The sequence below is a fragment of the Synechococcus sp. MIT S9509 genome (genome assembly GCF_047303035.1).
Lineage (GTDB): Bacteria > Cyanobacteriota > Cyanobacteriia > PCC-6307 > Cyanobiaceae > Synechococcus_C.
This window is the reverse complement of sequence record NZ_CP138940.1, coordinates 790,982-843,885: the sequence shown is the minus strand read 5'-3', so window position 1 is coordinate 843,885 and position 52,904 is coordinate 790,982. Positions and strand designations below refer to the sequence as shown.

Below are 52,904 nucleotides of genomic sequence, written 5' to 3'. Positions count from 1 at the left end.
ACATCCAACGGACCAGCGATAGACACTGTCGATCAGCGGCAAGCAGGGCAAATACCACGCACATTGAGGCTGGAATCGATCAGTTCAAAATCGAACTGCTTGCAGGCGTCACGACCAGCCTGAAGAACTGCCTCGTTTTCAAATTCCTCCGTTCGACCGCAGCGAACGCAGACAAGGTGATGGTGGTGAATGTGTTCGGCATCGGCAAGCTCGAAACGGCTGCCACCATCCCTGAGTTCCAGTTCCTGGAGAAAATCCATCTCTACCAGGAGTCGCAGCGTCCGATAGATGGTTGCCAGCGAGACCTTGGACTGATTGTCCACAAGCTGACGATGAACCTCTTCTGCACTGAGATGACTTCCACTGCCGATCTGCTCGAACAGATCAAGCACAAGACGCCGCTGGGGCGTCATGCGACGACCATCCTGGTGCAGCCCCTTCTTCAGAGTTCCAGTCGCTTCAGCAGAAGAGGTTGCAGGCGACATGCAAACGGAATGCGTGTTTCTCAATAGTACGCACTATTGAGAGTCAGCACCAGTGCTCCTTGATGAGTTGTGTTCTTCTTTGGCTGGTCATGGTTGTGATCTCTGATACGTAGCGCCCTCCAGCTGGCACATCTCTCAGCACTCAGGAGAATCTGGGGAGCAATCTCTGCAGAGTTTTGATTGCGATTGACATGACATAGGCCTGAACAAGCCTCAACAGACAGCTGAATCATGCGCTGGCGAACCCGATAGGCTGACTTGCTGTTTGACGAAAAGAGTGTCGGTCTCCTGGACGGTGCTAATGCGCTTCGTTGCGAGTGGCCTTTTCCTGCTGGCTCATGGGCTGCTGGTGCTTGAGCACATTGCACTGGGAACAGCACTCCACGGCGTCGCCGAAGTTTTTCTTGCCCCCTGGGCGCTGCGCCACCGCGCCTGGGACCTGATTGTGATTGGCTTGATTTTCTGCGTTTTTGACCTTTGGGGAACCCTGAGATTGGTCAATGTGCTGGGTTGAGGGACACAGGTTCCATCCACCAGCGGGCAACGCGTCCAGCCTGATCAGGTCTGCTGGCTGGCACAGTGACCACCACCAGACGTTTATTGCTGCGCTGATAGTCGTATCGGCAGTAGCCAGCACCTGTTCCCGAACAGGACGCAAGTGACGAAAGCTGATTGCCAGCTAGCTCTTGTTCAAAACTGTGTACCTCGCCTTCAGGCGCGGGGTTCCAGCCTGTTGCAGTCAGATTTTTATTGACAACCAGAATTGATTGACCAGCCTTGAGCTCAGGCGGGCGTTGCTCAGCTTTCAGATCAACCCAGATTCCGGTCATACAGAGACCGGATAAAACCAACAGCCAGTGCATAAGCAAGCTCTTTGTTCAGGCATAGCCATGGATCTGTTTCTGGCGCCACGGTCAGCGTTGATTGCGGTCCGCTTCTCTGGCTCCAACGACCAGAGCGGCAAGAAAAGGAAGGATTGCAAGAACCGTAAGAATTTCCAACGAAAAGCTTCGCAATCATTCAATGTTTAGTGATATGAAGCTTCAGTGTGGTCTCAACAGCTACCGCTGGCCAAAGTCCAACAGTGATCAGTTCAGCCATCAAAGTGTTGGATCAATGATCATGCCTTGGAACAAACTGAATTTGATAACAACTAAAAAAGGTAAACTGTCTGAAGTTTATTGATTAAGTAGAAATGATGATTTCAACATCAGAACACCAAAAATCAAAATATTTCAACTGATGCAGCTAAAGCAAAGACAGTGAGACTCTGGACAAAAGATTAAAATAAAATTGAAGAAGTTATTTCTCTCATAATGGCAGCGCAAAAAAGAGAGAATGTGGATAAAATAATTAATCAAGAATTATTTATTTTCCCACAAAAAATAACCACCTAACACGCCTGCTTTGTTGGAGTGCAAAGTTATTTCATCTGGAAATTTGACCTTTTTAAGGAGTTTGCTGTTGCCGCCGCCAAGATGCAAATGATCCCAATTCCAGATATGTTTTGTAGTCGATATCACTTGATCGACCCGCTTGATCCATTTATCTTTGCCTACAGATTCAAGCGCCGTTCTGCCAACGTAGTCTTCATAGGTTTTCTTCTTTTTAAAAAGGTGGTGTGCGAGCTCCAGATTGGGTACTAGGCATCCATCAATGAACAATGCTGAACCCATTCCTGTACCGAGTGTCAGAACCATTTCAACGCCATGACCCGAAACACATCCATATCCCTGAACGTCCGCATCATTGGCTACATGTGTCGGTTTTCCGAGTCTTTCATTCAGTAGCGCAGCAAGATTTGTCCCTGACCAACTGCGATCGAGATTAACTGCTGTTTCAACGATTCCATGTCGTACAACTCCTGGGAAACCAACAGCAATTCGATCGAAATGCGGAACTTCACTGGAAAGTTTCTCAATCACACCAACAATCGATTCAGACGTTGCAGGCTGAGGAGTGTCCTGACGCTGACGGTCACAAAGCTCTGAGCCCTTTGAATCGAGGACAATGAGTTTGACTCCGGTCCCGCCGATGTCAATGCAAAGAGTATTAGCCAAAATGATGGCCTAGAAAGCTAATGATAGTTTAACGATTCCATGAGAAAATTACTCTTCAAATTATTATAAAAATGTATAGTCAAGAAGCGCAACTCCCTAGCTACGAACCTCTGATTTGACAAGATAAGATGTTTGCAATCACATGTTCGCAAACATCCAAATATTCATCAGGTGATCAAGCGTTCAGGACAAGGAATCATACAAGTGCTGGCTGATAGTGTTAAGTCGATGCAGTTGTATTGTTGTCTTGAATGTTTAGAAAGGTGGGCTTTGATATGATTAATACAATCAAGACACTACCTGATGATCAGATACATATTCAAAGGCTGATTTGAAGAGATCGAACTGAACGATTTTCAAAAAATCAAAGAACCTTGTCGAGATTCCAGTATGATTTATGCGTGTTATCGATAGTTGAGGCATTGATTGATCCTGTAATTGGATCTGCATCATCATTAGTGATGTTTTGTACAGAACCAGGTATGGAGTAAGAAACAAGTAGGCATAATGGTGCACCAACAAGTCCGTTCAAGGCCCAGGTCTTAAAACGATTTTGATGTGGTTTTTCCCTTTGATTTCGTTGAATAATAGTTGTCATCAATAAGACCATTGGAGACGCAACGAGTCCAACTGTTCCACCAAAGGCTCCTGCTAAAACAGCAAGTGCATAGCCCTGCCACTTTTCCGATAAGGGCTTTAGTTGTTGAATATCCCGAATGGTCTGGGAGGTTTGGAATTGCTTTGAGTTTGTATGTAAGGTGTTACCGCAGTCAGCCATATTGAATCGGGATGCAAGGGCACAATTATTCAATTGATTATCTCGTTATTGATTAATTCCTAAATCAATAATTGCTTAGAACATTCTGAGAATCAGCTCAGAGTTCTAAAGTCTTGTCGTCAAGGCTCGTGAAATGGTCTGTCTGCAACCAAGCAAAGCATCTCAGTTGTATGGTTTCTATTCGTTGGGAGAAGACAATGTCGTTTGCCCAAGGGATTGAACATGCATAAGCCTAAAAGCAAAATCATCAACTGAATTTACTTTCGTTCAAAAAATCGTTTTGGGTAGTAAATATTTCATTGAAAACAGGCAAATTCAGATGATTTGTTTTTTGTTCACGATGAATTTGGAGCAGCAAAAAATATTGCAGAAGGACCCTTTTTTAAAGATTTCAGGGTTGTCAGCAAAAACTGCATGTCGTTGGAATCTCCCGCTAATATTTTATAGGCGGGAGATTAAAGTGCTATTGTATCTTGACAATATTTTCTGTCGGATTGTAGCCATTCTCGTTGTTGCTGACCATTTTGCTAGGCCCGTAATGCCTCATAACTACATTAAACTTACCTGTATTATTCCCTTCGCGGATTGGGATATTATTTGACTGTCTATCACATTCGTACCTAATGGTATAAGTTCCATCAGAATTTTTTCGGGGCTCATTTCGCTTGATAAGTTGGCAATATCGTTAAACATATATCCATTACCATTGTACACTGTTACTGAACAAAAATTCTCTTGCTTCAGGGTCTGGAAAATTCATTTCATAGCAGCCATCTGAGCTCATATACTTGCTTGTTTGGTAGATATTATCCTGAACCATCGCGCCTCCCCAGCCTCCTGCAGCTCCAACAAAATTCCAGTAAGGAGTTTGACCACTTTCCTTGTTGCTATAGGCTTTTGATTGATCGTAACCATTAGTAAAAATTGTATTGCCGGCGGCAGCAACTTTTTTGAAAGATGCATCGTCCCATTTTTTGACAACAAACGGATCTGAGCTATTGGTCTACGTTTTTAAATTCTGTCGTGCATTGTCATCCAGAGTTCTGACGACAATAAATGCATGCTTGGTTTTTGCTGTCAGCTTGTGTCTACCTGGCCCGTAGATCATCGGTTGGGTTTCATGATTCTCATCTACCACTTGAACAGAGATGTATTTATCAGTTTCAGGTATGGTCAGAATGATTCCACCTGTCATGTCGAAAATGGATGTTGAATAGTAAGTATCTCTGTTCATGCGTACAACAAATTACTTGGATGGATCACTGGATCCAACAGGCATTTCCAGGAACTTATTGACTCCTCCTGTATTTTTGATAATTGCATCAAAACAGAGATTTGAGTATGCCTGGGAAAAATTATCTTCAGTGACATCAATGCCTGACGAACTGTCGGCGATAATTTTTCCATCCACAATATCTTCTGATTGATTTTTAAAATTACGAAATGAAATTTCGGCCTTGCCGATTGTCTTCTCATTTGGAAGATTTCCGGCCTGAGCTAAATGCCCAATGCAAAGCGCGCTCAATGGGGTGATCATTGCAAGAGTGAGAATTCGGGCCACAGAAAAATCAAATTTTTTTCACAATCTAAGCAAAATAATGATGTTTGCCAGCTCAAGCTGATCCAATTTGTGCAGATTACTTTGTTAAGAAATCAGATCAGACCCTGTCCGCTTAAGGTTCAACTTGCGGCGTATGGAGAAGCAAAGGCGAACATCGTTATTAAGTGCGTGGACGCTGTAGTAACACTGGGTGGAACTCTGCTCAATCAGCGCCCATTCAGCGTCAGATAATCAGCACTACGCGTCATTAAAATTATAAGTCAGAGCGACAGGATTCGAACCAGCGACCTAGTGCTCCCAAAGCACTAAACAAACGAAGTCGTGACGGTGAAGCGACCCCAAAAATCAAGGCTCTGACTGGCATTAGGCGATAACAGGTGGCAAGAGCTGCTATCTAAAGCCTGACTGTTTGCACACCGTTTGCACACAATGGTTGTAGCAATCGATCACAACTCTTTGCCCCGCGTCACCTTCAGCGACACCTGGATCAAACCCTTCAGGGAGCAGCTCAGGGCATCCTGTGGGCCTGGATGGAAGGTGCTCAATAGTCGCGGAAATATGCGCCTGCAGGTCGTAGATGTTGGCTCAGTGATGCTCCCCTACGAGTGGAGCCTGAAAGGATCAACTCAAGCCCTTCCCCGCATTCAACAGATCTACAAGCGGTGGAATGGTGGACAGATCACGCTGGCAGCCGTTGCTCAGACTGCAAATACAAGCAGTAGCCATCAGACCCTGAATTTCAACCAGCTAATTGATAGTTATTGGGAGTTTGTCCCGAATGCAGGCGACAAGACTTGGGGCAAGTTCTATCTGCCAGTGCTCAGGAATTGTGCTGAGCAATTCAAGGGCCGACCACCAGTGGACGGTGAAGCACTTTGCCTTGCCTGTCTGCAGCAATGGGAGCCAGGTTCAAGGATGCGTCAGACCTCCAGACAGAAGCTCTGTGGCTTCCTCAATTGGGCGGTGCAACGCGGGCATCTGAAGCCGATCTACAGCCCACCAGCAAAGCTGCCTGAAACAATTAAGCCCAAGCGTGTTGGGTATCCGCTGGAAGACACGCAGATCCTTGCGTTGCTGGATTCACTGCCTGAAGGACCGGACCATGATCGCTGGCGTTTTGCAATCCAGCTCTGTGCTGTTTATGGCCTGCGGCCTGAAGAGCTGCGCCATTTGGTGGTGAAAAGCGGGGCAAGTGGTCCTGAGTTGTGGTCGATTTATCAGAAGTCGATGGGTGGCACCAAAGGTCAGAAGACAGAACCCAGAAGACTGCATCCGCTGCTGCTGCGGGACATGCACGACATGCCCATCGATTGGAAACTGCAGGCCAGGGTGCAGATCAATGAAGAGCTGCCACCGTTGAACCGTGAAGGTGAAGGCGGCCAGGCACTTGGCACGTATCTGCGCCGAAAACAGGCATGGAACGCGCTTCGGAAGCAAGCCGAGAGCCAGGGCGAACAGCTGACGCCCTATTCGTTTCGCCATCGCTACGCCAAAGGGATGCATGCAGCAGGTTTGCCCATCGCCAACATCAGCGAGGCAATGGGACACACCATTGAGGTTCACCTGCAGAGCTATGCGCGGTTCAAGCCAAATGCAACGGCTGAACTGGTGGATGCGATCAACGTCTGATCAGTCCGAAAAATCGGTTCCGACAGAATGAAATGTTGATCTGATCGCATTTCATTGGCTGACGCCTCACCCCGCACCATCCAGCTGTCGCCATGGCAACGCAAAGTTGCTGGCTTGGTGGAGCGTTGATGAGCTGAACACTCTGGTGCTCGCTGGTGGCCGTGGTGGGGGCAAATCGATTCTGCTGCTCTGGCTTCTCGGTTGCTTCGCACTGATCAGCGGTGATTCGTTCAATGCTGTGTTGATCCGGCGTGATCTGGCAGGTCTCTCCAAGTTGGAAGACCTGCTGTTTCAACAGATCCCGACGTTGATGCCGGGGTCGAAGTATCTGAAGGCCTAACGCACTTGGAGGCTCAGCAACGGCGGCACGCTCAAGCTGATCCACATGGATGCGGGCGATGCGTTCAACAAGATCCAGGGTGAGGATCTGAGCCATATCTTCTGGGATGAGCTGGGGCAGGAAGCCGATCCGCAGGTGGTGCTCAGAGCTCGTTCATCGATGCGAACGACTGACCCGACCGTGGTGCCGAAGTTCATTGCAACGGCCAACCCGCTTGGCCCTGGCAGCTGGTGGATCAGGGACTATCTGGTCACCAAGGCGATGCCGAACAAGATCTTTAAATGTGAGTTCTTTGGTGCTCAGCCTGCGGTCTGGATCAAGTCCACGCTCAGGGATAACCCCTATCTGAGCAAGCCGGATCAGTACGAGAAAGAGCTGCGCGCCAGCTGCTTTGGCGATGAATCAAAGATTGCCGCTGAAGTGCTGGGCGAATGGGGGCAGATCACAGCCGGGTTCTTTGGCTCATGCCTGAGCATTGAAAAGTCAATGCTGCCCGCTGATTTTCAGATCCCGTGGTATCCCGACAAAACCGGATCGTTTACCGAAAAGACCAAAGCCCACTGGTGCTGGATCGGTGGCGACTGGGGCACGGCAAGCCCTGCATGCGTCGTGCTCATGTGTCAGATCCAAGAGCCAATGATGGACGGTGATCGCCATATCGCCAGGGGCAGTTGGGTCTGCGTTGACGAAGAATATGTTTGCTCCATCCAGCCGGACGGGAGTAAAGAATGGAACCGTGGCGACCGTTCATTGACTGCCCCGCAATTTGTGGAGCGTGTGAAAAAGCTCTACATGCGCAATGGATTCACGGATTGGGTGATTCCGCACCGCAGAGTGATTATGGATTCAGCAGTTACCGCTCAGCTTGGTTTTGGCGGTACAAGTGATCCAGTGACATTGAGCACTGAATTCAAGAAGTACGGCTGGGAAGTAACAGGTAGCCCGAAGTCAAGCCGTGCAGTCGGTTGGCAACTGATGAAATCGTTGTTGTATCAAGCAGGCAGTGATGAGCCTGGGTTGTACATCTCAGAGCGGTGCGAAAGCCTCTGGGCGATTTTGCCCTATTGCATCAGTGATGATCGCAATCCAGAGGATATGGAGAAAACAGCACCGGATCATTCTGCTGATGCAGTGAGATATGTATTGACTGCCGCAAATCAAGCTCAGCACAGTTATCGGCAGTCACAGCGAAGCGGAGCGCATCCGCTGATGTGGGGCAATGAAGAGAAGCCGAGGCGATATTCAGGAGGCGTGCGGACTTATAAACCCTTGCCGATTCGTTGAGGGGATAGAGCAGAGAGCTACCTAAACGGGGGAGTTGAGCGGCTGAAAGACCACCTGATTGGGTGATGTGGATTCTGCTTGGTTTGGTGCTGGTGCATACATCAAGAAATTGCTTATTACACTCACACCAACCGCTCAGCATCATCTCACCTTTCTTATATATGAAGCTGATTGATTCGGGAGATGGTGAAGAAGCCCAGGAGGGAAGACCTCCACTATATAAATCAATAAGTTGTCAACACTTCAAGCTGCACTAACTACTGGTTATTGGACCGATTACGTCAAATACCTTTACAGCAATTACATGCTGGATGGAGAAACAGTTTCAATTTATCTAGAAGATAATTCTAGCTATTTTTCAGACGAGCATGTGGCTCAAATGAAAAACATAGTAAGCGAGATCGATGGGCGCATTGATCTTGATTTTGAATTCACAAATGATTTAAGCGCCTCCGATATTGATATTTTTCTAGGGGACAGAACTTATCAAGAATATCTTGGTCTGGCTACAGTGCAGGAGGGCTGGATCAGCCTCGATGTTTTAGGGGAAGCCAGAGAGTCAACCAGTTCAAATCTAAATACATTTACCCATGAATTTCTGCATGCGCTAGGAATCGGTGAGCCAGGCTTTAACCCAAACTGGAATCAAGATTACACGGTAATGTCATACAATCCGGGAGCTTCAATAGAGTGGAGGACTTCTCCAGGCACTAATGATTATGCTGCATTGATATCTTTATGGGGACATGAAGATGACTTCACGAGCAATTCCTTTAAAGCCAAGGTTGTGCCAGGCACCTCTAATGTTAATCCACCACCGCCACATGTCCCAGGAAATATAGGGCTTGGAGATTCAATTTTTGGTAAAGAATTCAGGTCTTCCGAGATGGTTGATTCCTTGACTGATCAGATCAACTTTAACAGAGGCTTGGTGGGAGATAACTACTTCCTTGGAAGCGCTGGTGACGACATAATTGTTGTTTTTACTGCTGAGGCAGGTAGCTGGGTGAACGGGAACCGTGGCGTTGACACCATTACAGGCATGATTGATGGCGTGACATACCGAGGCGGCGCTGACAATGACATCTTGCAAGTCAGTGCAGGCACTGTATGGGGTGATAAAGGCGCGGACACTTTCCAAGCAGTTGCGGGAGAAGGAGTTGCCGTAGTTCAAGACTTCACGGTCGGAGAAGATTTCCTTCAAGGAATTATCGGCGGCAGCTTTACTCTGACTGAGCAGGGATTGTCTTATGGCGTTGGTGGTGATCAGATGCTCTTGCTTGCAGGAATCACCGATGCCTCTCAAGTCACTTTGATCTAAACGCAGATCTTGTCGGAAAGCCTGAAGCCATGAAAACGAGGCTGAGAGCTATACAAGACCCGAAAGGGACAAGCAGGGGGCGTTGAGTAGTCGCTATGGATCTCCCAACAAAAACAACCTCACACCAATCACGCCAAGCCAAGTGAGGGGTTTTTTATTGCCCTAAAGCCTTGGCGTGACTGGCTTCCGAGTGAGCTAAGCCCAGTCAGCCACTGAGTTCTGAGCCATTCACCAGACGTCCACCACAACCTCTCGGGATCTGCACCAGGGCTTTGCAGCGGGCTTCACCAGAAGGGCTGTGATCTTGAAGGAGTCAAGGGGACAGCACCCCCAAACAGCCACACCTCAAGGCCATGTCGGTCAAGCCCCTCTTCATCTACACCCTTTCCCTCGCGCTGGGTATTGGCGCTGTCACGCACGCCAAAACTCTGTTGATCGAGCAGGGACCTCAGGAGGTCGCTCAAATCGAGGGATTGGACTACGTCATTAGCCAAGAGATCGAGCAATGGCACCGTTGGAATCCGTGATGGGATTCACCAACCGGATTAAACCGGTTCACCACCTGGGCTGACAGCGTTTCCAGCCACCTGACTTCTGCATGGTCTCCCAGGCTTCACTCTTTTCGTGGCCTGGACTGTGCACACCAATTCATGCAGTGCAGCGTGTCGGAGCGAGCCCAGCCTGTTACGAGAATTGAATAGATTTAGTTCAGCCGTCAGCTGATTGATTTGCGAACAGAGCAATTTCTCTGGATTGCCCTTTTTGCTCTGGCTTTTACTGTTCTTTGTCTTGCGTTCAGCTGGTATGTATCCGGTCGTGACCGACACAGATTACGAGTTATTTCCAGGTTTAATTTCAATCCGGGGCGACGCTGGGGAAGTCAGGCTTTTCTGAGGGTAACTGTTCAAAACAACAGCAGAAAACCCATGACAATCAGTAAAGTCAGAGTCGTTTTTGCGGGAAAAATCTGCGGAGAGCGATTCTTTGATGGTCACCGGGGGGCTCCAGTGAGGGTTGGCGCGGGTGAAGAGGTGTCAACTGTTGTAGAGAAGAATGATCACACAATGCCTCTGCCGGAAGCTACAGATTTTTCACGAAGCAAAGTGTTCGTAACTGATGCCTTGGGAAAAGTGTATGGAGCAACCTATATCAATGAATCCAATTATTTTTAGTTGCTTAATTGGCGATTGCTTTCTGCTTGAGATGTTGTTGGCTGCGGCCATTGAACAATGATTGATATGAATGCCACCTGCTGAATATCTAGAGAATTCCACGACTGATTGGAAGGGCCCGTAGAAAATGAGCCAACATGAAAGACAGGATACTTCCGGCGATAATGAGAAGTGTTAAACTAATTACTGCAGGGAGCTTAGTCAAAGTAAATAAGTAAGTCAGACTCACAAGAATAATTGGATGAAGAATATATGCTCCGTAAGAATCATTGCCAGAATCTGCAATCTGCTTGCCGAATGGAATGACATGAGTTCTAAACCACCAAAGAAGCCAGGAAATCACCCCCCAAGCAATAAATGGAGAAATAATAAGGTATATTGTTTTACCATAAAGTTCTAAAAACGTAGAGCTATCTCCTGTTTTGTCCACCATCTGAGAGGCATAGCAAACCACCAAGATCGTTGCTGCAACAAGTCCAATCAGTCCCCAGGTTTTTGCCTTATCAGCCGGGACTCTCTCTAACCAACATCCTTCGGCAGAAACACATCCTATAGTAAAAAGAATAATATAGGCAGGTAGAAAGCTAAGATTACCAATCCAATAGTCTAGGCCAATTCGAAGCAAGAATTTAGATCCTGAGATCGGCACACCAAGTGGTGCAAAATAAGCAACAATCAGACTACTTATAGCGGCACCTATGGCAACAGCAGCCAAATGACTCGTCCCAGGTAGTTGTCGTTGAGAATTTCTAATAAAATGATAATTATTGCATTTTTTCCAAATTAAATAAGCAATATTAAAAACCATAAGAGTGATTACGAACCACATTGGTCCAGAAATCAGATAAAAACCATCCAAGCTAAAAAATTTAGCAAATGTATCACCTATCCTCTCCCCCCTCGAAGACTCAGAGATTGCTATGATGAGGGGTGAAAGAATAAACCATGTGACCAGTAAGGGTATGCCGAGCCGCCGCAGTCTGTCTTTTATGAACTTCAAAGAGCCTTTCTTTTCGACAGAAATTGGTACAAAATAACCCGAAATAAGAAAGAACATTCCCATAAAGAATGACTGATTAAAGCTAACTACTAGGCCTAATAGATCTGAAATCGGGGGGCCAATTGAGTTCTGTTGGATGAACCAACAACAGGTGTTTTTTGCATAAGTAATCATTGAGTGATGCAAAATCACTAGCAACATGAGGATAGTGCGTAATTGATCAAGGAACTGAGTTCGCATTAATTGAATCTCTGGTTTGATGCGAATATGATATTGAGAATTCACGTTGAAGTAGATGGGCTATTTACAAAAATAAAAAACTTAATGAAAGCATGAAATTCAAAAGACAAATCTCATAACTTCAAAAAGCAATGCAGATCTATGGTAGATGTTATGAAAGTATTCTAAGACGCACTCGGTGAAAGAGTCTAGACCAGTTTGTCTTGAATTAATGATCTCACAAACACTTCAGGATGTTGTGTAATTCGCACTTGAATTGTACAAGCAAATACTTTATTCAGCAAATGTGGGAGATGACGCTTTCAAGACATAAACATTAAGGGTGAAATCCAAAAAATATTTGCCGCGGTTAAAGAGTTGGATATAGGATAAACTTTTTACTTGGTTAGACTGTGTCGATATATGCATTTCTGAAGATAGCTGGAGTGATCTAATTGTCACAAGATGAAGGTTGAGAGTCCATTAATAGCCACCTGACTGTTTGGCATTCTGAAGACAGTCTTGTTGCGCGACTTGCGCAAAGAGACTCTCAGAAATTGGAATTAAAGCCTCATTGGCCATGACGATCAAGGTATTGGCTAACTATTTTCGGTGAACCTTAAACCTTTCCGTTGGCGTGAGCTTCCACACGGCGTTTTCTGGGATCTCAGGGCCAACTTGCAGATCCGCGGCCCAGGCGAATGACATGAGTTGTCAGTGCTTGTGGTTACCGGTGACGTCCCAAAGCTGAAAGCCAAGCTGCTGGCTAGAGAGGAGCAAAGGACACTCAAACAACAACAACAATGATCCGCACCACATTCACCGCAGCAGCACTTGCACTTTGCGGTGTGATTTCACCAGTAGTAGCTGGAGAGAGACTATTAATACCTTGTCAATACAATGGTGGTAAGTGGACCCAGGTCCATTACATCGACAACCTGGGTAGAAACAATACATTCACTCTCGAATGGGACGACGGTCCCCGCATGACGTACAGATGGCAAAATCCAGATGCACAAGATGGACACTTTAATGTCAAAGATACGCTTGGCGGAAGGTGGGATTACACCAATCATGGCCCCGGCGGTTTCACCCTTGATAATCGTGATAACGGGAACACCATCAAATGCCTCGGAACGAGGCAATGATCCGCACCACACTTATCTCTGCAGCCCTAACCCTCGGAGCCATGGCCGTAAAGGCTGAGGTCATCAATCGGCGCATTCGCTGCCAATACAACGGGGGCAAGTGGACCGAGGTCCATTACACCAATCAAAGTGACGGTGATTTCACTCTGATATGGGATGACAGCCCACGAATGTCATACATCTGGGATAAGCCTGGGCATGGAACTTATTCATTCATGGTCACTGACAAGTTAGGTGGAAGGTGGGAGGTGGATTATGCCGGAGACCACAGCAAACCTGGAGAAAGTAATATTGGCTTTGTCCTTGCACACTCTGACAACAATAATGTAATCAAGTGCCTAGGTATAAGTAGGAACGCAATGTTCACGCGACCCTAATTTGGGGAAGAAAGAAAGAACTGATCTAAAAGCGACCGCGCTCCCACAAGTAACTAATGATCAACTCTTTAGATAATCAACGGCGCGCCGAGGCCGAGTTCACCAAGATCAGCAAGCAGTCCAAGGGTGCCAGCCGATGACTGATCAATCTGAAAAGCCAACCCGCAGCGGCTAGGGCTGGGAAGTTGATGTGATGCGGAGACTGCTCGCTGAGCAGGAGAAACGCAAACCCGAAAAGGGCCAGCGGCGGCCCCTTCGGTTGTCGTCGTAATTGGCGTTACGGAGCTTGGGGAGCCTCGATAGGTATCAGCGACTCAATGGGAACTTGCTTGATTTCGTCTTTGGCTGCATCTGCAGTGATGAAGCCGCCAACGAATCACTGCACACCCAGGCTGAAAACAAGGCGGCACGGCAACAAAGCAGGCAGCTCATTGATGGCGGCGCTGATGCTGTCGACTGGATAGAGCTTTACGAGCAGAAGTGATTTTCCCCGATCGGTCGGGGTCAAATGTCGATCAAGTCAGAGCAATCGAGACCACAACAGGACTGGTGAGACAACCAACATCACGGCGCGGCTCTTTGTGAGGGGAAGCTGCGTGACGACGAGCCCGGTGACACCGCCACCACCGCCGGGCAGATCGTCATGTCAGCCACGTGTGTGAACAGGATCAAAAGTCGAGTGGATGTCCGCAAGCAACACCAAGAGGGCAATCAGGTCAACGACAACACCAAACGACGCTGCCGCAATGATCAACATCAGGATGTGATCGCTCCCTGAGAACTAGCGATCACGTGACGACGAATCCGGCATTGGAAGACCGCCGGGTAAGTCGTCATGCCTGCCACCCGGTTCAGTCAAATTATTGATGGTGGCCCTGTTGGAACCGGGGAGCCGCACTCCGGGTGGCCACACCTGCAGAACGTGAGCGCAGTGATACCGCCGTGCGGTAAGTTTCAGCCTTCAGCTGGCGGCTGTAGAGCTTCGAACTGATCGCCATCAGCATCAGGAAAACACCGCTGATGGACAGAATTACAAAGCTGTCGATGGTCTTTTTCCGCTACAGAGCAAAATACTCTCTCAGAGTTTTAATCCGAGCTGTCCATCAACTTGGACAGTCATCCAATTACTGAGCGGAGCGAGCTGCTTTGAGGAGGCTGAGCGTGAAGCAAGCAGCTCCGAAACTGAGGATCAGAACTAGGAGATCAGAGGTGCCGAACATGAGCTTTCTGCTGATGAACAAATGTTAAGCGGTTCATTGCGGAATGTAAGGCGAATATGCGTAACGGCTTTTGTTGAATGTGCTCTCCGGGTCTAGCTGGACAGTGAATTCGCTCGTGTGGGGGATGCGCCTTCACCAGCCTTTCGGCGACTGTGCCAACAGGAGCAATCAGTCAATGGAAGGTTTCGGGCGTGTTGTTATCGGTTCTGCTGTTGGCGGTCTTCTGGGTGCGGCGGCGTTTTTCACAACTGAAGCGGTTTTGCCGAAACTAGCCGAAGCGGCACCTGCCCACACCGCTGCCAAAACCCTCAAGCATGAGCGGAAGCTCAGTGATAGCCAAACCATCTTGGAGGCGAACCGCCACCTGATCGCCAATGGCTGGCGTCCTGCGCCGCAAAAAACGCCAACGCCGGAGGAGCGGCGCTTGGCCTCTGTACCGCTCGAAAGCCTATCGACCTGTTCCGCCACGGGTGCTGGCTTCTGCCGCTTTGATTACCGGCGAGATCTGCAGCGGCTGTCGGTGGTGACGGTGCCCAGTGAGCCGGGCCGTCCGTCCGTTGGTCGCGTTATCCGTTGGTGGTGATCAGCGATGTCGAGATGAACACCACCTCGGTGGGCAACGCTTCCAGCCCCCTGATTTCTGCATCGTTTCCCATGCCTCAATTGCGTTGTGCCTGAGCATCCTTCTGATGACTCGCTCACCACCACCCCGCAGCGGTCTGGTCTCGACGACAACCCACTGAGCGTGCTGCGTCGGCATGTCGTTTTTGAAGCGGCAGACCTTGCCTTCCTGGTCGTTCATCAACCAGCCGAAACCATTCTGCGGTGGATGGCGGTCAACAAGTGGTCGGTCCTTGTTTGGCATCCCGACAGGATGGCCTGCTTAGAAAATTCCAAGAGTCTTTTTCTTGCAGTAACCAGCGCCGATATTCATCCATCCCGACTTGCAAGCTTTGCCATATGTGGGTGCCACCTCGTAATAGATAGGCGAAACACAAGTGGTACCGAGTGTGTTGACGTAACCAAGGGGACATTGCTCATGACCAGGAGCTTTGGGAATTTCCTTCTGAGCTGTTGCTGCTGGTGGTACTGATGCAATGGCTAGAGGCAGCAAGGTAAAAAGTGCCTTCTTCATGGACGGGCGATTTCTTGTTTTCGCTTTAGCCAGCTCAATCAGTTGGGGCAAGGCGGTCAATCAGCGCTTTCCGCACAGCATCTTGACTGAACTGACTACCAGCTTTGCTTTGCGCCGATGACAACGCTTGGCATCCCGACCCCATGGCGAAATGCTCCGAGACACGGCAGCTGATTTGACAGTCCTCAGCAGACTGGGACCTGATTTGCGCGGATGCTGCCCATGCCTTCAGACCAGATTCACTGCGTTGAGCTCATTGCTCTTAAAACCTTGGCGGATCTGGAGCAAATGGAGGGGCCATGGCTTGAGTTGATGCAAACGAAGGATCCGGAATCGGTCGCGTTGGCATTCAGGCTGGCGCTGGCCCATCTGGCGCAGACCAGCAAGCATTTGCAGATGGTTGATGTCATTCACTCAGCCGAAAAGCGAACAGAAATGCAGAGTCCTGCAGAGAGTTGCAGCGCGTCCGTGACTAGGTGACCACGCGTGGTCACTTTTGGCGAAAACTGTGCCTGCAAGTGTGATCTGCGGCAGGACATTTCGGACTTTCGGCAAAGCTTGCTAGACGCAACGAAACCCACTTATCAGAAGCTGCCACCAAAAGCCAAGCAGAAAATCGTTTCTGCCGATTGGAAAAAGCAGAGGGCATTGATCATCCAGCGTGACAACCAACGCAGGCAGGGAGAACAATGCGATTGGGACAATTCGGCTGCTAATCGAGCTAGTTGGCTTCAGGGCAGGGAAGAGCCACTAGTTCGCAAATATAACTTGCAGAGATTAATCCCTAAAACATAATAAACTTGACGAATTTTTGCAGAATTGCTAATTTAATTTAGCGGCGTTAAAGAACCCATGGAAAACGAAAAACTAAAGATTATAGCCACTTCATCAGAAGGAAAGCTATACAACATCAACGGATTTTTGGTCGTCCAGGTATCAGGCAGCGATCAAGAGATGGGTTATCAATACGGTGAGCTGATGAAAGATTATATAAAAAAATCATGGGATACATTAATAGAACCAGGTCGGAAGAAGGGAAGCATCACAGACGAAGATCTCAAGGCTTGGTTCAATAGGGGGTATTCATATGCGTCAAATCGAAATAAAAATTTTTACCATGGCATGGCGAAAGGGTCAGGAATCTCAATAGAGAATATTTGCCTGTTAGATCAATATATGGAGTATGGAATGTATGAGTCAAAATTACACTCTTTTTCAGGATGCTCCTCAGGCTTGGCTTGGGGAAATGATTCTGTAGACGGGAATATGTATACTTCTCGGAATATGGATTGGGCTGAAAGTTTTTTGCCTTTGCCGATTACCCTTTTAGTTAAAAAACCAGAAGGAGGTGACTTTAAATCTGCATCAGTTGCTTGGCCAGGAATGATTGCGGCCTGGACTTCGATTAATGAAAATGGAGTCTATTTTGATCTTCACGATGGTACGAGCATGGGAGGTCAGATAATCGCAATTAACAGACCTTCAACACTAGGTGTAACTGTAGATTTAATTTCCGAATCAGATTCTTTGGATACCTTGTTGGCAAAAGTCAATGGAACAGTTGCAAGCGTATCGCATATTATGACTGTTGCTGACGAAAAAAGAGCAGCCTCTGTTGAGCGGTCATCTTTAGGAGGAAATCGATATCGAACAGAAAATGGAGACTCAATTGCCGTAGTGAATACCTTTTTAAGTCCTGATTGGGGAATAGGCGTGAGAGAGACACTAAGCAACTCTCTTAAGCGATACAAAAACATTAAATATCATCTTGACAAAAACAAAGGCAAGATTAATGACCAAGTATTGAGGAATATTTTTGATTTAACTCTCTTTAATAAAGATGGCACTTTTAATGAAAACGGCGGTCCAACAAAGCCAACAGTGCAAGATGTTGACCTGACAAACTATCAGGCTGTCTTCGACATTGCAAAGCGTAAGGTATGGATGAAAATACCAGTACCAAGCTATTTTATAGATTGGACTGCAGTCGATATAGGTGAGTTGTGGAAAGCATAGCTTCAACTAATAACCCACCCATCCCAAATTAAACACTGCATTGAAGCCATCATCCAACGCCCCGTTCACATAAACAAATTATGCAGCAAACATCGATTTTATTAGAATTTCTAGGAACTATTGCATTTGCGATTACAGCTGTTCTCGCTGGTACTGAAAAAAGGATTGACTTGCTGAGTGCGTGTGTTTTTGCATTGGTCACAGCTGTTGGCGGAGGTACGATTCGCGATGTAATTATCAACCAGCCTGTCTTTTGGGCAACAAGTCAATTCTATATTTGGGTCCCAATACTGTGCGCCGTAATAGCCTTTTTCTGGAAAAAAATATTTATTCGAAAAAGAGTCAATAAGTTGCTTTTATATATGGATGCCGTAGGCATTTCCGTATTTGCTATTCAAGCCTTTGAAAAGGTATGGAATTTAGATTATGGAACTCCCTTGGGGCCAATCATTTTGGGCGTTATAACTGCTATTGGCGGAGGAATAATGAGAGACGTCATGGCAGGCAGATCTAATTTATTGCTATCAAAAGAATTATATGCCATACCAATTTTGATAGGCTGTGTTGCCTATGCTTTCATTCTTAATTACGCCCCCGGATATAGCTTGTATAGCGGCCTTTTTTGCATGGTATTGATTTTTGCAATTAGATGCATAGCAATCGAAGAAAGGCTTACAGTTCCAAAGTGGCTTATTTCAACTTAAGGTAGAGCTATTGATTTGCATTTTCAGTGCAAGCTATTCATCAATTTTGATCTTTTAATAGGTCATCCAAGCTGGTAACGCTGATTGCTTAAGGGTTTATCTCAAAATCAGTCCATGTATCTTTTGACCGATGCATGGGGGCTTTCTTCAGGCATCCGGATATCTTCACAAATCGAGGGACGTCGTTCAGACTGACCTAAGCGACATCGATTTCGTTGACAAGCTTGCCAGCTAAGTCTTGATGGTTGAGCAGATGGCAACTGATGCAGCCGCCGCTGGATGTGAATCAAACGCAATCGGTGCCATCCGTCTCTTAAACGAGCTGGTTGGCTTTGGTGGGCGAAGTTATTGCCAGGCCAAACAGGGTGACTAACAGTCGCTTAAACATAAGGAAATCAAACGATTGAGTGACCTTATTGAAGGCTGAGTTGTGCTTGGTGAGAGAAACATGCGTGTTTTCTATGAATGACCACCAAAATCGTTTAGTTGAATGTCTATTAGCGTTGCCTCTTATCGATTGTTGGCGTCCCTCCCATGAAACAGATTCATAGGGACGTGGATACGCTGTGTTCACCCGATTGGGGATGTGGAGCGGAAGGATTCAGGAGAGGTTGGTTTTAGTTGGAAATTCTCGATGGACAAACCAACTAAAAACACAAGCTCTTGGGCTGGTGGCATCGCTGTCGCCACTCTGTTGGCACTGGTCTCAGCCGCTGCAATTGCTGCTGTGTCCTACGACTAACAGAAATACAGAGACTGCATCGCGGGCGATGATGTAAGCAGCGACCAATGCAAACTGCACCATCCCGTAGAGCGATGATGGACGAATGAAACGCTTTGCACCCATCGCCGCCGTTGCTGTTGGCTCCCTGCTGATGGCGAGCTGCCAGTCAGAGGCGGCTCGAAAGGGGGAGATTTGCGCTCAATGGTCCGTTGCTAGATACGAAAACGAGGCTTTCATCGAGCAAGCGAAGCAGGCATGGAAAGCACTTGGAATTGAAAAAAACTACCCCTCACCAATCGAAGGGGATCCCCTTAAAAAACAGCACCACCTGAATGCTGCCGAATCACTCGATGATTTTTGCGAGTTCTACAAGCCTTGATCCAAACCGGATCAAACGGGGTCACCACTTAGGTGGGCACCGCTTCCAGCCACCTGACTTCAGCATGGTCTCCCATGCCTCGATGGCGTTATGCCTGAGCATGCGTCTGATCACCGGCTGACCACTGCCGCGTAATGGTCTGGTTTCAACAACGACCCACTGAGCGTGCTGCGTTGGCATGTCGTTCTGGAAGCGGCAGACCTTCTGTTCCTGAGTGTTCATCAACCAGCCGACACCGTTCTTCGGTGCGTGGCGGTCAACAAGTGGGCGGTCCTTGTTTGGCATGACGCCACGATGGCGAAACCTCAACACCAGCTGCTGCTAGCGGGGCTTCAGAGGCTCAGCACCACTTCCCGCATGAGAACGAGATCGCTTGTTTTCATTGCTGCGATCTGATTGACAGTGGTTCCGATCTGATCCAGCGGTTACTGAACTAATCAGTAGCCGCCAAAAGCAGCTCCAACTCTGCAATTCCGCAGTTACAGCCATCCCGCTCGCCATCACATGGCTCCATGTTGGGATGCCCCTTGGCACAGGACTCAGAGCAGAAATGCTGCCCACCAATCCTAATTGACCTCGATTCTTCAACGCTGCGCTTGCAAAGCGAGCAGTCGCACAAAAGTAAAACTGCAGTCATCACACAACTCTTGGTAACAACTCGTCAGGTCTATTGCATTCAGGGCATCGTTTCTTTGGCGGCTTACCGAACACTTAGCGTTGACTTATCGAAACTGATTCTCAGCGGCAGACTTGCACTCTTGATTGTGATTCTCAAAAACATATTTGGCATTCTTGAATGTGATTCTCAAAAGCATATTTTGATCCACTAATGTTCGGTTTTACGCCTATCTTCCGCTCTTTTGTGATGTAGAACTGATTCATCCCTCCCAGAGGAAGAGACATGACAGCTTCACAAATCCAAGCCCCCATCACCGTCCCCACTGGTCCCGCAGGCCGCGCCATGGCCGAGCCCATGTCCGCTGAACTGCTCGACCTGATGGAAGCCCATCTCAACCTTGAGCGTCAGTCAGCTGCTGACTATTTCGCTGCTGCCATCTGGTTCGCTGAACGCGAGCTGACCGGCTTTGCCGAGCATCTCCGTGATGAGGCCAAACAGGAACAGGAGCATGCCGCCAAGTTCGCCGACTATCTGATCAGCAGAGGCCAGCGCCCTGTCCTCGACACCATCGAGCCACCGCGTCAGCAGTGGACTGGCGTGGAGCAGGTGATTGCCAACGTCTTCCGCATGGAAGCTGATGTGACCGCCTCGGTGCTGCAGCTCTACAACACTGCGGAAAAAGACATTGATCGCCGCACCACCGTCTTCCTTGATCCCATCGTTGACGGCCAGCGCATTTCCGAACACGAAGCCGCCTACCTGCTGGGTCGCGTCAAGTTCGCCGCAGAAAATCCCGCTGCCGTGATGATCATCGACGCCGAACTGAGGGAAGGCGAGGCCGAGCCCGCCAAGCTTGAAGGCTGACCCTCTGTTCATTCAGCTCAAAGCTCAACCTTCCAACTCCATCCAACAGCCCCGCCAAGTGCGGGGTTTTTTATTGAGATGGTTGGTGAGCAGGTGGGGTTAAACCAGCTCCACCGCACCATCAAGCAGGCATCGCCTACCCAGCTGCTTCATCCCATCGATACCCAGCACGATCAAAGCGCTCATCGTGATCGCTTCATGCTTGCTCCACTCCTCTTCAGTGAACTGACCCGTCAGCCGCAGCCACTGACCCTCGTGCCAATGATCCTCAATCGCCTGCATGTCGCTCACTAGATCAACAGGCGCTGCAGTCATTGAGAAGCCGCTCAGAGGCTCACAAGTTACCGCTGGTCACCATGACCGCAAGCGTTACCGTGCCTGACATGTGAACGCGTCAGAGATGGGCTCGGTTAAGCACCTGCAAAAGCATCAGTACAAGGTGCCGGAGGGGCAAGAACCACTGAGCAAGAAGCCCATTGGTGTGCGGCTCTATGAATCCGACGATGCAGCGGTGCGGGCCATGGGCAAAGACGGCACGCGGTTCGTTCGTGAAGCGGTGCATCAGGCACTGATCGATCGCCTTGCCCCAACTGATTGAGCTGGCTAAAGCGAAAACAAGAAATCACCCGTCCATGAAGAAGGCACTTTTTACCCTGCTGCCTTTAGCCATTGCATCAGTAACACCAGCAGCAATAGCTCAGAGGGAAATTCCCAAAGCTCCTGGTCATGAGCAATGCCCTCTTGGTTACGTCAACACACTCGGTACCACTTGTGTTTCGCCTATCTATTACGAGGTGGCACCCACATATGGCAAAGCTTGCAAGTCAGGATGGATGAATATCGGCGCTGGTTACTGCAAGAAAAAGACTCTTGGCATTTTCTAAGCAGGCCATCCTGTCGGGATGCCAAACAAGGACCGACCACTTGTTGACCGCCATCCACCGCAGAATGGTTTCGGCTGGTTGATGAATGACCAGGAAGGCAAGGTCTGCAGCTTCACCAATGCCAATACCAACCCGTGATTCAGTCTTTACCGGCTGTGACACGGCCGGCCACAAACCCCACAGCTCCGCCAACCAGGGCGGCTTGCACTTGCCAGATCAGTTTCCTGTAGCGCCAGGAGGCGTTAGTGAACCAGATGCCGAGCATCAGCGCGGCTCCAATGGCGACTGTCAGACCTGCCTTGCTCACTCGGCCAAGAGATCGCCGCTCTTCGTCCAAAGCTCCTGGTTTGGTGCTGGAGTGGATTGGTTTGTTCATGGCCTACACCCTGACGGTCTTTTCTCTTGCCGTCGAGCGTCGAGTGCGATTGTGCTCTATCCCTGTTGTCTTGAAGCTTTGAACCGGTAATCGCCACCACAGCAGTCAACCGCCGCCACAACGCCATCGAAGCCTGGGAAACGATGCAAAAGTCAGGCGTGTGGAAGAGTTGCCCACCGAGGTGGTGTTCATCTCGGCATCGCTGATCACCACCAACGGATAACGCGACCAATGGACGGACGGCCCGGCTCACTGGGCACCGTCACCACCGACAGCCGCTGTATATCTCGGCGGTAATCAAAGCGGCAGAAGCCAGCACCCGTGGCGGAACAGGTCGAAAGGCTTTCGAGCGATACAGAGGCCAAGCGCCGCTCCTCCGACGTTGGCGTTTTTTGCGGCGCAGGACGCCAGCCATTGGCGATCAGGTGGCGGTTCGCCTCCAAGATGGTCTTGCTATTACTGAGCTTCCGCTCATGCTTGAGGGTTTTGGCAGCGGTGTGAGCAGGTGCCGCTTCGGATTGTTTCGGCAAAACCGCTTCAGTTGTGAAAAACGCCGCCGCGCCCAGAAGACCGCCAACAGCAGAACCGATAACAACACGCCCGAAACCTTCCATTGACTGATTGCTCCTGTTGGCACAGTCGCCGAAAGGGTGGTGAAGGCGCATCCCCCACACGAGCGAAAGCTTCTCATTGACGGGCCACTGGTGGTCGGTATGCACACGCTTTTGCACACAGCGGGGCAGAAACTCAGTCATTAACTGGTGGACCCGTTGCTTGCTAAGCAATCAAACGTCGATTGCCTGCTGATTCCACTGTTCTGCAGAGAGCTTGCCCTGAGCATCGCCCTGCTGGATGAAATCCTTCACGACGTTGACCTGCACGGCCTGGACGCCTGCATCGGGGCTGAGCTGATTGTTCAGCTGACGAGCACGGCGATCGTGATGCGTTGAGAGTGCGCGGAGCAGAGCTGGATCAACACCAGGCTCGTGCGTGGTCTTCACCGTGGTGCGGCCCATCGGATCGGTGACTGTTTCGGTGACGGTGCGGCCGTGTTGGCGTTGCACCGCAATCTGCTCGCGTAATTCCCGCTCAGACAGATTCCATCGCTCCTCGGACATAGCCATCCGCTCTTCAAGCGTCAGCTGATTGATCGGGTGAGCCTTTGCAGATTGCTTGATGAATTGGCTCGCCCTGGCCTGCGTGATGTCTAGCTCATCTGCGATTGCAAATTGCGGGGCACCGTTTAGATGTAACTCCCAGGCACGATTGCGCTTAATTTTTGCTTCTTTTCTCTGCGAAATCGATGCAGTCACGATGTTACTAACTTCCAGAATTTTAAAAATTATAAGGCGTCATAAATAGAAGCGGGAAAATCCCCGTTCCTCGTGCGTATGAATGCATGAAAATCTCGCGTGCGTATTGGAAAGGTTTCGAAAGTGGTGTGTTTTAGGTGTAGAGAGAGGCAGAGAGAGTAGTGATAGAGGTTGATCAGAGAGAATTTGACTTTTGGAGCATTGAGCCCTTTTGTCATTCCGAAAGTGCTTTAGGCATTCCGACAGTACTTTTGGAGTCTGGTGAGCACTCCGAATGTTCCAAAAGAAAATCCAGTCGTGGACTGGGAAGCGGCGCAGAAATGGAGGACTTTCGACATTTGGAACGCCCCACGCGAGGGATTCCTAAAGCCTCAGAACATCCACTTAATGGGGCACCGTCCGCCAGTCGATTCACCTTGCAGGCTTTGGATGCCTAGAGCGTTCCCGTTGGTGAAGTAATCCCGCAGTTCATTTGCAACGGTCTTCTTGTGAGCCCCAATCCCTGCAGCAATGGTTTCAGTGGCCTGTGGCTGGCCTTTGCGTTGGCGTAGGTAGTCAAGGGCTTTAGCGATTACTGAACGCTTCTCTGAGGGGGAGGGCCACCGCCTTGAACACCCATAAAGGTGAGGGAGTAGTCATCTCTGCAGCCTTGAAGATCCCAAGTGATTCCTGCCTCGCAGTTGCGTTTGCCAAGGCATCGGAGAATGAACTGATCAGGGAATGCGTCTTCCTCTTTGTTGGCCCAGTAGCCGAAGACATCAGAGCAGGCTGCTGTGAGCATTCCGGTGCCAAGGAAGTCATCAAAACCGACTGAAGTGCGACCTTTGGCGCTGTCTGGTTTGCGGAGGTGAATCAGCAGAAAGATGACGACGCCCATCTCTGCTGCGAGGTTGTTCAGCTGGTAGACGAAGAGAGCAAATTCAGGATCAGTGGATTTGATTCCACGGCCACCAGCAACGGTGGTGATGGAGTCAATACCAGTGAATTTGGCTTGAGTGCGCCTGATCTTTTTCTTGAGTTCTGGAATCATCGAGGGATTGAATTCCCACATCCAGTGGATCGGCAAATCAGGGTTAGCGCCCATCGCAAGAAATTTCTTCTTGGCGTTGAGGTCTGATTCATCGCATTGCACGATGACCGCTGGCCCGCTTTCAACGGTTAGCTCGTTGAACAGCGGAGCACCGGAAGCGACTGCGATCGCGGATTGATACATCAGGATCGTTTTGCCTTGGCCCTTGTCGCCACCAATGCCGACTAGAGCGCCTTTGGCACCGAACTGACCAATACCCCAGCTGCAGTCGTGTTGACGCTGCATGAGTTCAGCAAGGGAACAGTCCTTGTCATTGCGCTGCTCATCGATGAGCGTTGCAACGGCCTGATCGAATGCTTTGCTGCTGTTGAGCCCGGTGTGATCTCTGAGTTTTTGGAGAGCAATGAACCGTTCTGTTGGAGAGCTGATGTCATCAAGTGCTTCAAGGCCAAGCTTGAGAATTTCGAGTGCATCGGCACCACTGATGAGTTCTCCGAGGGCTTTCTCTTTTGCCTCGCGCTCTTCATGACCTTCTGCAGAGGGCAGGGTGTAAACCTTGGCCAGTTCTGGAGTGGTTGTCATTGGCTCGCCTCCAGCTCTCGAACAGCCGCGGGGCAAGGAAGACCGAATTCGTTCTGCTGGAACTGGCGAAAATCTTCTGCGATGTAGGCGATGGATTTCAGCTGAGCTTCGACGCGTAGACGATGCAGCTGTGAAAGGTCGTCGTGGTCCCTCCAGATGGTCCTTAGGTGAGGGCGGAGTGCTGCTGCTTTGGCCTGTGCGTCAGATACGGCTGCGCAGGCTGATTGGAACTGGTTAGGGGTGCAGGAGTAGAGGTCTGGAATGTTCCATGCCTCGTCGTAGGCGTCGTGAAATTGATTGAGGATGTGCGCCCACTGAGAGCGCTTGGTCTGTCGCGAGAGCAGCTCCTGAGCGGTGTTAGGGGTGCGTGTTTTGGTGGATGGACGCTCTAGTTCTCTGTGAGGCCTGAAGACGGCTGCTGAACCGCTAAAGCCGCCGCGATGGTGGATGAATGCCCATTGCGCACCGTTGATGGTGATGGTGTCGCCAGGGCATAGATCAGTGCCGGTGTGGCAGAGGACGACTTCATCGTTAAATCTGCAATCGGCGTCTTTGACCCTGGAGCAAACAGGGCAGGGAGAATTGCGCCCTGAAGTTTTCACTCTCCATACTCCCAAGTATCGAGCTGGTCGATCAGGGTTGTGCCGCGTTGATCTGCGATTTGCCTGATGCCGCATAGCAGTGCAGCGAGCTTGAGATCGTTCTGCACGTCGGCTTGAAAGCCGTGATCAGGCGGTGCAGGGAGTGGTTGAGCAAACCGTGCTGCAGCTGACTGCGTGATGGCTTGTATCTGGGCGTTGTCGTTTGACTGCCGACCTTTGGTAAATTTCATGAGTAAATCAAGTTGTCTGTTAAGCGGGGGTGGTATCCCGCCTTTTTTATGTGGATTCAGAAAGGACTACAGAACGCGCCAGGCCAAGCAGGTGACGGGTTGATTCACCAACTGAACGAAGGCCATGCTCTTCTCTGTAATCCTCGATGAACTGCCGTAATTCGGGTTCAATGACGCAGGACAGACCAACACGCGGCGGCATGTACGTGGTCGACGCTGGAGCTGCCATTTCGAGCTGATAAGCGAGGTTGGTAATGGCAGATTAACGATGGGATATTGGAATCAAAACTCCCTAATTAGTCGCCAATTATTAGTCATGACACCTGACGACACCTGACGACGATTTACGGCTTTAAAACGAAAAAAGTGCGTGCAAATTACAAGCCTTTTCTCTCTTCTGATACTTCTGTTCGTAACTGAATCAGCAGATCTGCCGCCTCCAGTAATCAGTCATGACTGCACCTCTTTGCGAACTGCTGAGCAAATGGAAAGACCAGCGAAACGAAGTTCGTGGTGGATTTATTCCCTCATCCCTTCTGGGTTGCGTAGTCCTTCGATCCCGAGAGATTCGCCAGCTTTGAGACGTTGCTCAATCCACTCCTCAGCAAACTCAAGGGACAGGCTTTCATTGCGCGTCAACAGCTTGTCGATGAGGGCCAGTTGGTAGTTCTTCCGATCTTCAGGAGAAAGATAGTTTTCGGCTTTGGTTGTCATGACTGCACCTCCGCGATCAGTTGATCAAGATTCGATTCGTCGTAGGTCTCAATCAAATCCGCGCGGCTCTTTCGCTTTGCCGCAAGGCGTTGATCCTCTTCTTGCACTGCCGAGATCGTTAGATCAACAAGATGCTTGCGGATCGCAGTGATGTCGTAATGCACTGGGCCATTGGGTTTGCCCGTGGCAAAGATCCAATGCTGTCCAGGCAGGAGCCTGCGCTGACGGCGCATGAGTCGAAGTGTGGCGCTTTTAAGGCCCAGAAGCTCTGCAGCCTCTGGCTCATACACCCATTCATTTTCATTTTTCATTGACGGGACTTAGATATGTCCCTTGGCTCTCAGCACGTCACCAAGCAATCCGGTGTGATCAGCAAACTGATGCCAGCCTTCGCCTGGGCGATGTTTACTAGCACGAAGTTCGGCTTCGTAGCGATCCACCATTGCTGAAACCCGTTGAGTTTCAGCAGGCCCGATCAAGTGACCGTGATGCCCTTGACGATTCTTCTTGGGGCGAATGCGCTGGCCGTTGACTTTGTAGGCAGACAGATTGTTCCTTGGTTTCCGGGCCATTGCAAAAGGGGTGAAACAAAGAACCGCCGTCTTGTCGTTAGAGACTCCGCAGGAGTCAATCGATCGGGAGCCGTACCAACAGGGTTGGTGCGTTACAAGTCGGAAGCTGGACGTCTTATAACTGCGAGGGTTAATCGCAACCGCGCCAGTCGGAACTTGATTTCGGTGCAATTCTTTTGAATTGCTATTCAATACTTATGCGTAGGCGAAATCCTGTCAACAGCTGTGATCATCTGCAGCCCAAAGTCGTGCGAAAGGAAATGGCGAGCAAACCAAAGGAACGGCTTTTTTCGCACCGCATTCGCACAGCCTTGATTGCTAATCTCTGAGAAACCAGTCGGGGCGACAGGATTCGAACCTGCGACCTAGTGCTCCCAAAGCACCCGCGCTACCAAACTGCGCCACGCCCCGTTACCCCCACATAGTAGAGCCTGACGTGCATCTGGGCGAAACCAGCTGCAGGCTGATGGTGAGCAGGTCAATGCTGTCCTGGCAGAGCTCTCAGAACGGTTCGGCACCAGTCCCGATGTGGTTGCGATGACTGAGTGGAACGCTGTGAGCAGTGCCATCTACGCAAGGACGATGTAGCCGTCTGGGGATTTTGCCGGAATACAAGCCACCGCCATGGCAGAGGCTGTAAAACCTGGTGAGCAGCTTCAGAAGCAATCACTTGCACTGCTGAAAAACAATCAGGAGCAGATCAACGGAAGTTTTGCGACGTATCGCCATGCATTGGCGGACCTGCACACCATACAAACGACACCAGCCGTTCAGTCGGTGCTCTGAACACTGCTGCACAAGACAACAGAGGGCTGATCTGCATAGCCAGTGAGATCACCGAAACAGCAATCAACATCGCTGGCTTGGAGGCAAAGAAGGCAGTCGACGAAGGCATGGAGGACCTTCTCAGCATTCTTTCTCTGGGCCTGGAAGTGATGAGCATCGATGAGAAGGCCCTAGCCCTGTAGCTCGACACCGACGAGGTCGATCCAAACCGTGGAGTTTTCCTGACCTGTGAATATTTTCGCAGGGTGAAGGGCATTTACGTGACCAAAGGCAATGCCAGGGACAAGTACTAATACTCCATTTTTGAGCGAAGTCGCTAACTGATTATGTCTTAATGATGGGTGAGCGCGTGGCGAGAAAGCCAGGTGTATCTGTTTGATAGGTGGTAGGTATAATCTTACTCATTCTTCAAGCAGTCAGGAAATTATTAGGTGTTTCATATTGTTTCTGGTCACACAGATTCAAATGACAAGCAGGCGAATATTGGATATTAATGGCTGTAGATATTCATTCTTTTGATGTACTTGCTAGGGGCTTCTTCTGCCCTGTCGTTCTTTGACAGTGCAGAAATTTCGGCAATTATTATTTCATTTTTATTTAAACTGGCGGGAGCTGTCGCTTTATGGATCGCCGGAGGCTGGCTGATCGGCCTGTCTTTGCGGGTCATGCGCCAGGCTTTAAAGAAATGGGCTCTCGACCCGACAGTCGTCAGATATCTCCTAAATATTCTTGGTGTCACCCTCAGGGTGGTTCTCGTTGTGGCAATCCTTGGATTTTTTGGAATTCAAACGGCAAGTTTCGCCGCACTCCTTGCTGGTGCTGGTGTTGCGATTGGCGCTGCTTGGAGCGGCATGCTCGGAAATTTTGCAGCAGGCGTATTTCTCCAGGTGTTACGCCCAGTCTCTACGGGAGATTATATTGATGGTGGTGGAGTTGAAGGAACAGTCAAAGAGGTGGGGATGTTCGTTACTTCGATCACTTCAATTGACAATGTTATTCATTACGTCCCCAACGGAAAACTCTTTAACGACACAATTAAGAACTATTCCGCCAATCCTTATAGGATGGTAGAGCTTGTTGCTCAACTTGATAACAGTGCAGACGTTGCACAAGCGATCAAATTATTGAAGGAAGCCATTAAATCTGTTCCGAACCAAATGGACGGTGTAGAAGCTGATGTCGAAGTCCTTGAGTTCAGTGAACGTGGTCCTCGATTGGCGGTACGGCCTTACACTGAAGTTACTAACTATTGGCAGGTTTACTTTGACACCAATCGCATGATTGTTGAAGTTCTAGGAAAAGCTGGCTTCCCCGTGCCTCGAATTCCAGTTGCAATGCAAGGTAGTTCTGTCAATTGAATTTTTTGAAAGTGTGGTCAATTAATCTGGGCTTGACCTCACGATTCTCAAATTCAAAATCCATGAGGATCGGCAGTGGATTTAATTATTCTGAGAAACCATCAATACTTGGTGGCATGAGTGCGGGGGCCGGCCCATAAAACAGTGCCTAGGGATCCCTGCAGGCCAAAACGATTCACCGGTGCTCGGGCGTCCCGGTGGATCGGGCTACCAAGCCCAGCGAAAGCGGCTAGTACTGGTGTCATAGTCTTGTGGATATGTCGATTGACCACGGGGTTTACAGCTCACCCGAGTCAGAGCGTCCGATCTTCCGGGACGTAGCTCCAGGCATGACAGTGATCGCCAAGCACGATTATCTGTCCGGCGAAAAGACTTAGAAAGATTGGTAGATACGGCGGTGCTGCCCGTGATCCCTCCATGCACAACCTCTTCCAGATCACTGATGTGGATTCCGGTGTGATCCGCTGGGGCAACGCTGATCTGGTGCCTGACAACGTTCCCAACAACTGAAGGCAGATAATTCGACGGATGTCGAGCAGATGCCATCCGAATAATCTGGATTTAGGTCAGAGATCGTCAGCAACACGAGGTCTCAACGACCTACAGGGGAGCTGGTGCCCCCATCCTTAATGAGAAAAATACACTAAATCACCCGATCAAGGGGTGTGACTCATATCCTGCTGATGTCTCCAGAAGGTCGCTAAGAGAGACTCGTACTTTGGAAATGTGCACAAGTCTCCACACATTAGGGCCTGACGTACATCAGGACGCAACCTGCTCCTGCAGTGGTTTTTCTTTCTATGAGACAAGTGGTCAGAGATGACTGATCGTCTATAGCCACTCAACTGTCATGCAGCTGATATCCGCTTTCTTGACTCGCACCAAATATCATCAAGAAGCTTTAGTGCTATTTTGTTGCTTTGACGCAATAAAAAAGTTTGGTCATCTGATGTGAGTAGAGCACCTTTATGGTTCCTTTGGTTTCCTTAATCTGCTACTAAATGGCCCCGTCTTAGGAGCGACAATCCAATGGATTTGGTACGGTACGGCTATTCTGAGTACTTCTGTTTTACTTGCATTGATTTCCCTTAATTGCAAAAACAGCTAAGCCTCTGCGAAGCCATGATTTCAACTTATATATATTAGTATTCTGTGACTTTCGGGATTACAATGTCAATTCAAAATAATTTGGACTGGTTTGCTTAGCGCCAGTGTCTCGTGGTCACTCTTGTAGGTATCCGCAAGTTCGAGATTGAAAAACAATGCAGATTTTGCAGGAAAATAGGGACCAGCGTGCCAAGTACCAATGTGGAGTTTAAGGCCTTCGCCCGGCATCACCCTTAACAACCAGGCTGCTTTGGCAGCAAGCGTTGGACCTTGGGTCTCAGGTGGTGCTAACAACATCCAGAAAGGAAGACCTTCAGCTGAACCAAGACACTGGGTGGAATGCAGATGACGCGTCATTGATCGAACTGACAGCGACCTGTGCGGCAACCTCATGACGAAATAGCGCAGTTTTCCAGGACCGAATCGCAGCTCAGCAGACTCTTCTTCTACGGGAGTCATGTCCTCGGTCTCTCGAAGACCGGTGCCGCATTCATTTAGACGTGGATCGAGCAGAGACGAAGCTTGAAGAGGCTGATCATCGGTGAAAGAGGTGAGAACAGTATCAAGTTCACTAGGTTTTGAGTTCATTAGAGAATGTCAATATCCAGCATGATGGATTTGCACACAGTCTTACGTCCGTCATCATCCAAATGCGGACATCTGGTCTGTACTCACTGAATCAACCTCCAAAGCTTCAATTGTGGCACCAGGGACCACAGCTCGGAGTCACGCAGCTTGGATCTCATCTTCAAAGGGACAATACCAACCATTGATCGCTGATGGATTACGTGATGCGGGTGAACACTGACGGGATTTAAGGCGGTGATCCGGTAACTAAGAAGACCTAAAAATTCACCAGTGTCCGGAAGAGGTACGTACGAGTGTCTATATGCCTACAGAAATGCAGTTGATCCCAGCAACACCACGCAGTAACCCGTCTCAGAACAGTGAGTTATTGGGAGTAAGCACGTCTAAGTGTTGATGGCCACCACCATGACATTGTGACTGATGAATTAGATATTGGCTTTTCGTAAATTATCGGAAGCCTTTTTCAGATCCTCAATGGCAGCTCCAATCCTTGGGTCTGAGCCTTCTTTATAGGGATGGTGCCTATAAATCTCTTCGGGGAGCGCCTGAACGCGTTGGTAGTAGACAATCGGGGACGCTGCCATTGCATCGATGTTTCTGGAACCTATTGGTAGCACTCACTTGACTTTTTGGACATGGACTTAATGCATGTCCTTCTGCTGCGTAAAATACTCAAATCACACCACTACAATTGGGATCGAATCATCAGAGTTGTGTAAATATCTGGTGATTTCAGATTGAATGCGATTTAAAGCTATGGCCTGAATGCCGGTCTACAAGATTAAATTATTCCTTAGCATGGAACAACTCAGTTTTAAAAGAAGCAAAAATGGTTTTCATAGTGGATACATGCTGGATGTTCACATCGCCAAATTCTGGGCGCTGCAGTTGCCCGGCTTTCACTTGTTTTAGTAGAATGATGCGTGCCATTATTTAATACAATTAAAGCTGGAGTAAGCTTTTTTATAATTCATAAATCTTTTTACCGGTCAATGGTGATTGGCACGCACTGTTTCATGTTTCTGTTTTCAGCTGTATTCTCTTCGCAAACGCTCAATATCTAAATTATTTTCAAATTACTCATGAATGCTTTCCCTTGATGTATTGTCGCTAACTGATTTATTTTTTTCAATTTCTCTGCTCATACTCATTCATTTGTTGATCACATCATCGAAACAACAGGTATTTCCATGGCGCGATATTTTAGATAAAAGCCGCCTAGGCCTTGAGCCAAAAACTGAATGCCGATGGATAATGTGAAAATTCCCATGATTCTGATAAAAATATTTATACCCATTGACCCTAGTAAGTTGAAAATCCCGGCGCTAAACCTGAAAATAACGTAATTTACGATTACCAAGATCACAATCGCTGCAAGAAGTTCGTGAGATGTTTCTGTTTGTGCTGCGGTTTCTGCAAATAAAACTATAGCTGAAAGTGTTGCTCCTCCAATGGTCAGTGGTATGGCTATTGGCACAACTGCTTCAGAATACATATTTTGGCTATCAATCCTATGCAAATTGATTTTTTGATTGTTGCTTTTTGGATCATTGATTTTTTCTGGACTGTGCCCCAGCATTTCAAGTCCGACTTTCCCCAGTAGGATTCCACCAGCTACCTGAAAAGCATTAATTGAAATTCCAAAGAAATTAAGTATCCTTGTCCCGATAAACATGAAGCCTACAAGTGTTATCAAGCAAGTTAAACTGCTAATAAAAATAATTTGATTGATTTTATTCCGAGGCATTCCTTTTGTCAGTAAAAGAAATGCCCCTAATGCCGATACGCTATTGCCGATTGCCAGTAATCGTGTTAGATAATCATGAAATGTATTTGGGTTAATCAGCGGTTGCACCTCCATTGCCAATGGCTTATTCGGCTATTGATTATTTTCAGTGGTGAAACGACTGATGGTCAGGATTTGGATCAGGCATAGGTGTATCCAGCTTTTCGAACCAGGCTATGGCGTTTCGTATGTCCTGAAGCAGAAGTTCGCCCATATCACGTGTAAATCCAGCACGGATTACAAAACGTAGAACGGAAATATCTTCACAATCAGCCGGCATCGTGTAGGCAGGCACTTGCCAGCCGCGCATGCGTAAATGATCAGAAAGTTGAAAGACACTCCACTTATCAATCGAGTCATCTAAGGTCACGGCAAAAACAGGCAACTGTCCTTTTGGATGACTTAGCAGCCTCATAGGACCCATCATCTCAATTGATTCAGCCAGGTATGTAGCGGTTTTTTCGAGGGTGTTCATACGTTGGCAATATCCTTCATGGCCGAGATGAATAAAATTAAAATATTGTGCAACGATTTGAGCTCCTGGTCGCGAAAAATTCATCCCAATTGTTGGCATCTGACCTCCTAGATAATTCACATTGAAACGAAGCTCTTCGGGTAGGTCATCCTGTCCACGCCACAGCACCCATCCCACCCCTGGGACAACTCCTCCATATTTGTGTCCACTTGTATTGATTGATTTCACCCTTGGGAGTCTGAAGTCCCACTTCAGATCTGGACTGTTGAAGGGTGCCACGAACGCACCGGAGGCGCCATCAACATGAATTGGGATATCGAGTCCCTTGTCTTTTTGCAATTGATCCAATCCATTCTGAATCGCTTCTACAGGTTCGTAGCTTCCATCAAAAGTGCTTCCCAGCACTGCGACAACACCAATTGTATTTTCATCGCAGGCAGCAATTGCGCCCTCCGCTGTCATCTGCAGATGATCTCTGGTAATCGGTACCATTCGTGCTTCGACATCAAAATATGCGCAGAATTTGTCCCAGCAAATCTGTGTATTGGTTCCCATGACAAGATTTGGGCGTTGATCATTCAAGCCCATCGCTTTTCGCTTTTGACGCCAATGCCATCGGAGCACCATTCCTCCGAGCATGCAGGCTTCACTTGATCCAGTTGTCGATGTTCCAACCGCCTGTTCGGCATCAGGCGCATTCCAGAGATGAGCCAGCATCTTCAGACATCGATTTTCAAGCTCCGCTGTCTGTGGATATTCGTCCTTGTCAATCATATTTTTATCTACGCATTCGCGCATCAGATGAAGAGCCTCAGGCTCCATCCAGGTGCCAACAAACGTTGCGAGATTCAGCATTGCGTTGCCGTCCAGCAACAGATGATCGTGGATCAATCGATAGGCAAGATCTCCTTGGATACCCTCTTTGGAGAGCTCGTAGCGAGGCAGTTCAACCCATGTCATGCTTCGTTGGACCAGGCGATGCCCAAGGTTGGTTTGAAGATCCAGTTCTGGATTCGAGTTCTCCATCTTGGTTGCTGATAGGAATCTTTGTCTCACCCTTAGCTACGAATTGAATCAATGGGCATCTGATTTGAAATATTTCGCCGTTGTTATGGATTCTGTTCTGATTTTGTTGATGCTCTCCTGTACCAGAAGTTCACATGTGCGATTCAAGTTTATCCTGCTTTGATTATTTGAGTGCAACAACTTTCTCTTTATTGTCTTCGATTATTTGCTAATCAGAGGCGGTTGATTTATTTAAAAGAATTGAGTTGAACTGTCAAATTTCTTCTCTTGCAAGCATTCAGGTCGCGACTTCAATGGAATAGCTTCAAACTTTTAATTCAATCATGACGGCTAATTCTTGGCATGGCAGAAGCTTCCTGAGGGTGAAAATTAATTCTGTATTATCGATATTTTTATTTAATTAGTCGATATTTAATTAATTTAATCACGTGTGTTTCGACGTTTTTTTAGGTGTGTGTCCAGTAGCTCAGGAAGACAATCAAACAGATCAGGTTTGTTGATGTAGTCGGCTGCTCCTGCTTCGATTGACTCCTGTCGCTTGATCTCGTCGTTGAAGGAAGTGGCAACGAGTATTGGCACCTCTTGTTCACGCTCCTTGAGATGTCGTAGGCAGGTCAATCCATCCATGACAGGCATCATCAGATCGAGCAGAATCAGATCAACTTGTTCACGATCCAAGTGATCAAGCAGTTCCTGGCCTGTGCTGAATGCGAAAGGCAGAACCCCCTGATCCTGTAATTCTTCTGCGATCAAGCTGCGAAGTCGAGGATCATCATCGACGAATGCAACACGTGGTTGACCACTCATGGGTAGTCCATGGCTTCAGAAACCATCATGGCTGGATCCTGAAAGATCGGCTGAAATGGGTCGCCTGAGATTCGAACTCAGGACCAATCGGTTAAAAGCCGAGTGCTCTACCGCTGAGCTAGCGACCCTTCCTTGAGCCGGAGCAAGGGGTCCGGAACAGGCAGTGCCCTCAGGCACCACAGAAAAATATCACCCTGGCAAGCCATCGTCCAAGTGCGCCGTGATCCTGATCTGTGAGCAGCGGCTTGTAACTCATAACCGACTCGTTCAGGTTCTCCCCCCACCCGCTTGAATCAGCACATCACGTCCCGAGCTGGCAGCTGATGACTGATCCATCCATTGCACAGCGTTTGATCGTCGCAACTCCATCCATTGACCCTCTGGCCTGGGTCGCTGAAAGCGCTGTTGTGATGGGTGATGTCGAAATTGCGGCTGGTGCGAGTCTCTGGCCGACCGCTGTTGCTCGAGGTGATATGTCTTCCATTGTCATCGGTGCTCGTAGCAACGTTCAGGACGGCGCTGTTCTGCATGGAGACCCTGGTTCTCCTGTGCTCATCGGATCGGATGTCACGATCGGGCATCGGGCTGTGGTTCATGGAGCCACTCTTGAGGACGGATGTCTGATCGGTATCGGAGCGATCGTTCTTAACGGTGTCACCGTTGGTGCAGGCGCTCTCGTTGCAGCCGGTGCAGTCGTCACCCGCGACGTTCCGCCACGATGTCTTGTGGCCGGTGTTCCTGCCCAGGTGAAACGTGAACAAAGCGACGCAGCCGTACTTGAGCAGATACACCATGCTGTGAATTACTCGCAGCTGGCTGCCGGCTGGGCTCAAATGCTGCAAAACCAAACGGCCTGACGCTTTCGGTTCGTTGTTCGGCCAGCTTTCATTAATATCTTTTGACCATCCCTTGAACCTATGGATTTACGAGTTGTCGTTGTCGCTGCTCCAATTCTGATTGCCCTTGGATGGGCTGGTTACAACATCAGTCGTGCAGCGATCGGGCAATTGCAGATGATGCTGAAACGCGGAGAGGTCTGAGCTTCTCCGACCGGTCGCGACCCAATCGATAGGGTTGAGATCGGTTGACATCAAATTTTGAGCAACGGACCAGTCGTTGTCATCGGTGCAGGTCTGGCCGGAACGGAAGCCGCCTGGCAGCTAGTCCAGGCAGGCATATCTGTCCGACTGGTTGAAATGCGACCGCTGAAGCGTTCTCCCGCGCACCACAGCAGTGAGTTCGCTGAGCTTGTCTGCAGCAACAGTTTCGGAGCTCTCAGCAGCGACCGCGCTGCTGGCCTGCTTCAAGAAGAGCTTCGTCGTCTTGGTTCATTGGTGATTCGAATCGCTGATGCCCACGCTGTCCCAGCTGGTGGTGCTCTCGCTGTCGACCGAGGTCGATACAGCGCTGCATTGACTGAGATTCTTGAACGGCATCCCTTGGTCACGGTTGAACGTCGTGAACAGATGTCCCTTCCTGATCAAGACCAGATCACTGTGCTTGCGACAGGACCGCTCACCAGTGAGTCACTGGCGAATGATCTTCGCGAGTTCACCGGCCGTGATGACTGTCATTTCTTCGATGCGGCAAGTCCGATCGTCGACGGTGAAAGTATTGATATGGACAAGGCTTTCAGAGCGAGCCGCTACGACAAGGGGGATGCGGATTACATCAACTGCCCGATGGATCAGGTCCAGTATCTGGACTTCCGATCGGCGCTTCTGGCTGCCGAGCAAGCTGAACTCAAGGACTTCGAGAAAAACAGCGCCACATTTTTTGAGGGTTGCTTGCCGATCGAGGAACTTGCTCGCCGTGGTGAAGACACCATGCGCTACGGACCGCTGAAGCCGATTGGTCTCTGGGATCCGCGCTGGGGAGATGTCAACGATCGCGACATACGGAGGGCCAAACGCGCCTACGCAGTGGTCCAGCTTCGTCAGGAAGATAAAGACGGTCGACTCTGGAATCTGGTTGGTTTCCAGACGAATCTCAAGTGGGGAGAACAGAAACGAATTCTTCGCATGATTCCAGGTCTTGAGAAGGCTGAATTCGTGCGTTTCGGAGTGATGCACCGCAACACTTTCCTCGAGGCACCAGAGTTGCTGAAGCCCACGCTGCAGTTCAGAGAGCGTGAACGTCTTCTTGCAGCGGGGCAGATCACAGGAACTGAGGGGTATGCCGCTGCAGTTGCCGGTGGCTGGCTCGCTGGCACCAATGCTGCACGAATTGCCCTGGGTCTACCCACCATCGATCTGCCTCCCACCTGCATGATTGGCGCACTGACCCACTTCATCAGTGAGGCACCATCAGGCAAATTCCAGCCGATGCCCCCCAACTTCGGCCTGTTGCCTGCTTTACCGCAAAAAATCAGGGACAAACGGCTTCGCTATGGCGCCTACAGGGACAGAGCCCTGAAGGATTTGCTGCTAGCAACAGAGAAACACGAGTCTTTTGATGTCGCCTGTCCGGCCTGAAGAGCGGCTGATTGAGCGCCGTTCTTTGAAGATCGGCGTCTACGCCATGCACTGATGGCTGTTGCAGGGGTCGGTGTTCACCTTGTTTCGGGTTCCTACGCACTCCTCCTTGACGGCCTGTATTCAGCAGTGATGGTGGGTTCGGGCCTTGTGGCAGCAAGGATCAGTCGCAACGTGGTTCGACCGCCGGATCGTGCCTATCCGTATGGCTACGACGGGCAGGAAGCTCTTTACGTGCTTTTTCGTTCTCTGCTGCTGATGGGGGTGTTGTCCTTCGCTGCGATCTCAGCGCTCAGCACAGTGATTGATTACGCCTACGGGGTTGCCGTCAGCTCCGTACGGCTCGGACCCGTTGCCTGGTATTCCATTGCCATGGTGGCTTCCTGCTGAGGTCTTGCCTGGAGGCATCATCACGACTGGTGTCGCACAGGGCGACATTCTCAGATCCTGCTCACCGAAGCCAAGGCAGCGCGACTGGATGGTCTGATCAGCGGTCTGACAGGTCTGGCGCTGCTTGCTGCACCACTGCTGCAGGGCACCATGTTGTCTGGTTTGATTCCAGTCACAGACTCTTTGCTGGTCCTGGTGGTGAGTCTTCTGGTGGTGCGTGAACCGTTGCAGGGCTTCATGACCGCCCTTGGACAGGCAGCAGGCGCCTCGGCTGAGAGCGACCTCATCCGCAGCACCCGCCTGGCCCTTGAAGATCTTCTGGCAGGGCTGTCCTGCTGGCTTCTGGATCTCACGGTTTACCAGGTAGGTCGCACGGCTTTTGTGGTTGTTTATCTGAATCCAAGTCAACCGATGGACGGCGGCGCCATCGATCTGATCCGTGATCGTATTCAGGAAAGATGCCAGTCCCTGTTGGCCTGTCCTGGACGAACAGAGGTGATTCTGACCGCAACACCGCCCTTCGCTGCGGCCGGTGTTGCCTAGGGTCTAAGGCTGCAGCAATTTCTGAGGTGTGGCCGTGAGCTCAAACCCAGACTGGGATGTGATCGTGATCGGTTCAGGCATTGGAGGGCTGGTCACCGCATCTCAGCTGGCTGCCAAAGGGGCCAGAACCGTTGTATTGGAGCAGTATCGGATTCCCGGTGGATCCGGTGGGAGCTTTCAGCGCAAGGGGTACACCTTTGATGTGGGCGCCTCGATGATTTTCGGTTTCGGTGAGCATGGGCACACCAACCTGCTCACACGAGCCCTAGCAGATGTTGGGCAGCGTTGTGAAACGGTCCCGGATCCGGTGCAGCTGGAGTACCACCTGCCCGATGGTCTGACCATGGCCGTGGATCGTGACTACGAGGGATTCATCACGCGCATGAGCTCCAGATTTCCCCACGAGGCGGGAGGAATCAAGGCTTTTTACGACACCTGCTGGCAGGTCTTTCGCTGTCTCGATGCAATGCCGCTACTCTCGCTTGAGGATCCGGCTTACCTGGCCAAGGTTTTTTTTCGAGCCCCACTCGCCTGTCTGGGACTGGCTCGCTGGCTGCCCTTCAACGTAGGCGATGTGGCTCGTAAGCACATCCGCGACCAGGAACTGCTTCGTCTGATCGATATGGAATGTTTCTGCTGGTCGGTGATGCCGGCTGATCGAACACCCATGATCAATGCCGGCATGGTGTTCTCTGATCGCCATGCCGGTGGCATCAATTATCCCAAAGGCGGTGTCGGTACGATTGCCGAGAAGCTGGTGGCAGGGCTTGAAGCCCACGGAGGCGAGATCCGCTACCGGGCCCGTGTCAAGAAGGTGCTGATCGAGCAGGGTCGCGCTGTGGGCGTGGAGCTTTCCGATGGTGAAGAGCTGAGGGGTAACAGGATTGTGAGCAATGCCACCCGCTGGGACACATTTGCAGGAGAAGGTTCACCGGACAGCACGCTGGTCACAAAAGAGCACACCCCTTCCGCTGAAACCACCTGGCGGCGTCGGTATCAACCATCCAGTTCATTTCTCTCGGTTCACCTCGGTGTCAAGGCTGATGTTGTACCTGATGGCTTCCACTGCCATCACCTGCTCCTGGAGAACTGGGACGACCTTGAAGCTGAGCAGGGTGTGATCTTCGTATCCATTCCAACGTTGCTTGATCCACTGCTGGCGCCTGAGGGTCGGCATATCGTGCATACGTTCACGATGAGTGATATTCGGCACTGGGATGATCTCGAACCCAAGGACTACAGAGCAAAAAAGCGGCACGACGCGTCCCGTCTGATTGAGCGACTGGAGTCCATCCTTCCGGGTTTGTCGCAGGCCATCGAACTTCAGGAGGTGGGTACCCCCCGAACCCATCGTCGCTTCCTCGGGCGGATGGGGGGGTCCTATGGGCCAATTCCTGCAGGCCGACTGCCAGGTTTGCTGCCGATGCCATTCAATCGAACAGGCCTGAAAGGTCTTTATTGCGTCGGAGACTCCTGTTTCCCGGGCCAGGGATTGAACGCCGTTGCCTTCAGCGGTTATGCCTGCAGCCATCGAATCGGTGCAGATCTGGGGTTGAATCCCTGGGCCCTTCCCGCCTGAATCTCACAACGTCAGACCTCCTGATCTGTGTAAGGTCTGAGCGAGAAATGCATCTCCATGTCACCGGCCCGACAGCCCAGCTCAGCTGAACTTGCCCGCTACCTGGAACAACGTGGCGAACTTGGTAAACCGTGGATGCTTCAGATGCTGCGGCTCTCAAAGCTGAAGGAAGCTCGTGATCAGATGTCTCCTGAGACCTATCTGAAATCAATCCAGGAGGCCCACGCAGACCTCATGCGTCTCGGTGAATTCTGGAAGGGTCGCGAGCGGGAAGTGTTCAATGGCGATTACCAACCCAATGATGTGATTGAACCACTGCCGGGATCACCGGAGGATCGCTGAGCGATGACCGTTGCCCTACAGGAGCGGTTTCAACTGTCACCGTTGATTCGGGCAACCTTGATCAGTGTGTACCTGGCACTGGTTCTGCCGTTGCCGTTGATGGCACCACCGGGTTTGAAGCTGATCCTCTGGAGTGCTGCTCCGATAGGACTGTTGTTGGTTCTGGCCATGCTCAGCGAGCAGGTGAGCCTGGATGACAATGGCATCAGCGTTGGCCATCCCACCTGGTGCAGTTGGTTGATTCGCCGGGGCTGGCAGTTGCGGTGGGAAGAGATCAAGAGGCTTGTTCCAGTCGGTACAAGCCAGGGAGGAACGGTTTACTACCTCACCACCTTCAACCACGGCCAGCGTTTGCTCCCGCAACGGCTTGAGCACTTTGACAAGTTCCTCCTAATCGTTGAAGAGCGAACCGGTCTCAGAACAGGATCGATCGGTCGATTGACGCCACCCTGGACCTACCAATTGCTGTTTGGTTTGGCCCTTGGCATGCTGGTCATCGAATCAGCGGCAGCTGTGGCCGTGACGTGCGGTTGGCTGGTTATTCCGGAAGGTTATCCAGGCTGAAGCGATACCCCTGCTGACGAACGGTGGTGATGCCGCCGCCTTCGCCCAGACCCGCTTGTTCAAGTTTGCGGCGGAGCGTCAGGACCTGAGTATCCACTGATCGTGGACCACCGCTGAAGGGAGGCCAGGCCATCCTCAGAAGCTCCTGACGGCTGCGCACCATTCCGGGAGGCATCAGCAGAGCGCACAGCAGCGCGAATTCGCGAGGGCTCAATTCAACGGGTTGTTCCCGAAGAGTCACCTGACGCAGAAGCAGATGCACCTCTAGCGGGCCAACGGCAACGCGTTCCTGAAGACCGCTGCGACCTCGCTTGAGCAGAGTGCGACAACGGGCGGCCATTTCTTCTAGCCCGAAGGGTTTGCGCAGCACATCATCCGCTCCGTCATCGAGCAGTCCCACAACAGGCTCAGCACCGCTGCGGGCTGTCAACACAATCACAGGACAGCGCAATTGCTGGCCAAGTCTCAGAGCAGAACTCTGTTCAAGCAGTTCAGCACTCACCAGTAGATCTGGAGACTGCTCCTGGCAGAGCTCAAGGGCTTCCCTGGACGACGACACCGCTGCAGTGAGATGGCCGTCCTGCCGGAGCCGCTGCACAAGCACCGTGCGCAGTGTCGGATGGGGCTCAACGACAAGCACCCGAGCCGGTTCACGAGTGGGAATCGCCGGAACAGTCAGTTGCTGCACAGGAGCCGGACCGGTTCCATGGGCGAGAAGATCGCGGGAGGACGAGGTCACAGGGCATCCGAAAGCCGTCCTACGCTAATGCCATTCCTAAGGCACGCTGGTAACAGAGGCTGCCGTCCTCACCAAAGATGACATCTCTTCAGCACCCGGAGGCCATTCGCCACTTCCAGGCGCTCTGTGATGCCTGTCAGGAGCTGACAACGCGTTACCACGGTCCTTCCGAGTTAAGGCTTTACGCCGACGGCTATCTCCATGCGCTGCGACGAACCGGTGATCTCGATTCCAGGGAGCTCTCCAAGCTGGAAACCCTGATTGAACGCTGGATACTGGATCCCTCCAGTTTCATCGGTCCCGATGGCGATGTGAGCACCTTGTACAGACACCCGAATCAGTACTGAAATTTCAGGGCATGGGCAACAGTGGTTTTCTTCGTATGGAACGCTTCCTGGAGCTCATTGATTCACGTTGAGCAGAGATTCGCCTCTGCCAATCCACTGATTCAACACGCCTGGCTGTTCAACCCGATGATCACGAGTTTTCAACAAACAAGCATTCTTGGCAACTTCCAAGGACTGGTTGAAAAACTCAGTTATTTGGTGAGATAACCATCGGCTGCAAAAAAAGCTTCGCTGCAACAAAAGCTTCGTGAATCTCCGCTGGATTAATCAGCTTGCCAGCGCAATCTCAAGTTTCTCCTTCAGCGTGTTGTCGTTGTACATCTCGATGAGGATGTCAGAGCCGCCCATGAACTCACCTTTGAGGTACACCTGAGGGATTGTGGGCCAGTCGGAAAACTCCTTGATGCCCTGGCGTATCTCAGGATCGGAGAGAACGTCAAAAGTCTCAAAGCTCACGCCCAGTGCATTCAGAATCTGAACAACATTGTTGGAAAAACCGCACTGGGGCATCAGTTTCGTTCCTTTCATGAACACAAAGATCGGGCTTGACTGGATCAGGCTCTCGATGCGTGATTGAGTTTGGCTGTCCATGGAAATCAGGCGATGTGAAACGGATCAGTTGGGTGTGGAAGTGTTCAGAGCGAGGGCATGAATGGCCTCTGAAGCCAGTTCCTCCCTCAGTGCTCTGTACACCAGCTGATGTTGACGGATGCGGTTGAGACCGTCGAAAGCAGTCGAAACAACGCTCACCTGAAGATGATCACCACCACCGGTCAGATCCTCAACACTCACCTGAGCGTCTGGAAGTGCGCGTTGGATGGCGGAGGTGACAGCTTCAGGCTGAACCATTGGAACAGAGCATGGACTCGATTGATGCTGGCAGATGAATGACTCGACTGAACTGAATCACTCAGCAGCACCAGCACCGCGGTAAGGGGTATCAACAAAACCAAGTTCAAGAAGACTCTGATAAGCCTTCTGGCCTTCCGGTTTTGCCGGTGTCATCAGACGAACGACCTCAACCAGCACAGGCACAGCGATTTCCGGCTGACCCTGGCGGCGGAACAATGCTGCGAGACGGAGATTCGACTCGGCAAGAAGAGCCAGAGCTTCACGTCCCTTGGTATCCATCTCCCTGGGAATGCGTGCATCGAGCCCCCGGAATGAACCGGAGAGATCCCTGTAGAAGGCGAGAAGCTGCTTCGATGCCGTGCGGGCGTTGTCGTAATCCTTCTTCGCTTGAACGAGATTGCCGGAGGCGACCGCCGCATCACCTCGCTGAATCATGGCTTCAACGGATGAGACATTGAATCCGGATCCACTGGATGCAAGCACCTTTGTGGCGGAGTTCGATGGATCTGATCCCATCTGAGCCAATGCGGGTGAGAAGCAGAATCCCGCTGTCAGGGCAATCGCTGAGCAAAGAAGGCGGGTGCCCATGAAACCAATCTTGAATGCGCGGACTTTAAGTGCATTCCAGCGGTCGTCCGATGGACTCTCGGGCCGCTTGTTCAGCCGTATGCATGCGTTCGGCAAGAAGACGGTTGAAGTGAAGGGCTTCCTCCTTGCCTTTGCCTTGGATAAGCAAAGGAGGCCCGAAACTGATCGCCGAGCGGCTGCGCGGTCCTGGAACAGCAGGGTTGTAGGCCAGACCGACAGGAACAACCTGCACATCGATCCCCCTGCGCTGAGCAAGTTGCGCCAGTCGCACGCAGCCCTGCTCCAGAACAATCGGTGCATCGGTCCTGTTGATGCGTCCCTCGGGAAACACCACCAGTTGCTGACCAGTCTCCAGCAGGTCAAGTGCGAATCGCAGGGTTGTCAGCGAGGGTTTGTCCTGGTCGACTGCAAAACAACCAAGACGATGCAGGAACCATCCCTGCAATCCCGACATCTCTGTTCTTGTGACCATGAAACGACAGTCGCGTCCTGTGATCCGTCGGCCAGCAGCCATCGGGATCATCAGGGCATCCCAGCGAGCTCTGTGTGTTGGGGCCAGCAGCACAGGCCCATTTCTTGGAAGGTTTTCTGCACCAAGAACAATTCTTTCTCGCAGGTAATGCAGTGCCAAATCCTGGGTGACAACCATGGCCAGAGGAGCCCAGAAGGGATCGATCCCTGTGTCGAGGGCATCTGAGCGCGTCGTCAGGCTGCTGGACACCGCCTTAACCGAAAGTCCACTGTTGAGAAATTACCGGGGAAGGCTGAATAGCAAGCCCTCTACTGGGCAGTTGGTCCTTCGGCCGTCTCGGATCACATGCTGAATAGGATTCACACCTTTCATCGATACAGCGTGGCCAGCCTCGGGGTGAACATCGACCACATCGCCAATGTCCGTCAGGCAAGGCGCACCGTGGAACCTGACCCTGTTCCAATGGCTCTGCTGGCGGAACTCGGAGGAGCTGACGGCATCACCGTGCACCTGCGCGAAGACCGTCGTCATATCCAGGACAGAGACGTGGATCTACTCAGGCAAACAGTCCGCAGCAGGTTGAATCTGGAGATGGCAGCCACCGATGGAATGATCCAGATCGCACTGCGCGTGAAACCGGACATGGTCACACTCGTTCCTGAACGGCGTGAAGAGGTCACCACCGAGGGGGGGCTTGATGTGGCCGGTCAGCTCCCGCAGCTCAAAACCATGGTGCAACAGCTCCACAACGAAGGGATTCCAGTGAGCCTGTTCGTGGACCCAGATCAGCAACAGTTGCAGGCCTGTCACGATGCCGGAGCCCGCTGGGTCGAACTGCACACCGGTGCCTATGCGGAGGCAGCTTGGACACATCAGCCGCATGAGCTGGCTCGCCTGACCGAAGCCACCGCTTACTCCCGCTCCCTCGGTCTGCGAGTCAATGCCGGTCACGGACTCACCTATCAGAACGTTGAACCGATTGCGGCCATCGAGGGAATGGAAGAACTGAACATCGGCCACACCATTGTCGCAAGAGCATTGGCAGTCGGTTTGAAGGAGGCTGTGAGTGAGATGCGCTCCCTCGTTCAGAATCCACGCCGTGAGCCCTTGTTTGCCAGCCAAAATTGATGACCACGTATTACTTCGTTGCAGCCAGCGATCGTTTTCTTACAGAGGAGGAGCCTCTGGAGGAAGTTCTCAAGGAAAGGAGACGTCACTACAAGGAACATGGCAAGGAAGTCGACTTCTGGCTTGTTCGACAACCGGCTTTTCTCAACGCATCACAGATGAAATCAATCCGCGATCAGCTTCCACAGCCTGCGGCAGCTGTGATCTCCACAGATTCCAATTTCATCACATTCATGAAACTCCGGCTGGAATTTGTTCTTGAGGGATGTTTTGAAGCACCAAGCCCTGAGATACCTGATGCCTTAGCGACATCCCGATCATGACTCTGTAGTTTTATTCGTATTGAAGATTGACATTTTACAAAGTTGATTGTTTTATTCTCGCAAGATGCAGTTCAGGTATTGATCAATTGCTCTTCAAGCAGCATGTTGAAATTCAGGAGTTGTTCGTCAGTGAGTTGTTGCCGTGAGTTTGCCTGTACATGGTGATGAAGAAAGTCTTTGGCTTGTTGCTGACTCCAATCAAGACGTTTTAGAATTTCATCACCTTGCGCAACCAGATCGGATCGACGGAGAGGAATCGCAGCGTGTTGAGGATCACTACCTGCTGAAAGATCGCGTAGTCGTTTGAGATAAGCCACAAGATCACTGAACCGGGTCAGGCGATGACGACTGGCATGACCAAAGGCTCGTTCGAGGTAGATCTTTTCACTGTCGCGGTCCCATCCCACCCTCTGGAGTTCGAGATCAATGGCAGTGAGCTCCTCACTCCAGTCCTCTGGATCGGTGGGTGACTCACTGGGTGGTTCCGGATCAATTGCACTCTCCAAGACCGTTGAACCATCTGCAGAACCCGTTGGCTGTGCCGATGGTGGCTGTACCGATGGCGGCTGTGTCATCGGTGTCTGCTTGGCTGGATCGGATGATGTTTGCGGCGACTGGGCAACACGCCGGATCGCTTCTGGCTGCTTGGTACCAGCCATTTGCATCCCCACGGCAACGCTCTGCTGCGAGGATGAGTTGACAGCCGTTTCGACCGGAGCTGTTTCAGAAGCAGCAAGCCTGGATCGGAGTCGTGAGAGTGCCTGGTCTTCAGCCTCTGCAGCGGTTCCACCCTCACCTAGAGCACTCCCGAGCGGCGTGGTCCCCTCATAGGCCTCAACAAGAACAACGCATCGGTCTGACGTCACATGGCAGAGCTGGGAGTGGGTGCGCATTCCACTGATCAATGCTTCCCATTTCTAGGCTGTGAAGATGGATACAGCCGCTCTGTCGTCACTCACTGCCTGGTTGGACGACGTCGACCAGCTGGGTGAACTGCTGCCGTTGTTGCCTGTGCTGGTGACTCTCGAGTTGATCCTTTCGGCGGATAATGCAATTGCTCTGGCAGCGATCGCTCGGGAGCAACGCGACCCACGACTCGAACGCCGTGCCTTGAATCTCGGCATCGTGATGGCGTTTGGCTTGCGTGTCGGACTGATCCTGATGGCGCAATACGTCCTCGCTTTTCCACCCATTCAGCTGATCGCAGGTGTCTACCTCATCTGGCTTTGTTTGAGTCACTGGACCAAGTCTGTTGAGCAAAACAGCGAAGGATCAGTTGAAACGCCGTTTCAACCGATCCGATTCGGTCGGACCGTGCTGACTCTCGCAATTACGGATCTCGCCTTTTCGATCGACAGCGTCGCAGCCGCTGTTGCCATCAGTGATCAGTTGCTACTTGTGTTGACGGGTGCTCTGGTCGGTGTGGTTGCTTTGCGTTTCACCTCAGGTTTGTTTATTCGTTGGCTGCAGATTTATCCACGACTGGAAACAGCAGGATTCCTTGCTGTTGGATTCGTTGGTTTGAAATTGCTGGCGATGATGGCAATGCCAACCCTTCATCCTTCCGAACTGGTCACTCTCGCCGCCGTGGTTTGTTTGATGGTGTGGGGATTTTCTGTACGTGAGTCCTCCGCTGCAGAGGAGTCCTGATCAGATGCTCGTGGAGATCCGACAGACCGGCAGTGATCAACTTCTGGATCGTGTTGAACTGGATGAACCACCGTCGCCCGGCCGCTGGTTTCTGCATGAAGAAGACAGTTTTCTTGTGATGCAGCGCCGACACCGTTATCGCCTCCGTTCCGGTCGATACCAGCTGAATTCAGTCGTGCTGATGGTGAAACCCCAGAAGCGACCTGACGATGCACGCTGGTTTGAACACGGGTGGGTCATTGGTGATCCTGCCTGCCGTTTCAATGCCAGAAGTCCGCTGATGCGCTGCGCTGTGATTCCTGAAGGTCCATGCGAGCGTTGCATCCACCGGTCAGAGTGACATCGATGAAACGGGTACGTTGCTGGGTCTGGTTTCGTGGTGGTCTGAATCAGAAATCCCACTGGGAAGGTGGTTTCTATGCCACCACTGACGAGCAGGAAGGTGTTCTGATTCAACACGGTCACTATCGCGATACAAGGGTTCCTGCCTGGCGGGTGACCCAGCAGGAGCCGTCCGATCCACACGCTGCTCCTGAGATACCGGCCAATGCCGTTTGGAAAATCATCTGAGCAAGTTTCCTTCAAGCTCCGACATGGATCAGGCAGAAGTGGATGGGCAGGCTTCTAAGGTGAAGGATTCGTCTCCAACACGATCGGCGAGTCCACTGCAACGGTCAATTCGCAGGTCGGTTTCGATGACCTGGGACTCGGTGAACCCCTTCTCAAGGCGCTGAGAGATAAAGGGTACGTTCATCCCTCGCCAATCCAGGAACAGGCCATTCCAGTTGTGATCCGTGGACGCGATGTCATGGCAGCAGCACAGACCGGCACAGGCAAAACGGCGGGATTCACCTTGCCGATGCTCGAACGACTGCGTCATGGCAGGCGCGCCGGACGTGGTCAGGTTCGATCGCTGGTGTTGACGCCCACCCGTGAACTGGCTGCTCAGGTCCATGAAAGTGTGCGTGCTTATGGGCATCACCTTCCCTTGAAGAGTGATGTGGTGTTCGGAGGAGTCAAGATCAATCCCCAGATTGATCGCCTTCAGGGAGGGGTTGATCTGCTTGTGGCGACTCCCGGCCGGTTGCTGGATCTCCATCAGCAGGGGGTTGTGCGGTTCGACAGGTTGGAATGTCTTGTTCTGGATGAAGCGGATCGCATGCTGGATATGGGATTCATTCATGACATCCGCAGATTGATTCGCCTCATGCCCGAGCAACGGCAAACGTTGTTGTTCTCTGCCACGTTCAGCCCACCGATCAGAAAGTTGGCCACCGGACTGCTGCATCAACCACTGCAGATTCAGGTCACGCCCGAAAATCAGACAGCCCGCTCTGTGGAGCAGGTTGTTCATCCCTGTGACATGAAACGGAAGCCACAACTTCTCAGTCATCTGATCAGAACTGGCAACTGGCGTCAGGTACTGGTGTTTTCACGGACCAAGCACGGAGCAAACCGGGTTGCGGAAAAACTCAGCAAGGAAGGACTTGAAGCTGCTGCAATCCATGGCAACAAGAGTCAGGGAGCTCGCACCCGTGCGCTTCAGGGGTTCAAGCAGGGCAGTGTCCGGGTGCTTGTGGCGACGGACATTGCTGCACGTGGGATCGATATTCAGCAGTTGCCGCATGTGGTCAATCTCGATCTTCCCAACGTTGCCGAGGATTATGTCCATCGGATCGGTCGCACTGGTCGCGCCGGCGAAACAGGTCATGCCATTTCTCTCGTTGCTGCAGAAGAATCGCTCCTGCTCAAGGCGATCGAACGACTCACAGGCGAGCCCTTACGCAAGGAAAATGTGAAGGGGTTCGAGCCGACGGTTCTGAGCGCCCCGCCCCTTGACCTCGGCGGTGGCAAACGGCGAAGTCATCAACGCAGCAACCAAGGCAGTCGTCGCAGCGCTTCCGCCGTATCCCGCCAGCGCAGACGCTGAGAAACGCCATGGAAGATCCGGCTCAGTCAGCCAAGCGTGACACCAGCTTTGACCTGCAACTGCTGAATCAGAGCACGACCGCTGCTGCGACTTTTGCCTTCCAGCTGCGCTTCTCGAATCAGCAACGGACATCCCGAACTGCTCACGACCAGGCCTGCGTCACTGCACTCCAAAACGGTTCCAGGTTTGTGTTCACCGGTTGGCCAGCGGCTTAAAAACTGCTGTGCGGAATGACTGAGCTCATCTCTGAGCCTTTCAATCAAGGGTTCAGTGGCCAGCAACTTCAGCCTCTTGCCTCTCCAGAGAGTCACGGCACCAGGGAAAAGGCCCATCACCTTGCGGTGGATTGCCAGAGCTGAAGCGGACCAGTCGATCTGGAAGTCGCTTTTAACAAGCATCCGTGCATAAGTGACCTCCTGCGTCTGAGAGCGAACACCCAACCTCCTGAGTCGTTCCTCTTCGGGTCCGGCTCCCGCTTTTTCAATCCGTGGCATCGCCTCCACCATCAGTTCAGCTGTGAGCAGGCTCAGTCGACACGCGAGTTCGTGGGCATTCTCAAGCAATCCAATCTCAAGCTTCCTTTCGATGAGCACAGGACCGGTATCCAGTCCTTCCTCCATCGCCATCACGCCAACACCGGTCTGGGCATCACCTTCAAGGATCGACCATTGAATCGGCCCAGCTCCCCTCCACCTGGGCAGAAGCGAGCCATGGCCGTTCCAGCAGCCAAGCGGTGGTTGCGCCAGCACTTCTGCAGGCAGAATCTGGCCGAAAGCCACCACAACAGAAAGATCAGCACCGAGATTCGCAAGCTGCTGCTGGCAGTGATGATCCCGTCGGATTCGTTCCGGAGTGAATACCGGCAGTCCCAGTGTCAGAGATTTCTCTTTCACAGCTGAATGAATCAGCTGTCCACCTCTTCCTCGACGCCGGTCTGGCTGGGACACAACGCCGACAATCTGATGTCCGGCGCTGTGCAGAGCATCCAGAGTTGGCACTGCATAGGAGGGGGTGCCCCAGAACAGAATCTTCAAGGCCAATGATTCAGCAGAGAGTCTTCAGGCTTCACCGGTGATGGCCAGACCATCGATCCATACGTGAGGACTGACCCCTTGATGGGTGATCACCGATTTCGATTCAAGGTGGACAATGGAATGCAACAGCTCGCGGATATCACCAGCGACGGTTGCAGCCTCGACGGAAATCCGTTCCCCATCTCTGACCAGCCAGCCGTCAAAGGGAAGAGAGAAGGCTCCCTGACTGGCTTTGACACCGGCATGGAGAGCGCTGAGGCTTTCAATCAGGACGAAGCAGTCACGCGTTGTGGTGTGATCAAGGTGTTCGGCTCCAGTGGTCATGGACGGAGAGCGACTCACTTCCAACCAATCAGCTCCGACAGACACTTTGGCTCCCATACCTGCATGCCCTGTTGGATCCACTCCGAAATGGCGGGCTGTGGCTTCTGAATGCAGAAAGCTTTCCAGGCATCCTCCACGAATCAGAGGAAGGGCCCGAGTCGGGGTTCCTTCACCATCGAAGGGCATCGCTCCGACGTGAGCAGGGTGAAGACCGTTGTCAGTGAGATTGAAGAAGGGAACAGCAAGTTGATGGCCGATCGAGTCGGCCTTGCTGAGGCTGACACCGTCCAGAACGGCTCGGGCATTGAGCATGCTGCTGAATGAACCGATCAGATCCAGAAAGGCTTCCGGTGTGAAACACACGAGGTAGCGACCGGTGTCGATCGGCTGATAGTTGAGATGACTGATGGTGCGTTCAGCAGCCTCATTGATGCAACCGCTCAGATCGAGATCGCGACTGCCGAGAGCGACGCGCACGGCCCCCCCACTGCGAGGTTTGCGACCGGTTTCCTCAGCACGTGCCATCAGGAAAACACTCGCCTGTGTGCGCTGCGCCTGACGCAACGCACCTTCACTGTTCATGTAGATGCGTTCGCTGCTTCCCTCATTCATGGCGTTGTAAGGAAGCGTGCCAATTGCGGGATGACGGTCCAGAAGTTGTTGTTCAGCATCCAGCAGCTGCTTCAGAAGACACTGAATTCCCTGAGCATCCTGAATAGGACGATGAAGATCCGGTTCCGGGGCAGTGGCGAGTGGGGAAAAACCGGGAACATCGTCAGGATTACCGAAACAACTGGCTTGATGTGCACCCATCAGCGCTTTTTCAAGACCTGAATCGGAAAGATCGGAGGTGCTGGTGATTCCAACCAATCCCTGCTGATTCCAGACTCGAATCGTGATTGAACTGCGTTGTGCAGCCTTGAGCTGTTTGGCCTGACCGCGATCAACCTGAACCGATGCACTGCTGCTTCGACTGGCACCAAGATCCCATTTGAGAATGCCTTCACGACGTGCCAGAGCCTGAAGTTGATCCTGAAGTGTGGACACGTTGAGAGCTGCGCTTGTCATGGTCAGCGACCTCCCACAGTGATTGAATCCACTTTCACGTGGGGTTGACCAACGGTCACAAACACACTGCCGCTGACAGAACCGCAGTAGCCGGCTGCAAGTTCCAGGTCATCTGCACACATGGAAATCCTCGGCATGACTTCTTTTGCGTCACCGATGAGAGTGGCTCCTTTGACGGGCTGACCGAGTTCACCGTTCTGGATCAGATAACCCTCTTCAACGGAAAAGTTGAACTGACCGGTGGCACCGACGCTGCCGGCTCCCATTGATTTGCAATACAGCCCGTGGTCTACGGAGCTGATTAAATCGTTGATGCTGTGGGGACCAGCAGCGATGTAGGTGTTGCGCATACGACTTGCCGCGGCAAATCCGTGGCTTTGTCGACGACCGCTGCCGGTGCGGGCGTGACCTGTTCGCATTTCACCGGCTCGGTCGCTCAGAAAGCACTGCAGAATCCCGTTTTCGATCAGAACGGTTCTCTGTGGTTCCATGCCTTCGTCATCCATGGAAATGGATCCGAATGCACCACCACTCATGCCTTCATCAATCGCTGTGACAGCGGAATGGGCAATGCTGTCTCCGATGCTGTCGGCAAAGGGTGTTGAACCACGTTCAACCTGAGTGGTTTCCAGAAGGTGACCGCAAGCCTCGTGGAAAATCACACCACCGAATCGATTGGCTAGAACCACCGGCATCTGCCCGCCATCGACGTAGTCGGCGCGGAGCATTTTGGCAGCGCTGTCACAGACCTCCTGAGCAGAAGCATCAACGTTCCAGTTGCAGAGGTCATCTGGACGGTCTGTACTTCCGTAACGACGGGCAATGCTGGATCGATGCTCACCATCAGCTGCAAGCACACTCAGTCCGCTGGACTGATGCAATCGGATGTCTCGGGCAAATGTTCCATCACTGGCCGCCACAAGCACTTCCTGCCAGTCACGAGCGAAACTGCCCCGGCGCACATCGAGATGCTGGCCGAATTTCCCCAGACTCTGAGTGCCCTCGAGCAGCCGCTGAGTGATCGTGTTGAGATCTGGCGTGCTGTCTAGCCAGCTGTTTTTCGAGATTCCATAATCACGGAGCGTTCCCAGCCCGTCAAATCCGCTGGTGGAAGCAAGAGTTGATGCATCGAGCTGAAGCATGGCCAGAGCCTGAAGAAGAGCGTCCTTAAGACCTTGATCACTGAGATCATTCGTGCTGACGAAACCATCCCTCCCATCTCTGAACACGCGGATGCCAGCCCCCATCGCGAAAGAAGGACTCACGCTTGTGATCCTGTCCTGTTC

General features: G+C 51.1%; 73 protein-coding genes, 2 tRNA genes and 1 pseudogene (2 of these 76 running past the window's edge). 37 read left to right on the top strand and 39 right to left on the bottom strand.

Going from position 1 to position 52,904, the window contains the following annotated elements:
• On the top strand, nucleotides 1-22 hold the final stretch of the coding sequence (locus SIB73_RS04750) for a hypothetical protein (protein ID WP_413402508.1). 473 nt of this gene lie to the left of the window's left edge; only the last 22 of its 495 coding nucleotides appear in the window; its start codon lies beyond the left edge, outside the window; the stop codon is at nucleotides 20-22.
• 10 nt (nucleotides 23-32) lie between these two features.
• On the opposite strand, the gene SIB73_RS04745 is transcribed toward SIB73_RS04750, so the two are convergent.
• On the bottom strand, nucleotides 33-485 hold the full coding sequence (locus SIB73_RS04745) for a Fur family transcriptional regulator (RefSeq protein ID WP_413402510.1): 453 nt from the start codon (nucleotides 483-485) through the stop codon (nucleotides 33-35).
• Between the two features lie 301 nt (nucleotides 486-786).
• Here SIB73_RS04745 and SIB73_RS04740 point away from each other — a divergent pair, with 301 nt between their 5' ends.
• Nucleotides 787-999 (top strand): hypothetical protein, encoded by a 213-nt coding sequence (locus SIB73_RS04740; RefSeq protein WP_413402512.1) that lies wholly within the window; start codon nucleotides 787-789, stop codon nucleotides 997-999.
• Here SIB73_RS04740 and SIB73_RS04735 read toward each other — a convergent pair.
• The 5 genes from SIB73_RS04735 to SIB73_RS04715 form a co-directional block, all read right to left on the bottom strand.
• On the bottom strand, nucleotides 983-1,315 hold the full coding sequence (locus SIB73_RS04735; RefSeq protein WP_413402514.1) for a hypothetical protein: 333 nt from the start codon (nucleotides 1,313-1,315) through the stop codon (nucleotides 983-985). The two genes, SIB73_RS04740 and SIB73_RS04735, sit on opposite strands and share 17 nt — an antisense overlap.
• 534 nt (nucleotides 1,316-1,849) lie before the next feature.
• Nucleotides 1,850-2,545, bottom strand: coding sequence for an ROK family protein (locus SIB73_RS04730; protein WP_413402515.1), 696 nt, complete (start codon nucleotides 2,543-2,545; stop codon nucleotides 1,850-1,852).
• Between the two features lie 364 nt (nucleotides 2,546-2,909).
• Complete coding sequence (locus SIB73_RS04725) at nucleotides 2,910-3,323, bottom strand: hypothetical protein (protein WP_413402517.1); 414 nt, start codon at nucleotides 3,321-3,323, stop codon at nucleotides 2,910-2,912.
• Nucleotides 3,324-4,326: 1,003 nt separating this feature from the next.
• On the bottom strand, nucleotides 4,327-4,557 hold the full coding sequence (locus tag SIB73_RS04720) for a DUF1254 domain-containing protein (protein WP_413402519.1): 231 nt from the start codon (nucleotides 4,555-4,557) through the stop codon (nucleotides 4,327-4,329).
• A 12-nt stretch (nucleotides 4,558-4,569) separates the two neighbouring features.
• Nucleotides 4,570-4,884, bottom strand: coding sequence for a hypothetical protein (locus SIB73_RS04715; RefSeq protein WP_413402521.1), 315 nt, complete (start codon nucleotides 4,882-4,884; stop codon nucleotides 4,570-4,572).
• Nucleotides 4,885-5,313: 429 nt separating this feature from the next.
• Here SIB73_RS04715 and SIB73_RS04710 point away from each other — a divergent pair, with 429 nt between their 5' ends.
• The 6 genes from SIB73_RS04710 (at nucleotide 5,314) to SIB73_RS04685 (ending at nucleotide 10,630) form a co-directional block, all read left to right on the top strand.
• A complete protein-coding gene (locus SIB73_RS04710) occupies nucleotides 5,314-6,513 on the top strand; it encodes a site-specific integrase (RefSeq protein ID WP_413402523.1) in 1,200 nt (399 codons plus the stop codon).
• A gap of 106 nt (nucleotides 6,514-6,619) precedes the next feature.
• A complete protein-coding gene (locus SIB73_RS04705) occupies nucleotides 6,620-6,853 on the top strand; it encodes a hypothetical protein (protein WP_413402525.1) in 234 nt (77 codons plus the stop codon).
• Nucleotides 6,854-6,898: 45 nt separating this feature from the next.
• Nucleotides 6,899-8,137 carry a hypothetical protein gene (locus SIB73_RS04700; RefSeq protein WP_413402526.1) on the top strand — a complete coding sequence of 413 codons (1,239 nt, stop codon included), beginning with the start codon at nucleotides 6,899-6,901 and terminating at the stop codon, nucleotides 8,135-8,137.
• 232 nt (nucleotides 8,138-8,369) lie between these two features.
• Entirely contained in the window at nucleotides 8,370-9,458 is a 1,089-nt protein-coding gene (locus SIB73_RS04695; protein WP_413439726.1) for a hypothetical protein, read from the top strand.
• Nucleotides 9,459-9,811: 353 nt separating this feature from the next.
• Nucleotides 9,812-9,985, top strand: coding sequence for a hypothetical protein (locus SIB73_RS04690; RefSeq protein ID WP_413402530.1), 174 nt, complete (start codon nucleotides 9,812-9,814; stop codon nucleotides 9,983-9,985).
• Between the two features lie 201 nt (nucleotides 9,986-10,186).
• Nucleotides 10,187-10,630, top strand: coding sequence for a hypothetical protein (locus tag SIB73_RS04685; protein WP_413402532.1), 444 nt, complete (start codon nucleotides 10,187-10,189; stop codon nucleotides 10,628-10,630).
• A gap of 88 nt (nucleotides 10,631-10,718) precedes the next feature.
• Here SIB73_RS04685 and SIB73_RS04680 read toward each other — a convergent pair whose 3' ends face one another.
• Complete coding sequence (locus tag SIB73_RS04680; protein ID WP_413439786.1) at nucleotides 10,719-11,870, bottom strand: acyltransferase family protein; 1,152 nt, start codon at nucleotides 11,868-11,870, stop codon at nucleotides 10,719-10,721.
• Between the two features lie 782 nt (nucleotides 11,871-12,652).
• On the opposite strand from SIB73_RS04680, the gene SIB73_RS04675 reads away from it, so the two are divergent.
• The 3 genes from SIB73_RS04675 (at nucleotide 12,653) to SIB73_RS04665 (ending at nucleotide 14,152) form a co-directional block, all read left to right on the top strand.
• Nucleotides 12,653-12,997, top strand: coding sequence for a hypothetical protein (locus tag SIB73_RS04675; protein ID WP_413402536.1), 345 nt, complete (start codon nucleotides 12,653-12,655; stop codon nucleotides 12,995-12,997).
• Between the two features lie 702 nt (nucleotides 12,998-13,699).
• The gene (locus SIB73_RS04670) at nucleotides 13,700-13,858 is read left to right on the top strand and encodes a hypothetical protein (protein ID WP_413402538.1); all 159 of its coding nucleotides are present in this window, start codon (nucleotides 13,700-13,702) and stop codon (nucleotides 13,856-13,858) included.
• A 159-nt stretch (nucleotides 13,859-14,017) separates the two neighbouring features.
• Entirely contained in the window at nucleotides 14,018-14,152 is a 135-nt protein-coding gene (locus tag SIB73_RS04665; protein WP_413402540.1) for a hypothetical protein, read from the top strand.
• Nucleotides 14,153-14,234: 82 nt separating this feature from the next.
• On the opposite strand, the gene SIB73_RS04660 is transcribed toward SIB73_RS04665, so the two are convergent.
• Nucleotides 14,235-14,372, bottom strand: coding sequence for a hypothetical protein (locus SIB73_RS04660; RefSeq protein ID WP_413402542.1), 138 nt, complete (start codon nucleotides 14,370-14,372; stop codon nucleotides 14,235-14,237).
• A 325-nt stretch (nucleotides 14,373-14,697) separates the two neighbouring features.
• Here SIB73_RS04660 and SIB73_RS04655 point away from each other — a divergent pair, with 325 nt between their 5' ends.
• Nucleotides 14,698-15,177, top strand: a complete 480-nt coding sequence (locus tag SIB73_RS04655; RefSeq protein ID WP_413402544.1) for a hypothetical protein — start codon at nucleotides 14,698-14,700, stop codon at nucleotides 15,175-15,177.
• Here SIB73_RS04655 and SIB73_RS04650 read toward each other — a convergent pair whose 3' ends face one another.
• Both SIB73_RS04650 and SIB73_RS04645 read right to left on the bottom strand, forming a co-directional pair.
• Nucleotides 15,178-15,459 (bottom strand): DUF1651 domain-containing protein, encoded by a 282-nt coding sequence (locus SIB73_RS04650; protein WP_413402546.1) that lies wholly within the window; start codon nucleotides 15,457-15,459, stop codon nucleotides 15,178-15,180. It abuts the gene before it with no gap.
• Nucleotides 15,460-15,477: 18 nt separating this feature from the next.
• Entirely contained in the window at nucleotides 15,478-15,729 is a 252-nt protein-coding gene (locus tag SIB73_RS04645) for a hypothetical protein (protein ID WP_413406419.1), read from the bottom strand.
• Between the two features lie 270 nt (nucleotides 15,730-15,999).
• On the opposite strand from SIB73_RS04645, the gene SIB73_RS04640 reads away from it, so the two are divergent.
• The 4 genes from SIB73_RS04640 to SIB73_RS04625 all read left to right on the top strand — a co-directional run bounded on the left by SIB73_RS04640 (nucleotide 16,000) and on the right by SIB73_RS04625 (nucleotide 19,552).
• Complete coding sequence (locus SIB73_RS04640; protein WP_413402548.1) at nucleotides 16,000-16,209, top strand: hypothetical protein; 210 nt, start codon at nucleotides 16,000-16,002, stop codon at nucleotides 16,207-16,209.
• Between the two features lie 372 nt (nucleotides 16,210-16,581).
• Nucleotides 16,582-17,745, top strand: coding sequence for a C45 family autoproteolytic acyltransferase/hydolase (locus SIB73_RS04635; protein ID WP_413402549.1), 1,164 nt, complete (start codon nucleotides 16,582-16,584; stop codon nucleotides 17,743-17,745).
• 80 nt (nucleotides 17,746-17,825) lie between these two features.
• On the top strand, nucleotides 17,826-18,449 hold the full coding sequence (locus tag SIB73_RS04630) for a trimeric intracellular cation channel family protein (protein ID WP_413402551.1): 624 nt from the start codon (nucleotides 17,826-17,828) through the stop codon (nucleotides 18,447-18,449).
• Nucleotides 18,450-19,324: 875 nt separating this feature from the next.
• Nucleotides 19,325-19,552 (top strand): hypothetical protein, encoded by a 228-nt coding sequence (locus tag SIB73_RS04625; protein ID WP_413439725.1) that lies wholly within the window; start codon nucleotides 19,325-19,327, stop codon nucleotides 19,550-19,552.
• Between the two features lie 21 nt (nucleotides 19,553-19,573).
• Here the strand turns inward: SIB73_RS04625 and SIB73_RS04620 are convergent, their stop codons facing one another.
• Both SIB73_RS04620 and SIB73_RS04615 read right to left on the bottom strand, forming a co-directional pair.
• The gene (locus SIB73_RS04620; protein WP_413402554.1) at nucleotides 19,574-19,837 is read right to left on the bottom strand and encodes a DUF1651 domain-containing protein; all 264 of its coding nucleotides are present in this window, start codon (nucleotides 19,835-19,837) and stop codon (nucleotides 19,574-19,576) included.
• 148 nt (nucleotides 19,838-19,985) lie between these two features.
• The gene (locus SIB73_RS04615) at nucleotides 19,986-20,117 is read right to left on the bottom strand and encodes a hypothetical protein (RefSeq protein ID WP_413439785.1); all 132 of its coding nucleotides are present in this window, start codon (nucleotides 20,115-20,117) and stop codon (nucleotides 19,986-19,988) included.
• On the opposite strand from SIB73_RS04615, the gene SIB73_RS04610 reads away from it, so the two are divergent.
• Entirely contained in the window at nucleotides 20,080-20,382 is a 303-nt protein-coding gene (locus SIB73_RS04610) for a hypothetical protein (RefSeq protein WP_413406577.1), read from the top strand. The genes SIB73_RS04615 and SIB73_RS04610 overlap by 38 nt on opposite strands.
• 71 nt (nucleotides 20,383-20,453) lie before the next feature.
• Nucleotides 20,454-21,035 (top strand): ferritin, encoded by a 582-nt coding sequence (locus tag SIB73_RS04605; RefSeq protein WP_413402555.1) that lies wholly within the window; start codon nucleotides 20,454-20,456, stop codon nucleotides 21,033-21,035.
• A 99-nt stretch (nucleotides 21,036-21,134) separates the two neighbouring features.
• Here the strand turns inward: SIB73_RS04605 and SIB73_RS04600 are convergent, their stop codons facing one another.
• The gene (locus SIB73_RS04600) at nucleotides 21,135-21,350 is read right to left on the bottom strand and encodes a hypothetical protein (RefSeq protein ID WP_413402557.1); all 216 of its coding nucleotides are present in this window, start codon (nucleotides 21,348-21,350) and stop codon (nucleotides 21,135-21,137) included.
• 85 nt (nucleotides 21,351-21,435) lie between these two features.
• Between SIB73_RS04600 and SIB73_RS04595 the strand changes: the two genes are divergently transcribed.
• Together SIB73_RS04595 and SIB73_RS04590 are read left to right on the top strand one after the other, a co-directional pair.
• Entirely contained in the window at nucleotides 21,436-21,633 is a 198-nt protein-coding gene (locus SIB73_RS04595; RefSeq protein ID WP_413402558.1) for a hypothetical protein, read from the top strand.
• A 34-nt stretch (nucleotides 21,634-21,667) separates the two neighbouring features.
• Entirely contained in the window at nucleotides 21,668-21,919 is a 252-nt protein-coding gene (locus tag SIB73_RS04590; protein ID WP_413406423.1) for a hypothetical protein, read from the top strand.
• Nucleotides 21,920-22,058: 139 nt separating this feature from the next.
• Here the strand turns inward: SIB73_RS04590 and SIB73_RS04585 are convergent, their stop codons facing one another.
• The 11 genes from SIB73_RS04585 to SIB73_RS04535 all read right to left on the bottom strand — a co-directional run bounded on the left by SIB73_RS04585 (nucleotide 22,059) and on the right by SIB73_RS04535 (nucleotide 27,749).
• Complete coding sequence (locus tag SIB73_RS04585) at nucleotides 22,059-22,295, bottom strand: hypothetical protein (protein ID WP_413402560.1); 237 nt, start codon at nucleotides 22,293-22,295, stop codon at nucleotides 22,059-22,061.
• A gap of 206 nt (nucleotides 22,296-22,501) precedes the next feature.
• A complete protein-coding gene (locus SIB73_RS04580; RefSeq protein ID WP_413402562.1) occupies nucleotides 22,502-23,050 on the bottom strand; it encodes a hypothetical protein in 549 nt (182 codons plus the stop codon).
• Between the two features lie 30 nt (nucleotides 23,051-23,080).
• A complete protein-coding gene (locus SIB73_RS04575; protein WP_413402563.1) occupies nucleotides 23,081-23,419 on the bottom strand; it encodes a hypothetical protein in 339 nt (112 codons plus the stop codon).
• A 760-nt stretch (nucleotides 23,420-24,179) separates the two neighbouring features.
• Nucleotides 24,180-25,220 carry an AAA family ATPase gene (locus SIB73_RS04570; protein ID WP_413402565.1) on the bottom strand — a complete coding sequence of 347 codons (1,041 nt, stop codon included), beginning with the start codon at nucleotides 25,218-25,220 and terminating at the stop codon, nucleotides 24,180-24,182.
• Nucleotides 25,217-25,822, bottom strand: a complete 606-nt coding sequence (locus SIB73_RS04565; protein ID WP_413402566.1) for a hypothetical protein — start codon at nucleotides 25,820-25,822, stop codon at nucleotides 25,217-25,219. Before SIB73_RS04565 ends, SIB73_RS04570 begins: the two co-directional genes overlap by 4 nt.
• Nucleotides 25,819-26,052: a hypothetical protein gene (locus SIB73_RS04560; protein WP_413402568.1), complete on the bottom strand. Its 234-nt coding sequence runs from the start codon at nucleotides 26,050-26,052 to the stop codon at nucleotides 25,819-25,821. The genes SIB73_RS04565 and SIB73_RS04560 overlap by 4 nt, the downstream gene beginning before the upstream one ends.
• 46 nt (nucleotides 26,053-26,098) lie before the next feature.
• Complete coding sequence (locus tag SIB73_RS04555) at nucleotides 26,099-26,281, bottom strand: hypothetical protein (protein ID WP_413402570.1); 183 nt, start codon at nucleotides 26,279-26,281, stop codon at nucleotides 26,099-26,101.
• A 290-nt stretch (nucleotides 26,282-26,571) separates the two neighbouring features.
• On the bottom strand, nucleotides 26,572-26,766 hold the full coding sequence (locus tag SIB73_RS04550; protein ID WP_413402573.1) for a hypothetical protein: 195 nt from the start codon (nucleotides 26,764-26,766) through the stop codon (nucleotides 26,572-26,574).
• Entirely contained in the window at nucleotides 26,763-27,077 is a 315-nt protein-coding gene (locus SIB73_RS04545; protein WP_413402575.1) for a hypothetical protein, read from the bottom strand. The genes SIB73_RS04550 and SIB73_RS04545 overlap by 4 nt, the downstream gene beginning before the upstream one ends.
• Nucleotides 27,078-27,086: 9 nt before the next feature.
• Entirely contained in the window at nucleotides 27,087-27,338 is a 252-nt protein-coding gene (locus tag SIB73_RS04540) for a hypothetical protein (protein WP_413402577.1), read from the bottom strand.
• Between the two features lie 337 nt (nucleotides 27,339-27,675).
• Nucleotides 27,676-27,749 (bottom strand) — tRNA-Pro (locus tag SIB73_RS04535).
• A gap of 213 nt (nucleotides 27,750-27,962) precedes the next feature.
• On the opposite strand from SIB73_RS04535, the gene SIB73_RS04530 reads away from it, so the two are divergent.
• From SIB73_RS04530 to SIB73_RS04520, 3 genes are all read left to right on the top strand, one after another.
• On the top strand, nucleotides 27,963-28,124 hold the full coding sequence (locus SIB73_RS04530; RefSeq protein WP_413402579.1) for a hypothetical protein: 162 nt from the start codon (nucleotides 27,963-27,965) through the stop codon (nucleotides 28,122-28,124).
• Between the two features lie 518 nt (nucleotides 28,125-28,642).
• Nucleotides 28,643-29,482: a mechanosensitive ion channel family protein gene (locus tag SIB73_RS04525; protein WP_413402581.1), complete on the top strand. Its 840-nt coding sequence runs from the start codon at nucleotides 28,643-28,645 to the stop codon at nucleotides 29,480-29,482.
• Nucleotides 29,483-29,899: 417 nt separating this feature from the next.
• Nucleotides 29,900-29,992: a DUF3104 domain-containing protein gene (locus tag SIB73_RS04520; protein ID WP_413402583.1), complete on the top strand. Its 93-nt coding sequence runs from the start codon at nucleotides 29,900-29,902 to the stop codon at nucleotides 29,990-29,992.
• Between the two features lie 663 nt (nucleotides 29,993-30,655).
• Here SIB73_RS04520 and SIB73_RS04515 read toward each other — a convergent pair.
• From SIB73_RS04515 to SIB73_RS04490, 6 genes are all read right to left on the bottom strand, one after another.
• A complete protein-coding gene (locus SIB73_RS04515; RefSeq protein WP_413402585.1) occupies nucleotides 30,656-31,177 on the bottom strand; it encodes a hypothetical protein in 522 nt (173 codons plus the stop codon).
• Between the two features lie 786 nt (nucleotides 31,178-31,963).
• Nucleotides 31,964-32,107, bottom strand: a complete 144-nt coding sequence (locus tag SIB73_RS04510; RefSeq protein ID WP_413439724.1) for a hypothetical protein — start codon at nucleotides 32,105-32,107, stop codon at nucleotides 31,964-31,966.
• A gap of 232 nt (nucleotides 32,108-32,339) precedes the next feature.
• The gene (locus SIB73_RS04505) at nucleotides 32,340-33,038 is read right to left on the bottom strand and encodes a MarC family protein (protein WP_413402587.1); all 699 of its coding nucleotides are present in this window, start codon (nucleotides 33,036-33,038) and stop codon (nucleotides 32,340-32,342) included.
• 31 nt (nucleotides 33,039-33,069) lie between these two features.
• Nucleotides 33,070-34,464 (bottom strand): glutamate decarboxylase, encoded by a 1,395-nt coding sequence (locus tag SIB73_RS04500; RefSeq protein ID WP_413402588.1) that lies wholly within the window; start codon nucleotides 34,462-34,464, stop codon nucleotides 33,070-33,072.
• A gap of 420 nt (nucleotides 34,465-34,884) precedes the next feature.
• Nucleotides 34,885-35,271 (bottom strand): response regulator, encoded by a 387-nt coding sequence (locus SIB73_RS04495; protein ID WP_413402589.1) that lies wholly within the window; start codon nucleotides 35,269-35,271, stop codon nucleotides 34,885-34,887.
• Nucleotides 35,272-35,327: 56 nt separating this feature from the next.
• A tRNA-Lys gene (locus SIB73_RS04490) sits at nucleotides 35,328-35,399 on the bottom strand.
• A 195-nt stretch (nucleotides 35,400-35,594) separates the two neighbouring features.
• On the opposite strand from SIB73_RS04490, the gene SIB73_RS04485 reads away from it, so the two are divergent.
• The 7 genes and pseudogenes from SIB73_RS04485 (at nucleotide 35,595) to SIB73_RS04455 (ending at nucleotide 41,163) form a co-directional block, all read left to right on the top strand.
• On the top strand, nucleotides 35,595-36,128 hold the full coding sequence (locus SIB73_RS04485; protein WP_413402591.1) for a gamma carbonic anhydrase family protein: 534 nt from the start codon (nucleotides 35,595-35,597) through the stop codon (nucleotides 36,126-36,128).
• 60 nt (nucleotides 36,129-36,188) lie between these two features.
• A complete protein-coding gene (locus SIB73_RS04480) occupies nucleotides 36,189-36,311 on the top strand; it encodes a photosystem II protein Y (RefSeq protein ID WP_413402593.1) in 123 nt (40 codons plus the stop codon).
• A gap of 57 nt (nucleotides 36,312-36,368) precedes the next feature.
• The gene (gene trmFO / locus SIB73_RS04475) at nucleotides 36,369-37,745 is read left to right on the top strand and encodes an FADH(2)-oxidizing methylenetetrahydrofolate--tRNA-(uracil(54)-C(5))-methyltransferase TrmFO (protein ID WP_413402595.1); all 1,377 of its coding nucleotides are present in this window, start codon (nucleotides 36,369-36,371) and stop codon (nucleotides 37,743-37,745) included.
• Nucleotides 37,726-38,678 (top strand): annotated as a pseudogene (locus SIB73_RS04470) (cation transporter). The gene trmFO and the pseudogene SIB73_RS04470 overlap by 20 nt, the downstream one beginning before the upstream one ends.
• A 28-nt stretch (nucleotides 38,679-38,706) precedes the next feature.
• A complete protein-coding gene (crtH, locus tag SIB73_RS04465; protein ID WP_413402596.1) occupies nucleotides 38,707-40,257 on the top strand; it encodes a carotenoid isomerase in 1,551 nt (516 codons plus the stop codon).
• A gap of 57 nt (nucleotides 40,258-40,314) precedes the next feature.
• A complete protein-coding gene (locus SIB73_RS04460; RefSeq protein ID WP_413402598.1) occupies nucleotides 40,315-40,599 on the top strand; it encodes a hypothetical protein in 285 nt (94 codons plus the stop codon).
• Between the two features lie 3 nt (nucleotides 40,600-40,602).
• On the top strand, nucleotides 40,603-41,163 hold the full coding sequence (locus SIB73_RS04455) for a hypothetical protein (protein WP_413402600.1): 561 nt from the start codon (nucleotides 40,603-40,605) through the stop codon (nucleotides 41,161-41,163).
• Here SIB73_RS04455 and SIB73_RS04450 read toward each other — a convergent pair.
• A complete protein-coding gene (locus tag SIB73_RS04450; RefSeq protein WP_413402602.1) occupies nucleotides 41,138-41,902 on the bottom strand; it encodes a response regulator transcription factor in 765 nt (254 codons plus the stop codon). The genes SIB73_RS04455 and SIB73_RS04450 overlap by 26 nt on opposite strands.
• Before the next feature lie 77 nt (nucleotides 41,903-41,979).
• Here SIB73_RS04450 and SIB73_RS04445 point away from each other — a divergent pair, with 77 nt between their 5' ends.
• Entirely contained in the window at nucleotides 41,980-42,249 is a 270-nt protein-coding gene (locus tag SIB73_RS04445) for a DUF6761 family protein (protein WP_413402604.1), read from the top strand.
• A 267-nt stretch (nucleotides 42,250-42,516) separates the two neighbouring features.
• Here SIB73_RS04445 and grxD read toward each other — a convergent pair whose 3' ends face one another.
• From grxD to SIB73_RS04425, 4 genes are read right to left on the bottom strand one after another with little or no spacing between them, the layout of a single operon-like run.
• Nucleotides 42,517-42,840: a Grx4 family monothiol glutaredoxin gene (grxD, locus tag SIB73_RS04440; protein ID WP_413402606.1), complete on the bottom strand. Its 324-nt coding sequence runs from the start codon at nucleotides 42,838-42,840 to the stop codon at nucleotides 42,517-42,519.
• Between the two features lie 24 nt (nucleotides 42,841-42,864).
• Complete coding sequence (locus SIB73_RS04435; RefSeq protein ID WP_413402607.1) at nucleotides 42,865-43,098, bottom strand: BolA family protein; 234 nt, start codon at nucleotides 43,096-43,098, stop codon at nucleotides 42,865-42,867.
• A 57-nt stretch (nucleotides 43,099-43,155) separates the two neighbouring features.
• Nucleotides 43,156-43,689 carry a hypothetical protein gene (locus SIB73_RS04430; protein ID WP_413402609.1) on the bottom strand — a complete coding sequence of 178 codons (534 nt, stop codon included), beginning with the start codon at nucleotides 43,687-43,689 and terminating at the stop codon, nucleotides 43,156-43,158.
• Between the two features lie 25 nt (nucleotides 43,690-43,714).
• Nucleotides 43,715-44,410 (bottom strand): lysophospholipid acyltransferase family protein, encoded by a 696-nt coding sequence (locus tag SIB73_RS04425; RefSeq protein WP_413402611.1) that lies wholly within the window; start codon nucleotides 44,408-44,410, stop codon nucleotides 43,715-43,717.
• A gap of 132 nt (nucleotides 44,411-44,542) precedes the next feature.
• Between SIB73_RS04425 and SIB73_RS04420 the strand changes: the two genes are divergently transcribed.
• Nucleotides 44,543-45,289: a pyridoxine 5'-phosphate synthase gene (locus tag SIB73_RS04420; protein ID WP_413402613.1), complete on the top strand. Its 747-nt coding sequence runs from the start codon at nucleotides 44,543-44,545 to the stop codon at nucleotides 45,287-45,289.
• Nucleotides 45,289-45,612, top strand: coding sequence for an MgPME-cyclase complex family protein (locus tag SIB73_RS04415; protein ID WP_413402615.1), 324 nt, complete (start codon nucleotides 45,289-45,291; stop codon nucleotides 45,610-45,612). Before SIB73_RS04420 ends, SIB73_RS04415 begins: the two co-directional genes overlap by 1 nt.
• 71 nt (nucleotides 45,613-45,683) lie before the next feature.
• Here SIB73_RS04415 and SIB73_RS04410 read toward each other — a convergent pair whose 3' ends face one another.
• A complete protein-coding gene (locus SIB73_RS04410; protein WP_413402617.1) occupies nucleotides 45,684-46,505 on the bottom strand; it encodes a hypothetical protein in 822 nt (273 codons plus the stop codon).
• Between the two features lie 37 nt (nucleotides 46,506-46,542).
• Between SIB73_RS04410 and SIB73_RS04405 the strand changes: the two genes are divergently transcribed.
• From SIB73_RS04405 to SIB73_RS04390, 4 genes are all read left to right on the top strand, one after another.
• Nucleotides 46,543-47,262: a TerC family protein gene (locus SIB73_RS04405; RefSeq protein ID WP_413402619.1), complete on the top strand. Its 720-nt coding sequence runs from the start codon at nucleotides 46,543-46,545 to the stop codon at nucleotides 47,260-47,262.
• Nucleotides 47,263-47,266: 4 nt separating this feature from the next.
• Complete coding sequence (locus tag SIB73_RS04400; protein WP_413402621.1) at nucleotides 47,267-47,602, top strand: DUF6464 family protein; 336 nt, start codon at nucleotides 47,267-47,269, stop codon at nucleotides 47,600-47,602.
• A gap of 5 nt (nucleotides 47,603-47,607) precedes the next feature.
• Nucleotides 47,608-47,832, top strand: a complete 225-nt coding sequence (locus SIB73_RS04395; RefSeq protein ID WP_413402623.1) for a hypothetical protein — start codon at nucleotides 47,608-47,610, stop codon at nucleotides 47,830-47,832.
• Between the two features lie 238 nt (nucleotides 47,833-48,070).
• Nucleotides 48,071-49,192 (top strand): DEAD/DEAH box helicase, encoded by a 1,122-nt coding sequence (locus tag SIB73_RS04390; RefSeq protein WP_413402625.1) that lies wholly within the window; start codon nucleotides 48,071-48,073, stop codon nucleotides 49,190-49,192.
• A gap of 26 nt (nucleotides 49,193-49,218) precedes the next feature.
• On the opposite strand, the gene fmt is transcribed toward SIB73_RS04390, so the two are convergent.
• The 3 genes in view from fmt to SIB73_RS04375 are tightly spaced (at most 24 nt apart) and all read right to left on the bottom strand, a layout consistent with a single transcriptional unit that may run on beyond the window.
• Entirely contained in the window at nucleotides 49,219-50,226 is a 1,008-nt protein-coding gene (gene fmt / locus SIB73_RS04385; RefSeq protein ID WP_413406425.1) for a methionyl-tRNA formyltransferase, read from the bottom strand.
• A 24-nt stretch (nucleotides 50,227-50,250) separates the two neighbouring features.
• Nucleotides 50,251-51,618 (bottom strand): TldD/PmbA family protein, encoded by a 1,368-nt coding sequence (locus tag SIB73_RS04380; RefSeq protein ID WP_413402627.1) that lies wholly within the window; start codon nucleotides 51,616-51,618, stop codon nucleotides 50,251-50,253.
• A 2-nt stretch (nucleotides 51,619-51,620) separates the two neighbouring features.
• A protein-coding gene (locus SIB73_RS04375) for a TldD/PmbA family protein (protein ID WP_413402629.1) crosses the window boundary here: on the bottom strand, nucleotides 51,621-52,904 show its 3' portion. Its footprint extends 165 nt past the window's final position; 1,284 of the gene's 1,449 nt are visible here — the last part of the coding sequence; the start codon falls outside the window, past its right edge — the gene reads right to left on this strand; the stop codon is at nucleotides 51,621-51,623.

Bases quoted from the DNA above. Each gene is read 5' to 3' on its own strand.
- SIB73_RS04745 (WP_413402510.1), bottom strand. From the start codon at position 485: ATGTCGCCTGCAACCTCTTCTGCTGAAGCGACTGGAACTCTGAAGAAG.
- SIB73_RS04740 (WP_413402512.1), top strand. From the start codon at position 787: ATGCGCTTCGTTGCGAGTGGCCTTTTCCTGCTGGCTCATGGGCTGCTG.
- SIB73_RS04735 (WP_413402514.1), bottom strand. From the start codon at position 1,315: ATGACCGGAATCTGGGTTGATCTGAAAGCTGAGCAACGCCCGCCTGAG.
- SIB73_RS04725 (WP_413402517.1), bottom strand. From the start codon at position 3,323: ATGGCTGACTGCGGTAACACCTTACATACAAACTCAAAGCAATTCCAA.
- SIB73_RS04720 (WP_413402519.1), bottom strand. From the start codon at position 4,557: ATGAACAGAGATACTTACTATTCAACATCCATTTTCGACATGACAGGT.
- SIB73_RS04710 (WP_413402523.1), top strand. From the start codon at position 5,314: ATGGTTGTAGCAATCGATCACAACTCTTTGCCCCGCGTCACCTTCAGC.
- SIB73_RS04700 (WP_413402526.1), top strand. From the start codon at position 6,899: ATGGATGCGGGCGATGCGTTCAACAAGATCCAGGGTGAGGATCTGAGC.
- SIB73_RS04690 (WP_413402530.1), top strand. From the start codon at position 9,812: ATGTCGGTCAAGCCCCTCTTCATCTACACCCTTTCCCTCGCGCTGGGT.
- SIB73_RS04680 (WP_413439786.1), bottom strand. From the start codon at position 11,870: ATGCGAACTCAGTTCCTTGATCAATTACGCACTATCCTCATGTTGCTA.
- SIB73_RS04675 (WP_413402536.1), top strand. From the start codon at position 12,653: ATGATCCGCACCACATTCACCGCAGCAGCACTTGCACTTTGCGGTGTG.
- SIB73_RS04665 (WP_413402540.1), top strand. From the start codon at position 14,018: ATGTCAGCCACGTGTGTGAACAGGATCAAAAGTCGAGTGGATGTCCGC.
- SIB73_RS04660 (WP_413402542.1), bottom strand. From the start codon at position 14,372: ATGGCGATCAGTTCGAAGCTCTACAGCCGCCAGCTGAAGGCTGAAACT.
- SIB73_RS04650 (WP_413402546.1), bottom strand. From the start codon at position 15,459: ATGCCAAACAAGGACCGACCACTTGTTGACCGCCATCCACCGCAGAAT.
- SIB73_RS04645 (WP_413406419.1), bottom strand. From the start codon at position 15,729: ATGAAGAAGGCACTTTTTACCTTGCTGCCTCTAGCCATTGCATCAGTA.
- SIB73_RS04635 (WP_413402549.1), top strand. From the start codon at position 16,582: ATGGAAAACGAAAAACTAAAGATTATAGCCACTTCATCAGAAGGAAAG.
- SIB73_RS04630 (WP_413402551.1), top strand. From the start codon at position 17,826: ATGCAGCAAACATCGATTTTATTAGAATTTCTAGGAACTATTGCATTT.
- SIB73_RS04625 (WP_413439725.1), top strand. From the start codon at position 19,325: ATGGCGAGCTGCCAGTCAGAGGCGGCTCGAAAGGGGGAGATTTGCGCT.
- SIB73_RS04620 (WP_413402554.1), bottom strand. From the start codon at position 19,837: ATGCCAAACAAGGACCGCCCACTTGTTGACCGCCACGCACCGAAGAAC.
- SIB73_RS04605 (WP_413402555.1), top strand. From the start codon at position 20,454: ATGACAGCTTCACAAATCCAAGCCCCCATCACCGTCCCCACTGGTCCC.
- SIB73_RS04600 (WP_413402557.1), bottom strand. From the start codon at position 21,350: ATGACTGCAGCGCCTGTTGATCTAGTGAGCGACATGCAGGCGATTGAG.
- SIB73_RS04595 (WP_413402558.1), top strand. From the start codon at position 21,436: ATGGGCTCGGTTAAGCACCTGCAAAAGCATCAGTACAAGGTGCCGGAG.
- SIB73_RS04590 (WP_413406423.1), top strand. From the start codon at position 21,668: ATGAAGAAGGCACTTTTTACCCTGCTGCCTTTAGCCATTGCATCAGTA.
- SIB73_RS04585 (WP_413402560.1), bottom strand. From the start codon at position 22,295: ATGAACAAACCAATCCACTCCAGCACCAAACCAGGAGCTTTGGACGAA.
- SIB73_RS04580 (WP_413402562.1), bottom strand. From the start codon at position 23,050: ATGACTGAGTTTCTGCCCCGCTGTGTGCAAAAGCGTGTGCATACCGAC.
- SIB73_RS04575 (WP_413402563.1), bottom strand. From the start codon at position 23,419: ATGGCTATGTCCGAGGAGCGATGGAATCTGTCTGAGCGGGAATTACGC.
- SIB73_RS04570 (WP_413402565.1), bottom strand. From the start codon at position 25,220: ATGACAACCACTCCAGAACTGGCCAAGGTTTACACCCTGCCCTCTGCA.
- SIB73_RS04560 (WP_413402568.1), bottom strand. From the start codon at position 26,052: ATGAAATTTACCAAAGGTCGGCAGTCAAACGACAACGCCCAGATACAA.
- SIB73_RS04555 (WP_413402570.1), bottom strand. From the start codon at position 26,281: ATGGCAGCTCCAGCGTCGACCACGTACATGCCGCCGCGTGTTGGTCTG.
- SIB73_RS04550 (WP_413402573.1), bottom strand. From the start codon at position 26,766: ATGACAACCAAAGCCGAAAACTATCTTTCTCCTGAAGATCGGAAGAAC.
- SIB73_RS04545 (WP_413402575.1), bottom strand. From the start codon at position 27,077: ATGAAAAATGAAAATGAATGGGTGTATGAGCCAGAGGCTGCAGAGCTT.
- SIB73_RS04540 (WP_413402577.1), bottom strand. From the start codon at position 27,338: ATGGCCCGGAAACCAAGGAACAATCTGTCTGCCTACAAAGTCAACGGC.
- SIB73_RS04530 (WP_413402579.1), top strand. From the start codon at position 27,963: ATGGCAGAGGCTGTAAAACCTGGTGAGCAGCTTCAGAAGCAATCACTT.
- SIB73_RS04525 (WP_413402581.1), top strand. From the start codon at position 28,643: ATGTACTTGCTAGGGGCTTCTTCTGCCCTGTCGTTCTTTGACAGTGCA.
- SIB73_RS04520 (WP_413402583.1), top strand. From the start codon at position 29,900: ATGCACAACCTCTTCCAGATCACTGATGTGGATTCCGGTGTGATCCGC.
- SIB73_RS04515 (WP_413402585.1), bottom strand. From the start codon at position 31,177: ATGAACTCAAAACCTAGTGAACTTGATACTGTTCTCACCTCTTTCACC.
- SIB73_RS04510 (WP_413439724.1), bottom strand. From the start codon at position 32,107: ATGGCACGCATCATTCTACTAAAACAAGTGAAAGCCGGGCAACTGCAG.
- SIB73_RS04505 (WP_413402587.1), bottom strand. From the start codon at position 33,038: ATGGAGGTGCAACCGCTGATTAACCCAAATACATTTCATGATTATCTA.
- SIB73_RS04500 (WP_413402588.1), bottom strand. From the start codon at position 34,464: ATGGAGAACTCGAATCCAGAACTGGATCTTCAAACCAACCTTGGGCAT.
- SIB73_RS04495 (WP_413402589.1), bottom strand. From the start codon at position 35,271: ATGAGTGGTCAACCACGTGTTGCATTCGTCGATGATGATCCTCGACTT.
- SIB73_RS04485 (WP_413402591.1), top strand. From the start codon at position 35,595: ATGACTGATCCATCCATTGCACAGCGTTTGATCGTCGCAACTCCATCC.
- SIB73_RS04480 (WP_413402593.1), top strand. From the start codon at position 36,189: ATGGATTTACGAGTTGTCGTTGTCGCTGCTCCAATTCTGATTGCCCTT.
- SIB73_RS04460 (WP_413402598.1), top strand. From the start codon at position 40,315: ATGTCACCGGCCCGACAGCCCAGCTCAGCTGAACTTGCCCGCTACCTG.
- SIB73_RS04455 (WP_413402600.1), top strand. From the start codon at position 40,603: ATGACCGTTGCCCTACAGGAGCGGTTTCAACTGTCACCGTTGATTCGG.
- SIB73_RS04445 (WP_413402604.1), top strand. From the start codon at position 41,980: ATGACATCTCTTCAGCACCCGGAGGCCATTCGCCACTTCCAGGCGCTC.
- grxD (WP_413402606.1), bottom strand. From the start codon at position 42,840: ATGGACAGCCAAACTCAATCACGCATCGAGAGCCTGATCCAGTCAAGC.
- SIB73_RS04435 (WP_413402607.1), bottom strand. From the start codon at position 43,098: ATGGTTCAGCCTGAAGCTGTCACCTCCGCCATCCAACGCGCACTTCCA.
- SIB73_RS04430 (WP_413402609.1), bottom strand. From the start codon at position 43,689: ATGGGCACCCGCCTTCTTTGCTCAGCGATTGCCCTGACAGCGGGATTC.
- SIB73_RS04415 (WP_413402615.1), top strand. From the start codon at position 45,289: ATGACCACGTATTACTTCGTTGCAGCCAGCGATCGTTTTCTTACAGAG.
- SIB73_RS04410 (WP_413402617.1), bottom strand. From the start codon at position 46,505: ATGCGCACCCACTCCCAGCTCTGCCATGTGACGTCAGACCGATGCGTT.
- SIB73_RS04405 (WP_413402619.1), top strand. From the start codon at position 46,543: ATGGATACAGCCGCTCTGTCGTCACTCACTGCCTGGTTGGACGACGTC.
- SIB73_RS04400 (WP_413402621.1), top strand. From the start codon at position 47,267: ATGCTCGTGGAGATCCGACAGACCGGCAGTGATCAACTTCTGGATCGT.
- SIB73_RS04395 (WP_413402623.1), top strand. From the start codon at position 47,608: ATGAAACGGGTACGTTGCTGGGTCTGGTTTCGTGGTGGTCTGAATCAG.
- SIB73_RS04390 (WP_413402625.1), top strand. From the start codon at position 48,071: ATGGCAGCAGCACAGACCGGCACAGGCAAAACGGCGGGATTCACCTTG.
- SIB73_RS04380 (WP_413402627.1), bottom strand. From the start codon at position 51,618: ATGACAAGCGCAGCTCTCAACGTGTCCACACTTCAGGATCAACTTCAG.